The organism is Ottowia sp., assembly GCF_046348305.1.
In the GTDB taxonomy this organism is placed as follows: Bacteria; Pseudomonadota; Gammaproteobacteria; order Burkholderiales; family Burkholderiaceae_C; genus Ottowia.
This window is the reverse complement of sequence record NZ_JAXMEM010000012.1, coordinates 1-56,049: the sequence shown is the minus strand read 5'-3', so window position 1 is coordinate 56,049 and position 56,049 is coordinate 1. Positions and strand designations below refer to the sequence as shown.

Here is a 56,049-nt window from a genome sequence, read left to right as displayed (position 1 = left end):
CCGGATGTCGGGGTCGTCCGGCGAGGGCTGGTCGGAAAAGCCCAGCGCGTGGCCCAGCTCGCGCATGGCGCGGTTTTCCTTGAGCACCACGGCGGTCATCTCGCGCGTGCCGGCGGCGCGGAAGTGGCCGATCAGCTTGTCCATCAGCCGACGGCCCAGGCCCGCGCCCTTCAAGCCGTGGCGCAGGATGATGCCGAACTCGGCGCCCTGGTTGTCCGGGTCGGCGCTGGCGCGGGCCACACCCAGGGTTTGCTCGCGGCCGTTCTCGTCGGGCGCGGTGGCGATGAAGGCCATCTCGCGCGTGTAGTCGATTTGCACCAGGCGCGCCAGCTCGCTGCGCTCCATGTAGCGGCGGGTGTAGAACAGGCGCAGGCGGATGTCGCCGGGATCCAGGCTTTCCAGAAAGGCGCGGTGCTGCGCTTCGTCCTCGGGGCGCACCGGGCGCAGCGTGAGCGTGCGGCCTTGCCACTGCACCGTCTCGATGAGATCGGCCGGATAGGGCGCGATGGCGAAGTGGCGGGCGCCCGCGGGTTGCGCGGCGCTCAGGCCCACGCGCGCGTCCAGCGCAATGGCGCCGGCGTGGTCCACCAGCAGCGGGTTGATGTCCAGCTCGGCCAGCTCGGGCACGTCGGCGAGCAGCTGGGACACGGCCATCAGCGTCGCGATGACGGCGTCCAGGTCGGCCGGGGGCACGTCGCGCCAGCCGGCCAGCAGGCGCGCCACGCGGGTGCGCTCGATCAGTGCGCGCGCCAGCGGGGCGTTCAGCGGCGGCAGCGCCATGGCGCTGTCCCTGAGCACCTCGACGGCCGTGCCGCCCTGGCCGAACAGGATCACGGGGCCGAAGCCGGGGTCGATGCTGGCGCCGACGATCAGCTCCTGCGCCTGCGGCTTGCGCACCATGGCCTGCACGGCAAAGCCCTCCAGCCGCGCCTGCGGGTGGGTCTTGGCGATGCGCGCGAGCATGGTCTGCGCAGCGGTGCGCACGTCCTGGGCGTCCTGCAGGTTGAGCGCCACGCCACCCACGTCCGACTTGTGCGTGACGTCGGCCGACACGATCTTGAGCACCACCGGAAAGCCGATGCGCGCCGCCTCGTCGGCGGCGGCTTCGGGCTCGGGGGCGACCCGGTGGGTGGCCACCACGGGGATGCCGTAGGCCGCGCACACGGCCTTGGACTCGGGCTCGCTCAACCACGATCGCCCCTCGGCCAGCGCGGTGGCGACCAGGCGGCGCACGGCGGCGGTGTCGGGCGCGGGCTGGCCCGGTGGTGCGGCCGGTGGCGCTTCGGTCAGCTCGGCCTGGTTGCGCGCGTAGTCGTGCAGCATGCCGATGGCGGCCACCGCCTGCTCGGGCATGTCGTAGCAGGCGGTGCCGGCCTGCATGAACAGCTGGCGCGCTTCGGCGACGGCCGGGCCCCCCATCCACGCCGCCACCAGGGGCAGCGCGTGCTGCTGCGCAGGGTGGGCGACGGGAATCATGGCGCGCGCGATGTCGGCGGCCGGCACGATGGCGGTGGGCGCATGGATGAACAGCAGCGTGCCGCTGTCCTCGGGGTGGCGTGCCAGCGCCCGCAGCGCGTCCGCGTAGCACGGCGCGGGCGCGTCGGCGGCGAGGGTCACCGGGTTGCCGAGGGGGCTGCGGAGCGGCAGCACCGCGGCCAGCTCGCCGCGCAGCGCAGCGCCCGGATCGGCCAGGCGCAGGCCATGCGCCGCCGCCGCGTCGGCGGCCAGCACGCCGGCGCCGCCGGCGTTGGTGAGGATGCTCAGGTGCGCGCCGACGGGCGCCTTGAAGCGGGTGAGAATTTCGGCGGCCAGAAAGAGCTGCTCCAGGCTGTCCACGCGCAGCATGCCGGCGCGGGCAATGGCCGCTTCATGCACGGCATCGGCGCCGGCCAGCGCGCCGGTGTGCGAGGCGGCGGCCTGTTGTCCCGGCGCGCTGCGCCCGGCCTTGAGCACGATGACCGGCTTGTTGCGCGCCGCCGCGCGCGCGGCCGACATGAACTTGCGCGCGTGCTCGATCGATTCGATGCACAGCAGGATGGCGCGCGTGTGCGCGTCGCTGGCCAGGTAGTCCAGCACGTCGGCAGCGTCCACGTCGGCGTGCTCGCCCAGTGCGACAAAGTGCGAAAAACCGATGCTGCGCGCCTGCGCCCAGTCCAGCATGGCGGTGACCAGCGCGTCGGACTGCGAGACCAGGGCCAGTTGGCCCGGCTGGGCCGCGGCGGGCGCGATGCTGGCGTTCAGGTGCGCGTGCGGCGCCAGCAGGCCCACGCAGTCGGGCCCCAGGATGCGCAGCAGCCGGGGGCGCGCGGCGTCCAGCATGGCCTGCTTCTGCTCGGGCGTGAGGCCGGCGCTGATGACCACGGCGGCCTTGGTGCCGGCCTGGGCCAGTTGCCGGATCAGATCGTCCACCGTGGCGGGCGGGGTGCAGATCACGGCCAGCTCCGGCACGCCGGGCAGATCGCGCACGCGGGCATAGCAGCGCTGGCCGGCCAGCTGCTCGTATTTGGGGTTGAGCGGCCAGAGCGCGCCCTGGAAGCCGCTGGCGTGCATGTTGCGCCACAGCGCGGCGCCGGCCGAAAACGGCCGCTCGGAGGCGCCGATGATCGCCACCGATTGCGGATGGAACAGCGAGTCGAGGTTGCGGATGCTCATGGGGTCGATGAGGGTCCTATGGTGATCCGGTTGCGGCCTTGACTGCTGGCCGGCAAAGGCGGGGAAGCTGCCTCAGGTCAAGGCTTGCGGACGGCTGCGCCGCCATACTGAGCCGATTGGCATTGTCTTTGGAGGATGACCCATGCGCAAACATTTGTCCACCTTTCTCGGCCTGGCCTGGCTGGTTTTTGGCGCGGCCCATGCCGAGCCGGCGCGCTATGCCCTGGACGCCGATCACACCTACGCCACCTTCGCCATCGACCACTTTGGCGCCTCGGTCAACCGCGCGCGCTTTGACGAGGTGGCGGGCTCGGTGCGCTTCGACCCCGTGGCCAAGGCGGGCGCCATCGACCTGTTCGTGCAGGTGGCCAGCGTCTACAGCGGCTCCCGGGGCTTTGACGAGCATCTGCTCTCGCCCGATCTGTTCGACGCGCGCCAATACCCGACCATGCGCTTCGTCTCGGACCGGCTGGTGTTCGACGGCGAGCGCCTCGTCGAGGTGCCCGGCCAGCTCACGCTGCTGGGACGCACGCTGCCGGTCACGCTCAAGGCCAATCAATTCAAGTGCTACCCCAACAAGCGCGCCAGGACCGAGGCCTGCGGCGGCGACTTCGAGGCGGTGATCGACCGCACCCAATGGGGCATGAACTATCTGGTGGACGCGGGCATGCCCAAGAACGTGCGCATCACGGCCACCATCGAGGCGTTCAGACAGTGAGCGCTTGAACGTCGAAATGGCTGCTTGTGCCCTTGTGATGGGCGCGCGCAGCTATTGATATCAGAGCATCCGACAGATCACCGGTTGCGCCGGCGCACCTGTGCCTCATCGACCGCCAGCGCGGTCATGTTGACCAGCCGGCGCACGGTGGACGAGGGCGTGAGCACGTGCGCCGGCGCGGCCGCGCCCAGCAGCATGGGGCCAATGGTGACGCCGCTGCCGGCCACGGTCTTGAGCACGTTGAACAGGATGTTGGCCGCGTCCAGGTTGGGGCACACCAGCAGGTTGGCCTCGCCGCTCAGGGTGCTGTCGGGCATGGTGGCAGCGCGCAGCTTGGCCGACAGGGCGCTGTCGCCGTGCATTTCGCCGTCGCATTCGACATCGGGGGCCAGCGCGCGGAACAGGTCGCGCGCGCGGCGCACCTTGAGCGCCGAGGCGTCCTTGGACGAGCCGAAATTGGAGTGCGACAAAAACGCCACCTTGGGCGGCAGGCCGAAGTTGTGCACCTCGGTGGCGGCCATCCTGGCGATGCCGGCCAGCAGCTCGGCGCTGGGGTCTTCGTGCACGTAGGTGTCGCAGATGAACAGCGTGCGCTCGTGCAGCATGATGGCGTTGAGCGCGGCCAGGTCGGGCGCGCCGGGCTCGACGCCGATGATGTCGCGGATGTTGTCCAGGTGCGCGTGGTAGCGCCCCACGGTGCCGCACAGCATGGCGTCGGCATCGCCCAGGTGCACCATCAGCGCGGCAATGACGGTGTTGGAGCGGCGCACCGTGGCCTTGGCGGCCTCGACGCTGACGCCGTTGCGCCCCATCAGGTGGTGGTAGGTCTCCCAGTACTGGCGAAAGCGCGAATCCTCCTCGGGGTTGACGTTGTCCACGTCCACGCCCAGGCGGATGCGCAGCCCGGCCTTGTGGATGCGCTGCTCGATCACGGCCGGGCGGCCGATCAGGATGGGGCGCGCCAGCTTGTCGTCCACCACCACCTGCGCGGCGTGCAGCACGCGCTCGTCCTCGCCCTCGGCGTAGGCCACGCGCTTGTGCGCCGCATCGGCCGCGCGCGCCGCCGTCAGCACCGGCTGCATCACCATGCCGGTCTGGTAGATGAAGCGCGTCAGCTGCGTGCGATAGGCCTCCAGGTCGGCAATGGGGCGCTCGGCCACGCCCGACTTGGCCGCCGCCTCGGCCACTGCCGGGGCGATGCGCAGGATCAGGCGCGGATCAAACGGCGTGGGGATGATGTAGTCGGGGCCGAAGTGCAGCTCCTTGCCGGCGTAGGCGGTGGCCACCTCGGCGCTGGTCTCGGCCTTGGCCAGGGCGGCGATCTCGCGCACGCAGGCCAGCTTCATCTCCTCGGTGATCTTGCTGGCGCCGCAGTCCAGCGCGCCGCGGAAGATGTAGGGAAAGCACAGGACGTTGTTGACCTGGTTGGGGTAGTCGCTGCGCCCGGTGGCGATGATGCAGTCGGGCCGCGCGGCCTTGGCGTCCTCGGGGCGGATCTCGGGCTCGGGGTTGGCCAGCGCCAGGATGATGGGCTTGTCGGCCATGGTTTTCACCATCTCTTGCGTCAGCACGCCGGCGGCCGAGCAGCCCAGAAACACGTCGGCCCCCTTGACCACGTCGGCCAAGGTGCGCGCGCCGGTGTCGGGCTGCGCGTAGCGCGCCTTGGAGGCGTCCACGCTGGCGCGGCCGGCGTAGATCAGGCCCTTGGAGTCGCAGGCGTGCACGTTGGCCGGCTTGACGCCCAAGGCCACCATCACGTCCAGACAGGCGATGGCGGCGGCGCCCGCGCCGCTCACGGCTACCTTGACGTCGCCGATCTTCTTGCCCACCAGCTCCAGGCCGTTGAGCAGCGCCGCCGACGAGATGATGGCCGTGCCGTGCTGGTCGTCGTGGAACACGGGGATGTTCATGCGCTCGCGCAGCTTCTTCTCGATATAGAAGCACTCGGGCGCCTTGATGTCCTCCAGATTGACGCCGCCCAGCGTGGGCTCCAGCGCGGCAATGATGTCCACCAGCTTGTCGGGGTCGTGCTCGTCCAGCTCGATGTCGAACACGTCGATGCCGGCGAACTTCTTGAAGAGGCACCCCTTGCCCTCCATCACCGGCTTGCCCGCCAGCGCGCCGATGTTGCCCAGGCCCAGCACGGCCGTGCCGTTGGTGATGACGCCCACCAGGTTGCCGCGCGAGGTGTATTCGGCGGCTTTGCTCGGATCGGCCTGGATGTCCAGGCACGGATAGGCCACGCCGGGCGAATAGGCCAGCGACAGATCGAGCTGGTTGGCCAGCGGCTTGGTCGGCGTGACGGAAATCTTGCCGCGCGTGGGACTGCGGTGGTATTCACGCGCCGCATCGCGCAGCGCAGCCTCGGCGGGGCTCAGGGGTTTGCTCATGGTGTCTCCGGCAGCCGGTTGTTTTGGATGGCTGCAAGCCTACTCCAAATCACGCCCATGCTGCCGCGAGATCCATGAAAATATTCGTTGAAACAAGCGATTGCGCTTGTTCATCAAGCGCAACCAGCTATCAATCAAGTAGCGTCACGCGCGAACGTGCGCGCCGTGCACCCAGGCACCCAAGCGATCCGCGAACGCGCGCAGCGCGCCGGCGCAGCGCCCGGTGGCCGGCTGCCAGCAAAAGGCGGCCGGGGCCACCGGGCCAGCCGGCTCGCCGCCTCGGTGAATCGGCTCGATCACCACCGACTCGCCCGCGCGCAGCGCCAGCGGCTGGCCGGCCGCCACATACACGTCATCGGGCGCCGGCTGGGCGCGCGCGCCGTGCCGGGTCACCCACAACGCGCCGCGCGTCACACGCAGCAGGCCGGCGGCCGGCACGCGCAGGGTGCGTGCCTGGCCCGGCTGCAGCGTCACGCCGACGCCCCGGGACAGGGACAGGCTGGGCGAGGAATGCAGCTTGACATCAGACATGGCGGGCTCCTGGAAAGCATTGAATCGGGAATGAATCCGATGGCTGCATGTTGCGCCGATCCCCATTGACAGTCCAATGAAATCCCGCCACGCTATTGATTCCCGATTTGCATCAATCTCGCTGTGCTGCACTCCCAGACCCACCTGCGCTCGCGCCCCATCCAGGCCGGCCATTTGCGCGCCTTCGAGGCGGTGGCGCGCCACCTCAACTTTCGCCTGGCGGCCGAGGAAATGGCGCTCACGCAGTCGGCCGTCAGCCGCCAGATCCAGGCGCTGGAGGACGACGTGGGCGTGCCCCTGTTCCTGCGCCACACGCGCGCGGTCGAGCTGACCGAGGCCGGCATCCAGCTGATCAGCGCGGTGGGGCAGGCCCTGCCGCGCATCGACGCCGCGGTGCGCCACATCCGCCAGAACGCGGGGCGCCGGCACGTGTCGGTCACCACCTTTGCCTCGTTCGCGTCGATGTGGCTGATCCCCAAGCTGGAGGCGTTTCAGCGCGAGCACCCCGACATCGACATCCGCATCGAGGCCAGCGACAGCGCGGTGGACCTGGAGGTGACCGACATCGACGTGGCCGTGCGCTACGCCCCCGCGGACCGCATGCCGCCTGCGGCGCGCCGCCTGTTTGGCGAGCTGGTCACGCCCATGGCCAGCCCCTGGCTTTTGAGAAGCGGCCCGCGCCTGAAGACCCCCGCCGACCTGCTGGCCCACACCCTGATCGAGGCGGCCGACGCCTACACGCCCCACTTGGCCTGGCTCACGTGGCGCCGCTGGCTGGACGCCAATGGCCTGGCGCAGTCGCAGCCCAAGCGCTGGCTCAGCTTCAACTACGCCTACCAGATGGTGCAGGCGGCGATGTCGGGTCAGGGCGTGGTGTTGGCGCGCCCGCCTCTGGTGGCCGAGAGCCTGGCGCGCGGCGAGCTGGTGGAGGTGTTTGCGCCCGACGCCTATCCCAACGCGCGCCTGGTCTCGCCCATGGCGTACTGGGTGATGGTGTCGCCCCACAGCGCGCAGCGCGCCGAAGTCAAGGCCTTCGCCGACTGGCTGGCCGCGCAGGCCGTGGCCACGCGGGCGGTGACGGGGGAGGGGGCCGCGACGGACGCCGTCGCTTGACAACGGTTGAAGTCCCGGACGCTGTTTCTGCTGCGTCAACCTGCGTACAGCCTCACACCGGCCAAACCACCCCGTTGTCATTCAGGATCGCATCCAGCGGCACGTCGTGCGCCTCGGGCTCCAGGTCTTCGAGAAAGCCGTTGGTAAAGCCCAGGCCCACGGTGTGCGGGCGCGGCTGCAGGGCGGCCAGGGTGCGGTCGTAAAAGCCGCCGCCGTAGCCCAGGCGAAAGCCGCCGGGGCCGTAGCCCACGCAGGGCACGAACAACAAGGTGGGCACGATCAGCTCGGTGTCCTTGGGCTTGGGGATGCCGTAGGCGTCCTCCTCCATCGGGCAGCCGGGGTACCAGGCGTGAAAGGTCAGCGTGCGATGCAGCTTGTTGACCACCGGCAGGCCGATGCGCCGGCGCTGGGGCTCGTCCATCAGCTCGCCGTCCTCCTTCCAGCGGTGCAGGGCGGGCAGGGGGTCAAACTCGCCCTTGATCGGCCAATACGCGCCAATCACCGTGTCGGGCCGCCCGATCAGCCAGATGCGCAGGATGTCTTGCAGCGCGTCGGCGCGCGCGAGCCGGTCGCCGAGGTGCAGGCGCTCATGCACCAGACGGGCGCGCAGGGATTTTTTGTCGGGCGGCGTGGTCATAATGGGTTCATGCGTAGGCTCTCGATTCTGACATTGGCTTTCGCCGCCGCGGGTTTGGCCCACACCGAGGCGGCGCGCGCGCAGTCGGCCGAGCTGCCTGCGGCCAGTGCGCCGGCCCCCGCCGCGGCCGCCGACAGCGTCATCCTGGACATGCGCGAGGCGTTTCGCCGGGGCGACAAGGCGCGCCTGGCCAGCCTGTTGCCGCTGGCGCGCGGCCATGCGCTGGAGCCCTGGGCGGCGTATTGGGCCCTCAAGGTGAGGCTGGAGGATGCCAGCGCGCAGGACGTGCAGGACTTTCTGACGCGCTACGCCGGCACCTACCAGGAAGATCGCCTGCGCAACGACTGGCTGCTGCTGGCCGGCAAGCGCCGCGACTGGGCCACGTTTGCGCAAGAGCTGCCGCGCTTTCGCATGGCCGACGACGCCGAGGTGCGCTGCTACGCCGCCGCCATGCAGGCGCTGCAGGGCGCCAGCGTCTCGCGCGAGGCGGTGCAGGCCGTGCGCCGCGACTGGTGGGCCCAGCGCAGCGAGGGCGACGGCTGCCTGCTGGCCGCGGACGTGCTGCACCAGGCCGGCCAGATCACGTCGGCCGACCTGTGGATGAAGGCGCGCCTGGCCATGGAGGCCGGCCGCCCCGGCATGGCCCGCTCCGCCGTGGCGCTGGACGCCCCCGATGCGGCGGCCACCGTGGCGCAGATCAGCAACGGCGCCGCGCGCTACTTGGCCAGCCGCGCCGCGGTGGGCACGCGCAAGGGGCAGGAGCTGATCGTGCTCGCGCTGATCCGCGTGGCCGTGCAAGACCCCGACCAGGCCGCCGGCCTGCTGGATGGCAAGTGGACGGTGCAGCTCTCGCCCGAGGAGCGCAACTGGCTGTGGGCCGTCATCGGCAAGCAGGCCGCGCTCAAGCTGCAAGACAACGCCTGGGGCTACTTCGCCAAGGTCACGCGCGCGCAGGACCTGAGCGACGACTTGCTGGCCTGGCAGGCGCGTGCCGCCTTGCGCGCCGGCCAGTGGGCGGGCGTGCGCGCCGCCGTGCTCGCCATGAGCGAGCCGCTGCGGCAAGACCCGACGTGGATTTATTGGCGCGCCCGTGCCGAGACGGCCCTGGCCAGGACCGACGAGGCGCGCGCCGCCGCCCGCCAGCCGCTGGAGGCCATTGCCAGCGACCGCAGCTTCTACGGCAAGCTGGCGCTGGAGGAGCTGGGCCGCCCCATCACGCCGCCGCCCGCGCCCGCACCCCTCACCGCCGAGGAGCGCGCCGCCGCGCGCGCCAACCCCGGCCTGAACCGCGCCCTGCTGGCCATCGGCCTGGGCCTGCGCAGCGAAGGCGTGCGCGAGTGGAACTACTGGACCAACCTGCACGACGCCGGCGGCATGGGCGACCGCCAGCTCTACGCCGCGGCCAACCTGGCGTGCGAGCTGCAGGTGTGGGACCGCTGCATCAACACCAGCGAGCGCATCAAGGGCTTCGAGGACTTCGCCCAGCGCTACCCCACGCCGCACCAGGGCCTGGTGGTGCGCCAGGCGCAGGCCATCGGGCTCGACCCGGCCTATGTGTACGGCCTGATCCGGCAGGAGAGCCGCTTCGTCATGGACGCGCGCTCGCACGTCGGCGCCTCGGGCCTGATGCAGATCATGCCCGCCACCGCGCGCTGGACCGCGCGCAAGATCGGCCTGGACGGCTTCGTGCCCGCCATGGTCAGCGAGCTGGACACCAACATCCTGATCGGCACCAACTACCTCAAGCTGGCGCTGGATGAGTTTCGCGGCTCCATGCCCCTGGCCGCCGCCGCCTACAACGCCGGGCCCGGCCGCCCGCGCAACTGGCGCAACGGCCCCGTGCTGGAGGGCGCCGCCTGGGCCGAGACCATCCCCTTTGCCGAAACGCGCGACTACGTCAAGAAGGTGCTGGCCAACACCACCGACTACGCCATCTTGCTCACCGGCCAGCCGCAGTCGCTCAAGGCCCGGCTGGGGCGCGTCGGGCCGGCGGCGGCCGATGAGGGCGTGCTCACGCGGGATTTGCCGTGAGCGCCATCCACACCATCACCAGCCGCGAGTTCGGTCACAACGTCAGCCGTGCCAAGCACTTGGCCAGGCAAGGGCCCGTTTTCATCACCGACCACGGTGAGCCCGCCTTCGTGTTGCTGACCATGGATGTCGACCAGTTCCTGGCCGGCAACGAACGCACGGTGTCCTTGCTGGAGCGGATGGACGGCCTACCCAATTCGTCCGAAGTGGCCAACTTCGAGATCGATCCGATCGGCGTCGTCCTGCGTCTGGATGCCTGAGCGTGTACCTGATCGACCGCAACGTGTTGTCCGATCTGCGCCCGGGCAAGCTGGCGCAGGCGGGATCCCCTGACACCATGACAATGCTTGGACTTTGCGCAAGGTCGATGCAGGGTGGGCGAGCTTGAATCAGACTGCGCTTGCACCCATCACGATTTTGGAGGTTTGACATGGCATCGAAAATTCTGGTTCTGGGCGGCTCCGGCTTTGTCGGTCGCCATCTGATCGAGCGCTTGCAGCGCGCGGGTGCGCAGGTGACGGTGCCCACGCGCCGGCGCGCCGGGCCGGGTGCGCGCCAGCTGTGGCCGCTGCCCTGCGTGGACCTGGTCGAGGCCGACGTGACCCAGCCCGGCACGCTGGGCCGGCTGATGCCGGGGCACGACGCGGTGGTCAACCTGGTGGCCATCCTGCATGGCAGCGCCAAGGAATTCGAGCGCATGCATGTCGAGCTGCCGCGCCAGATCGCCGCCGCCTGCGGCGCGCATGGCGTGCGCCGCGTGGTGCACGTGAGCGCGCTGGGTGCGGCCACGGACGCCCCCTCGCATTACCAGCGCAGCAAGGCCGCCGGCGAGGCCGTTCTGCAAGAGGCCGCCGCTGCCAGCATGATCGACCTGACGGTGCTGCGCCCCAGCGTGATCTATGGACCCGACGACCGCTTCCTGCGCCTGTTCGTGCGGCTGCAGCGCATGCTGCCGGTGTTGCCGCTGGCGGGCGCTGGCGCGCGCTTTCAGCCGGTGTGGGTGCGCGATGTGGCCGCTGCCCTGGAGCGCTGCCTGCAGGACGCGGCGACCATCGGCCAGACCTATGAAATCTGCGGCCCCGACGTGTTCACCCTGCGCGAGCTGGCGCAATCGGCGGCGCAGTGGGCCGGCGTGGCCGAAGGGCGTGGCCGCCCGGTGCTGGGCATGCCCGGCCCGCTGGCGTGGCTGCAGGCGCTGGTGATGGAGCGTCTTCCGGGCACGCTGATGAGCCGCGACAACCTGGACTCGATGAAGGTGCCCAATGTCGCCAGCGGCCAGTTGCCCGGCCTGGCGGCGCTGGGCATCACGCCGGCGCCGCTGTCGGCCGTGGGCCCGATGATCCTGGGCACCAACGGGCCGGTGTCGCGCCTGGACGTGTGGCGGCGCAGCGCGGGCCGCTGAACCCCGGGGCGCGCGTCGGCGCGTTAGCATGAGCGCCGCGCAATACGGAGATCTTCCATGCTCAAGCTCTACATCGGCAACAAGAACTATTCGTCCTGGTCCATGCGGCCCTGGGTGCTGCTCAGGCAGGCCGGCATCGAGTTCGAGGAGGTGCAGCTGCGCTTTGATTCGTTCTCGGGCGACTCGGACTTCAAGCGGCGCCTGGGCGGGCTGGCGCCGGCGGGCAAGGTGCCGCTGCTGGTGGACGGCGACTTCGCCGTGTGGGATTCGCTGGCCATTGCCGAGTACCTGGCCGAGAAATTTCCCGACCTCCACCTGTGGCCGCGCGACGTGCGCGCCCGTGCCCGCGCGCGCAGCATCTGCGCCGAGATGCACTCGGGCTTCGGTGCGCTGCGCAGCGCCTGCGGCATGAACATCGAGGCGCGCCTGCCCGAGGTGGGCGCCATCGTCTGGCGCGACAACGCCGGCGTGCGCGCCGACGTCGGCCGCCTGGTGACCATGTGGCAGGAGTTGCTGGCGCAGCACGGCGGTCCCATGCTGTTTGGCGAGTTCGGCATTGCCGATGCGTACTTTGCGCCGGTGGTGATGCGGTTCAAGACCTACGTTCTGCCGGCGCCGGCGGTCATCACGGCGTGGATGGACCGCGTGTGCGCGTTGCCGGGCGTCAAGGCCTGGATCGACGCCGCGTTGGCCGAGCACGACTTCATTGAGTTCGAGGAGCCGTACCGGCTGGCGCGGTGAGGCCGCGCGTCAGTCGCCCGGCCAGTCCAGGCGGGCGACCTGCTCGGGCGTGAGCGGCGGTGCGGTTTCGGCGGCTGGGGGCAGGGCAGACGCGGGCGCCGCACCCTGGCGCCACCAGGGCTGCACGCGCTCGGCATGTGCGGGCTCGACGGCCTCGCCCAAGCGCGGCATCACCAGGCGCGCGCTGGTGCGCGGCGCCAGCTCCAGCAGGCGCTCGGGCGGCTGGTCCCAGTCATGCATGGCCAAGGCAAAAGTGCCCCAGTGCACCGGCAACAGGGGCGGATTTCCCAGCAGCGCCAGCGCCTCCAGCGCGTGGTCGGGGCCCAGGTGCATGTCGCCCCAGGCGGGGTAGTAGGCGCCGACTTCCAGCAGCGCCAGGTCGAACGGGCCCAGGCGCTGGCGGATGGCGGCGTATTCGCCCGACAGGCCCGTGTCGCCGCTGAAGAACACCGCGTGGCGCGGCCCGCGCACCACCAGTGACGACCACAGCGTGCTGTTGCGTGTCTTGAGCGTGCGGCCGCTGAAGTGCTGCGACGGAGCGGCGGTGATCGTGATGCCGGTGTTCGGCACCGCCCAGCTGTCCCACCAGTCCAGCTCGTGGATGCGCTCGGGCGCGATGCCCCAGGCTTGCAGGTGCGCGCCCACGCCCAGCGAGGTGGCGAAGGGCACGTCCGAGCGCGCCAGCGCCCGGATGGTGGGGTAGTCCAGGTGGTCGTAGTGGTCGTGCGAGATCACGATGACATCCACCGCGGGCAAATCGCGCAAGCCCACCGGCACCGGCTGAAAGCGCTTGGGCCCCACGCCGATCAGCGGCGATGCGCGCCGGCCCCATACCGGGTCGGTCAGCACGCGCCAGCCGTCCACCTCCAGCAGCACGGTGGAGTGACCCAGCCAGGTGGCGCGCAGGCCGCTTTGCGGCGTGTGCAGCCAGGCGGCGCGTGGGTCGTTGGCGGGCAGCGGCGAGCGCGGCACACGCCGCCCGCCCGGCCACAGCATGTCGCGCAGCGAAGGCATGGGCACGCTCGCATCGCGCAGGCCGGCGGCGATGGGGTGCCGGTTGCGAAAGCCGTTGTCCGCCCACAGCGGTGAGGCGTGCATGCGCTCCAGGCGCGCACCGTGGGCGAGTTGTCCGAGGCATTTCATGCGGGGGTTGGAGTCGATCCGAAACGCGCATCATGACCCCAAACCCCGATTGCCGCCGGGGCCGTGGCGCCGGCCCGAATCACACGCTGCGGGTGCGGGCATGGCCGGCGACGTCTGCGGCCCGCGGGCCGATGCGGCCCAATGCGCATCAGGCCCCGCGCCCCATCGTTTCCGGAACCCGCCATGCAAAGCACCGAATCCACCTTTCCCGACTTTTTTGCCGACGCCCCGCAGATCACGCTGCGCGACCCGCTGGCCGAATTTTTGGGCGCCGCACGCGGCGGCCTGATGACCTATCGCTACGCCGATGCCGTGCGCCTGGCCGGCCATTCGTGCCCCACGGTGGCCGGCGCCTGGCTGATGACGGTGCGCGGCCTGCGTGCGCTGTATGGCGATGAAACACCGGTGCGCGGCGAGGTCGAGGTCTTCATGCGGGGCGGCCGCGAGGACGGCGCCAACGGCGTGGTTGGCACCGTGGTGCAGCTCATCACCGGCGCGGCGCCCGAGACCGGCTTCCACGGCATCGGCGGGCGCTTTTCGCGCCACCAGCTGCTGCGCTTCGATCAACCGGTGCAGGGCACCTTGGGCCTGCGCCGCCAGGACAGCGGTCGCGCCGTGCAGGTGGAGCTGGACGCCTCGGTCGTGCCCTGGACCGACGAGATGCGCGCCCTGCTGCCGCGCGCCGCCGCCGGTCGCGCCAGCGCCGACGAACTGGCGCGCTTCGGCACGTTGTGGCAGGGCCGCGTGCGGCAAATGCTGGTGGAGCACGCCGACGACCCGCGGCTGGTTCGGGTTGCGGCGTGGGACGCGGCGGTGCCGGCCTGACCGAGGCCTCGGGCCAAGCCCCGCCGATACACTGCGGCCATGCAAATCTACATGGTCGGCGGTGCGGTGCGCGACGGGCTGCTGGGCCTGCCGGTGCAGGACCGCGACTGGGTGGTGGTGGGTGCCACGCCCGAGGAGATGGCGGCGCGCGGCTTCGTGCCCGTGGGCAAGGACTTTCCGGTTTTTCTGCATCCACAGACGCATGAGGAATACGCGCTGGCGCGCACCGAGCGCAAGAGCGGGCGCGGCTATCGCGGCTTCACGGTGCTCGCCAGCCCCGACGTGACGCTGCAAGAAGACCTGGCCCGGCGCGATTTGACTATCAATTCAATAGCTGCTTGCGCCGATTGGACGGGCGCTAAAGGCCTATTCGATTCAAATGCTGACCTGATCGACCCCTACGGTGGCCAGCGCGATCTGCAGGCGCGCGTGCTGCGCCACGTGACGGCCGCCTTCGCCGAAGACCCGGTGCGCATCCTGCGCGTGGCGCGTTTTGCCGCGCGCTTTCATGACTTTTCCATCGCGCCCGAAACCATGGCCCTGATGCGCCGGATGGTACAGGCGGGCGAGGCCGACCACCTGGTGCCCGAGCGCGTGTGGCAGGAGCTGGCGCGCGGCCTGATGGAGGCGCACCCGGCGCGCATGTTCGACGTGCTGCGCGAATGCGGCGCGCTGGCCGTGGTGCTGCCGGAGCTGGAGCGCCTGTGGGGCGTGCCGCAAACCGCCAGCCATCACCCCGAGATCGACACCGGCGTGCACGTGATGATGGTGCTGCAGACGGCCGCGCGCCTGCACGCCCCGCTGGCGGTGCGCTGGGCCTGCCTAATGCACGACCTGGGCAAGGGCACGACGCCGGCCGATGTGCTGCCAAGGCACCTGGGCCACGAGCAGCGCAGCAGCACCCTGCTGAAAGCCGTCGGCCAGCGCCTGCGCGTGCCCACCGAGTGCACCGAACTGGCCGACGTGGTGGCGCGTGAGCACGGCAACATCCACCGCAGCGCCGGCCTGAACGCCGCCGCGCTGCTGCGCCTGCTCGAGCGCTGCGACGCGCTGCGCAAGCCCGAGCGCTTTGCCGACGTGCTGCTGGCCTGCGAGTGCGATGCGCGCGGCCGGCTGGGCCTGGAAGAGTCGGCCTACCCGCAGCGCCCGCGCCTGCAGCAGGCGCTGGCCGCCGCGCTGGCGGTGGCCACCGAGCCCATTGCGCGCGCGGCCCAGGCGCGCGGCGCGCGCGGGCCGCAGATCGGCGCCGCCGTGCAGCAGGCGCGTGCCGAGGCGATCGCCCGCGCGCTGGAAGCAGCGCCCGGCGCCGCAGCCTCAAGCTGAGCGGCTGCGGCCCTTGCCGGCCCGGGGTTTGCGTTGGGCCGCGGGCTTGGCACTGGCGCGCGAGCGCAGCGCAGTTTTCATCGGGTTTCGGGTCGGCACGGCGGCTGCTCGGTCAGCACCATGTCCTCGTTGCGGTCGGGCAGCCGGCGGGCCAGCCGCCGGATCCCCACGCGCAACCAGGCCAGCGCGCCCAGGCAAGTCAGCGGCAGCACGACGGCCAGCCAGGTCCAGAGAGCGGGGGCGATTGACATGGGCTCACGCAGCCTGCGGGGCGCCGATGAAGGCCACCAGGCGGTCGATCACGTCGCGGTTGCCCAGCAGGCGGTGATGTCCCAGCCCTTCGGTGACGTGCAGCTCCAGTGGGCGCTGCGCGCAGGCCGTCATGAGCTGGAACATGTGCTCGATCGGGACTTCGGGGTCTTCGGCGTCATGCACCAGCAGCGTGGGCGACACGGTCTGCGCCAGCATGTCGCCCACCGCGAGCCGCTCCCAGTCCATGGCGCCCTGGCTGCGCTCCACCATCAGTTGCCGTCCGCGCGCCAGCACCGATTCAGGCAGCCGCATCAGGCGGGCGAACTCCTCCGTCACCCACTTGCAATGCTCGAGCGAGCTGAACAGCACCTGGCGCCGCACCTGCATGCCCCAGTCGAGCTGCGCCCACAGCGCCATCGCGACACCGAACGAATGGGCGACGAGGGCGTGGATTTCCCCCACGTGCGCGGCAACGGTGGCGATGGCGCTGGCGAACTGGGGCAGCGTGGCCGAGCGCCCGCTGGAATGCCCGTGGCCCGGTGCGTCGAATGCGACCACGCGGTAGCCGGCCGCGACCAGCGGCATCACCATCTTGCCCAGGTGCGTGCCGCGTGCGCCCCAGCCGTGAACCAACAGCACCGTGGGGCCGCTGCCCCAGCCGTACAACGCGAGGTGGCCGCGGCCAAAGGGCAGGGTGTCTTGCGCGGCGCGTTCGCGCAGGCTCGCCTGCCACGGGCGCTCGGCCACGCGGGGCGGGCGCGTGAGCAGCACGTAGGCCAGGTGCGCGGCGGCTTCGGGGGACGTCGCCTGCAGCACGGCGAACGCCTGGCGCAGCCACTTTACGGTGGAGGTTTCGACGAAGCGCCCGGCCTTGGGCCGCGCATGAGGCACGGGCTGGACAAGGCCCTGGGACGGGGTCATCACGGCGCAGGAATCGGACAGGGGCACGGCGGGTTCTCCTCGGGTGAATTCGCACCGCGGCGTGCGGGCGATGTCGATCACTGTAGAAAGCGCACGGCGCCGTGCACAGGTGAAGATGGTCACCCGCGGGCAGTGAAATCAAAGGGCGCGCAGCAACGCCCGCATGCGTGCGGCCGACAGGGGCTTGGTGAGCAGGGGCAGGTCCGCGGCTGCTGCGCGGGCCTTCAAGTCGGCGTCGATCTCGCCGCTGAGCAGGAACACGGGTTTGCCCAGCGCGCGCAGCCGCAAGGCGAGCTCGAACCCGTTGCCGCCGTCGGGCAGGCGCACGTCGCAGATGGCCAGCTGCCCGAAGTCGCGCAGGCGCCACGCTTCGGCCACCGTTTCCACGTGGCGCACGTTCTGGCCCCAGAGGCCGAGCAACTGGCACATGGCATCGGCCACCAGGGCGTCGTCTTCCACCAGCAGAATGTCGCGCGCCGGCAGCGGCGGCGCATCGAGCGGTCCCGGCTCGGTCGGCGCCGACCCGGGTGCCTCCGGCTCGGGCTCGGGCGCAAGCGTCGGCGGGGCGGTCGCGCCGGGCAGCGTCAGCGTGAAACAGGTGCCCTGGCCGGGTGCCGAGCGCAGCGTCAGGCAGCCTTGCATCAGCTCGGCAAACCGGCGCGAAATGGCCAGGCCCAGGCCGTAGCCGCGCTGGCGGTTGCGCGCCTGATTGTCGAGCTGCACGAACTCGTGAAACACGTCATCGTGCCGGTCTGCGGCAATGCCTGGCCCGGCGTCGCGCACCTGGATGCGGCAGTCCCGCGCGCCCGGCCGCACCGCGACGGCCACGCAGCGCCCGGCGGGCGAGAACTTGATGGCGTTGTCCAGCAGGTTGGACAACACCCGCCGCAGCATGATGTCATCGGCACGGACGTGGCAACCGGCCGTCTCGCGCACCAGCGCCACCACGCGCACCCCGACGCGTTCGGCCATGGCGCCGTGCTGCTGCACCACGGCACGGACGAGCGGCGCCAGCGCGATCGGCTCCAGGCGGGCCAGCATGGCGCCGGCATCCATGCGGGTGATGTCCAGGACCTGCGACAGCAGATCGTCGAGTGCGCGCCAGGATTCGTGGATGCCATGCAGCGCGTGCCGCACGAGCGGATCCGGCTGGGGGCCGAGCGTGCGCGCCAGCGGCTCCAGGTACAGGCCGATGGCATGCACCGGCTGGCGCAAGTCGTGGCTCACCGCAGCAAAGAAGCGCGACTTGGCCAGGCTCAGGTCGGCCATGGCATCGACCGCGCGCTCGGCCTGGCGGCGCAGCACCGATTCGCGGGCGATGCGTTGCGCATGCAGGGCCGCGGTGTAGACGATCATGGCCGCCAGCACCACCCCGCTCGCGCCCAGGAAGAACACCATGGGCCGCCGCTCGAACAGCCCCTCGACCATGAAGCGCAGCACGGTCGGCCCCAGGATCAGGACCACGGCCAGCGCGGTGCGCTGGATGTCGCGCACGCCCCACATGGCCACCAGGCCGGCCGACGCCACCAGGTACAGACCCAGCATGGCGTGCAGGCGCTGGTCGCCCGGCGCGTACAAGAACCAGCAGGCACTGCCGATGGCGGCGGAGGACAGCCAGATGTAGCTGCGGTAGATGCGCCGGCGCTGCTGCCGGGGCAGCGCCTTGAAGTCCGGCCGGCGTACCCGCACGAAGCCCCAGGTGCTGGCGCCGAGCACCAGCGCGAACCACAGCGCCGGCCGCCACCAGGGCAGCGCGGCCAGAAACAGCAGCGCGCCGAGCAGTTCGCCCAGTCGGGTCAGCAGCATCAGCAGCACCGGCTGGGTGACATCGGTGTTGCCGGGGAGCAGCCGCCGCCAGTTCACGGGCAATCGATGTCGGAGCGCGCCGCCTGGGTGCGGTTGGAGACCTGGAGCAGGCGGAAGATTTCGGTCAGGTAGTTCTTTACCGTGCCCTCCGACAGGTTCAGCTGCCGCGCGATCTGCTTGTTGGACAGGCCCTGGCGCACCAGTTCCCGCACTGCCTCCATGCGTGGCGTGAGCCGGCCATCGGCCGGCGCGGCGCTGGCGGGCGGTTCGTGCGGCAACCGGCGCCCCGCCAGCGCGGCTTCGACCGCCTGCTGCATGCGCTGCCCGCCGGCGCTCTTGGGCACGAAGGCGTAGACGTTCGGCAGGTCGAGTGCGCGGCGGATCACGTCGGGCGAGGTCAGCGCCGACACCACCACCACGCGCAGCAGCGGGCACTCGCGCGACAGCAGCGCCAAGCCCGCGCCCTTGTCCATGCCGGGCATGTTCAGATCCACGAGGGCCAGCGCCGGCTGCGGCAAGCGTCGCGCCAGCTCGCGCAGCGTGGTGGCATCGGCGGCTTCGAGAATGTGCGTGCCGGGCCAAATGGTCGCCACCATGAGCTTGAAGCCGTCGCGCACCAAGACGTGGTCGTCGGCGATCACGATGGTCGATGCGACGTCGGTCATGCTGGCAGTGTAGGACGGTGTGCCACGAACGCGCCAGCCTCAGCCCCGGCGGCGCAGATGCCAGCCAGCCAGCAGCGCCAGCAAGGCGACACTCCAGCCAAGCGCCCACGGCTCCGTAGCGGGGACGGGATTCACCACGGACGGCGGCATGGCCTCGCCCTGGAACTCGTAGGCACCCATGTCCACCGTGCGCACGCGGCGCGGCTGGCCGTCCAGGTCGCGTCCGTCGGGGCTGTCCACCGCGCCGTCGTCGCCCTGGTCGATGGCGTCGGAATCGGCGCGCAGGCGGTAGTCGCCAACCGCCGCGCTGGCGAACGACGGATTGCCGCGGCGCGTGCCGTGGCCCAGCGGCCGAGCACCCGGCGGCTGCACGCTGGCGAAGACCAGGTTGTGGTGGTCGAGCAGGCCTGGCACGTCATCCAGCGCCATGCCGCCAAAGGCATGGTGGGCAAACACGTTGTTGGCCACCACGCCGGTGACGTGCGCGCCCAGGTCGATGCGTGCCGTAGCGTGCAGCCCTGCCTGTGCATCCACCACGGTGTTGTTCAGCAGCCGGACATCCAAGCCGCCATTGGCGCTGTCGGCGAGAGCCGACAAACCTTCCGCGAAGCCGCTGCCCGCCACTAGGTTGTCCGTGACGGCGGCGCGCACCTGGGCGCCTCCCGGGCCGCTGCGCACCTGAATGCCGGCATTGGCCCCGCTGCCCCGCACGGTGTTCTTGCGCAACTGCGCATCCAGCGACCACGCGCCGGGGGCCGGCGCGCCGGCGCCATAGATGCCGATGGCCGCGCACTGGCCCAGGCTGGTCGCCGTGACGGTGTTGCGCGCAACGGTGGCCGACAGGCCCGGGTTGAACGCATGCACGGCGATGGCTGGCGCGCAGTTGCTGCCAGCGGCGCTCTGGCTGACGGTGTTGCCCTCGAACAGCGCCTGCGCGCGGCCATAGCGTCCTGTCTTGTTCGAAATGGTCATTTCGAGGGCGGCGTTGAAGTCCTTGCCAACCAGGGTGCTGCCGGTGACCGTGAGTTTGAGGTTTCCGCCGCCCGGCTCCAGAAAACCGCGCACGCGACTGGCGCCACCGCGCGAAGTGAGGCCGGTGACTGTCACCTCCACGTCGGCTGTGGAGGCCAGTGCGGTGACCGAGCGCACGCTGGGCTGCGCCTGTGCCGGCTCCAGGGTGAGGTTCTTGCGGATGAGCACGTCCTCGGCGATGTGGCTGTCGGTGACCAGCACGATTCGGTCGCCGCTGCTCGCGCCATCGATGCAGGCTTGCAGCGTGGTGTTGCACGGTGCCGCGGCGTCAGGGTAGATGCGGTTGGCGGCCTGCGCGCTCAGTGCGGCGCCCAGGCTCATCAAGGCGGCCAGGCGATGCAGAGTGAGGGTCGGCATCAATGATTCCTCCAGGGTGTATCCGGCGCAATGCTAGGGATGCAGGACTTGCCGCGGTAGATGACGAAGGTCATGCCGCTTGCGAACAAAGTGACCTTTGTCAGGTGGCGGCGCCGAGGCCGCGCCGCGCATGATCAACGGCCTGTTTTCAACCGGAGAATTCCATGAAGCGAGGGATCACTGCGGCGCTGGGCGCCGTCATCGCCATGCCGACGTTCGCGGCCGCCCGTGCCGATGCGTGGCGGCCGCCAGAGCCGGCCAGGCATGTCCAATGCAGCGGGAATGGCGATGCCGCGCAGGTGGATTTCTTGAAGAAGCTGGCCGACGGCAGGATGGCATTCAAGATCTCTACGGCGGCGGACACATTCCACGGCGTGGCGGACCCGCGCAATCCCAGATTTTCCATGGAAAAGCAGGTGCTGGCACTGGGCGGCAAAATGTACTTCTGCCTGCACGAATGATCTGGGAGGCTGAGAGTCTTTTTTCCATGCCCGCTGATCACGCCAGAGCACTCCCACTCGTCGTCGCAATTGCTCGCCGTAGCCCGAGCTACGTCTGCGCTTTGCGCCTCGCTTGGCCGCGTCTTGACGCGCTTCTCGAGCGCGTCCAAAAACCTCTCAGCCGCTGAGGCGCGGACGGCCCGTCGGCCTCAGGCGGATGCGCTGCGGCCCTTGCCGGCACAGGGCTTGCGTTGGGCCGCGGGCTTGGCACTGGCGCGCGCGCGCAGCGCCGATGCCAGCGCGCGCTCGGCCCAGGGCGCCATCAGCGCGGGCGATTCCATGGCCTCGGCCGGCGCGCTGTAGTAGCCCATCGAACGCGGCTTGCCTTTCATGAGGTAGGTGAAGCGCCGGCAGCCGGCCGCCTCGAAGTCGGCCCGTGCCTGCGCGTCGGCCTTCAGCCACAGCGTGTCGCCCTCGCCCAGGTCGGTCACCAGGGCGACGTTGAGGCCGTCCGCCGTGCGGATGCCCAGCCCGCCGAACATGCGCAGGGCGTGGCAGGGGCCGATGGCGGCCAGCAGCTCGCAGCAGTACTGCGCAAAGTCCGAGTCGGCGGTGAGGGCGGTGGGCATGGCGTGATGGTAGGGGTGGCGCCGGCCCTGCGGCAAGCGCTGCGCATAATTCGCGTTCCATGGCCCGCCCCATCTCTGCCTCGCACGACCTGCGGCGCGACGAAATCCTCAACGTCGCGGCGACCTGCTTCGCGCGCCAGAGCTACCCCGCCACCAGCATGAACGACATCGCCGCGGCTTGCGGCACCTCCAAGGCGCGGCTGTATCACTACTACGAGAGCAAGGAAGCCATCTTGTTCGACCTGCTGGACCGCTACACGCAAAAGCTCCTGGTCATCATCGGCCGGGTGCAGGCCACGGCGCACCGCCAGGTGCTGGACGAGCGCGCCACGCTGCACGAGCTGATCCGCGCCTTTCTGCGCGAGTACGAGACCTCGGCCACGCGCCACGCGGCGTTGCTGGGCAGCACGCAATTCCTGGGCGACGCGCAGCGCGAGGTCATCCTCGATCGCGAGCGCGACGTGGTGGCCGCCGTCACGCACGTTCTGCGCCGCGCCTATCCCGAGCGGCTGAACGCACGCAACCAGACGGCGATCGCCATGACGCTGTTCGGCATGATCAACTGGACCTTCACCTGGCTGCGTCCGGGCGGGCCCATGAGCTATGCCGACTTTGCGGGCGAGGTGATTGCCATGCTCGACCACGGGCTGGCGCCGACATCCAACTTTTCAACACCAGCATGAACTCCATCGACCTCGTCATCATGGCCGCGGGCAAGGGCACGCGCATGAAAAGCCGCACGCCCAAGGTGCTGCACAAGCTGGCCGGCCGGCCTCTGCTGGGCCACGTGCTGGCCCTGGCGCAGCAATTGCACGCGCGCCGGGCCATCGTCGTCACCGGTCACGGCGCTCCTGAAGTTGAAGCTGCCTGCGCACGGCTGGCAAGCGCTGGAGCCGGTTTTGACCTGAAGTTCGTGCGGCAGGAGCCGCAACTGGGCACCGGCCACGCCGTGCAGCAGGCACTGCCCGTGCTGGCCGATGACGGTTTGGTGCTGGTGCTCTCGGGCGACGTGCCGCTGACCGAGGCCGCCACCTTGCAGGCCCTGGTTGATGCGGCGCAGGGCGAGCAACTGGCGCTGCTGACGGTGCGGTTGCCCGACCCCACGGGTTACGGCCGCGTGGTGCGCGGTGCGGACGGCGGCGTGCAACGCATCGTCGAGCAAAAGGACGCGTCCGAGCCGGAGCGCGCCATCACCGAGATTTACAGCGGCATCATGGCTGTGCCCGCGCGCCACCTGCGCCGCTGGCTGGCGCTTCTCACCAACGACAACGCCCAGGGCGAGTACTACCTGACCGACATCGTCGCCATGGCCGTGGCCGAGGGCGTGCCCGTGGTGGCGCATCGCATCGACGACGCGCTGCAGGTGGCCGGCGTCAACAGCCCGCTGCAGCTGGCCGAGCTGGAGCGCGCGCACCAGCAGCGCCAGGCCCGCGCGTTGATGGAGCAGGGCGTGCGCCTGGCGGATCCGGCGCGCTTCGACCTGCGCGACGATGCGCGCAGCGGCGTGCGGGCCGAGTTGATTTGCGGGCCGGACGTGGAGATCGACGTGGGCTGCATCTTCACGGGCCGCGTCGAGTTGGGCGAGGGCGCGCAGATCGGCGCGCATTGCTGCATCGCCAATGCGCGCATTGCCGCCGGCGCCGTGATCCATCCCTTCACCCACATCGACGGCGAGCAAGCCGGCGCCCGCGTGGGCGAGGGGGCGCTCATCGGTCCCTTTGCCCGCTTGCGGCCGGGGGCCGAGCTGGGGCCCCAAGTCCACATCGGCAACTTCGTCGAGGTCAAGAACTCCACCCTGGCCGCGGGGGCCAAGGCCAACCACCTGGCCTATCTGGGCGATGCCACGGTGGGCGAGCGCGTGAACTACGGCGCCGGCAGCATCACCGCCAACTACGACGGCGCCAACAAGCACCGCACGGTGATCGAGGCCGACGTGCACGTGGGCAGCAACTGCGTGTTGGTGGCGCCGGTCACCATTGGCGCCGGGGGCACCGTGGGCGGCGGCTCGACCATCACCAAAAGCACGCCGGCCGGCGTGCTCAGTGTGGCGCGCGGCCGGCAGGTCAGCGTGCCTGACTGGCAACGTCCCGTCAAGAAAACGCCCACCCGCTGAGCGGGCGCGCGCTACCGGTGGCGCCGATCCGATCCCCAGGGGTCGTCGTCATCGGCTCTCGGCGGCAGGTCCATCAGGTCGGTCAGGCTCATGGGTTCCGTGGCGGGCGCTTTCGGTTTTGGTGCGACGGGGCGGGCCGGCGGCGGTGGCTGCAGCGGCGCCCGCTCGGACGGCGGCGCGGCGGGCGCGAGCTCGGCGGCGCGCAGGCGTTGGCGAAACTCGCGCGGGCTGGGCATTTCACGCGTCGAGCGCTTGATGCGAATCAGGCGAATGCCGGCGGCCTTCAGGATCTGGTGTTTTTCGGCGGCGTCGTGCTCGGCCTGCTCGGCGCTGTCGTGGGCGGCGTCCAGCTCGAACGCATAGATCGGTTTGCCATCGCGGTTGCACACCACGAAATCCACCTGATGCTGGGCCAGTCGGCGCTGCGTTTGCAGCCGGTCGCCCGCGCCGCGCGGCGCCACCAGTTGCGACAGCGGCGCGCGAAACAGCACGGGCCGCCCCGCAAAGGCCTCCACCAGGTACTGCATCAGGGCCATCTGCACGTCGGACAGGGCCGCGACGGCCGTGAACCGGTCGTGCGCGGCCAGGGGTTGGGTGTCTTGCTCCCGGCGCGCGCGCCAGATCCATCCCAGGCCCGTCAGCAGCGCCATCAAGGCGAGGGCTGCAGCCATCCAGGTCCAGTTCATTGATTTGTCCTCCCTTGGTGTTCGGGCTGCGCGCGGGGTTCGCGCCGTGCGCCGGCGGGTTCGTCGGTTTCGTCGGCGACAGTCTATGCCGAACCGAGCTGCTCCCAGCGCTCCAGTGCGTGCATCAGCTCGTCCTCGATCGCGCCGTCGCGCGCCTGCAGGGCAATGGCCGCTTGCAGGTCGGCCTGGTAGAGCGTGCCATCGGCCAGTCGCGCGCGGATGTCGGCCTGCTCGCGCTCGAGCGCTTCGATGCGCGCGGGCAAGGCGTCGAGCTCGCGCTGATCCTTGTAGCTCAACTTCTTTTTTTGTAGCTGCTCGCGCTGCTCTGCCGGTGGCGTCGGGCGCTTTGTGTCGGCGTCGGGGGTGGGTGGCGGACCCGGTGTTTCGCGCAAGGCCTGCCAGCGCGCGCTTTGCTGCAACCAATCCTGCACGCCGCCCTCGTACTCGCGCCATTGGCCCGGCCCATCCCAGGCCAGGGTGCTGGTCACCACGTTGTCCAGAAACGTTCGGTCGTGGCTCACCAGGAACACCGTGCCCTCGTAGTCCTGCAGCAGTTGTTCCAACAGCTCCAGCGTGTCGATGTCCAGGTCGTTGGTCGGCTCGTCCAGCACCAGCACGTTGGCCGGGCGCGCAAACAGGCGTGCCAGCAGCAGGCGCCCCAATTCCCCCCCCGACAGGCTGCGCACCGGCGACGTCGCCCGCGCCGGGCTGAACAAAAAGTCGCCCAGGTAGCTCTTGACGTGCTGGCGCCGCGTGCCGATCTCGATCCATTCGCTGCCCGGACTGATGAAGTCCTCCAGCGTGGCATTCGCGTCCAGCGCCGCGCGCATCTGGTCGAAGTACGCCACCTGCAAGTTGGCACCGCGCCGCACCCCGCCGCTGTCCGGCTCCAACTCGCCCAGGATCAGCTTGAGCAGCGTTGTCTTGCCCGCGCCATTGGGTCCGATCAGGCCGACCTTGTCGCCGCGCAGCACGGTGGCCGACAGTCCGTCCACGATCACCTTGTCGCCAAAGGCCAGCCGTACATCCGTCAGCTCGGCCACCAGCTTGCCCTGGTAGCCGGCCACGTTCGCATCCACGTCCAACCGCACGCGTCCGACCTGTTCACGCCGCGCCGCGCGGGCCGCGCGCAAGTCGCGCAGGCGGTTGACGCGCCCCTGCGCCCGCGTGCGGCGGGCTTCCACGCCCTGGCGAATCCACACCTCTTCCTGCGCCAGCAGCTTGTCGGCGCGCGCGTTGATCGTGGCCTCCTGCTGCAACTGCTCCTGTTTCAAGGCCTGGTACGCGGCAAAGTTGCCGGGGTACGACAGCAGCCGACCGCGGTCCAGCTCGACGATGCGCGTGGCCACCCGATCGAGAAACGCGCGGTCGTGCGAGATCACCACCACGCTGCCCTTGAACTCCAGCAGCAGGACTTCCAGCCACGCGATCGCGTCCAGATCCAGGTGGTTGGTCGGCTCATCCAGCAGCAGCACGTCCGGCCGCGTCACCAGGGCCTGCGCCAGGGCTACCCGTTTGCGTGTACCCCCGGACAGGCTGGCGATCATGGCCTGCGGGTCCAGGCGCAGGCGCTGCAGGGCTTCATCCACCCGCTGGCGCCAGCTCCAGCCCTCCTGCGTCTCGATCTGTGCCTGCAAGGCATCCAGGTCGCCCGCGCCCGCGCCATAGGCGTCCACCAGAGCCCGCACCGGCGCCAGGCCGGCCGCCACCGCGTCGAACACCGTGTCGGTCTCCGGCAAGTCCGGCGCCTGCGCCACAAAGGCCAAGCGCAGACCCTGGCGCACGCGCACCTCACCCTCGTCCAGGTGCTCCGCCTGAGCCAGCACCTTCAGCAGCGAAGACTTGCCCGTGCCGTTGCGGCCAATCAGGCCCACGCGCTCCCCGGCTTCCAGCGCCAGATCGGCGCCATCCAGCAAGGCGACGTGACCGTAGGCCAGGTGCCCATTCATCAAGGTGATCAGTGACATGATGGAAGATCATTCACCGCGGCTGCCTGAAAAATTTCGAGGGCAACTTGCGGAAAGCAAAAAAACAGTGCTATAGTTTATGGCTTCGCTGATCACTGCCAAGTGGTGATGTGGTGAGGCAGATGCCGGGGCAGCCTGGTGTTTGGGGGGTTTGGCGAGGAGATCGACAGATCGCACTGGTAGAAACCCCAATGTTTGACGGGACATTCAAAACCGTGTCATAATTCAAGGCTTCGCTGATCGCAGCGAGTCAGGCGCAAAGGCAGTTGTTTTGCGTTCGGTTCCTTAACAAAATACAGCCGATAAGCGTGGGCGTTTGATGGCGAATTGCCAAGTTCTATTCAGGACTAAAACAAACGCTCATGAAGATAGAAGTGAAGTTCACTTCAATTCCGTTTAAATGAGTGACTCGAGAGAGTATAAATTTATCAAGATCGAACTGTAGAGTTTGATCCTGGCTCAGATTGAACGCTGGCGGAATGCTTTACACATGCAAGTCGAGCGGCAGCGCGGGGCAACCTGGCGGCGAGCGGCGAACGGGTGAGTAACACATCGGAACGTGCCCAGACGTGGGGGATAGCCCGGCGAAAGCCGGATTAATACCGCATGTGATCTGAGGATGAAAGTGGGGGACCGCAAGGCCTCACGCGTTTGGAGCGGCCGATGGCAGATTAGGTAGTTGGTGGGGTAAAGGCTTACCAAGCCTGCGATCTGTAGCTGGTCTGAGAGGATGATCAGCCACACTGGGACTGAGACACGGCCCAGACTCCTACGGGAGGCAGCAGTGGGGAATTTTGGACAATGGGCGCAAGCCTGATCCAGCCATGCCGCGTGCGGGAAGAAGGCCTTCGGGTTGTAAACCGCTTTTGTCAGGGAAGAAATCTTCTGGGCTAATACCCTGGGAGGATGACGGTACCTGAAGAATAAGCACCGGCTAACTACGTGCCAGCAGCCGCGGTAATACGTAGGGTGCAAGCGTTAATCGGAATTACTGGGCGTAAAGCGTGCGCAGGCGGTTATGTAAGACAGAGGTGAAATCCCCGGGCTCAACCTGGGAACTGCCTTTGTGACTGCATCGCTGGAGTGCGGCAGAGGGGGATGGAATTCCGCGTGTAGCAGTGAAATGCGTAGATATGCGGAGGAACACCGATGGCGAAGGCAATCCCCTGGGCCTGCACTGACGCTCATGCACGAAAGCGTGGGGAGCAAACAGGATTAGATACCCTGGTAGTCCACGCCCTAAACGATGTCAACTGGTTGTTGGACGGCTTGCTGTTCAGTAACGAAGCTAACGCGTGAAGTTGACCGCCTGGGGAGTACGGCCGCAAGGTTGAAACTCAAAGGAATTGACGGGGACCCGCACAAGCGGTGGATGATGTGGTTTAATTCGATGCAACGCGAAAAACCTTACCTACCCTTGACATGCCAGGAACTTGCCAGAGATGGCTTGGTGCTCGAAAGAGAGCCTGGACACAGGTGCTGCATGGCCGTCGTCAGCTCGTGTCGTGAGATGTTGGGTTAAGTCCCGCAACGAGCGCAACCCTTGTCATTAGTTGCTACGAAAGGGCACTCTAATGAGACTGCCGGTGACAAACCGGAGGAAGGTGGGGATGACGTCAGGTCATCATGGCCCTTATGGGTAGGGCTACACACGTCATACAATGGCCGGTACAGAGGGTTGCCAACCCGCGAGGGGGAGCTAATCCCATAAAGCCGGTCGTAGTCCGGATCGCAGTCTGCAACTCGACTGCGTGAAGTCGGAATCGCTAGTAATCGCGGATCAGCTTGCCGCGGTGAATACGTTCCCGGGTCTTGTACACACCGCCCGTCACACCATGGGAGCGGGTTCTGCCAGAAGTAGTTAGCCTAACCGCAAGGAGGGCGATTACCACGGCAGGGTTCGTGACTGGGGTGAAGTCGTAACAAGGTAGCCGTATCGGAAGGTGCGGCTGGATCACCTCCTTTCTGGAAGAAAAGCAATTCAAGTTCAAACGTCCACACTTATCGGTTGTTGGAAGGTGTCGCCAGCGGTCTGGGCATCATGGGCGCCAACGGGGGCTCACAGACGACCGACTCGGGGTCTGTAGCTCAGTTGGTTAGAGCACCGTCTTGATAAGGCGGGGGTCGTTGGTTCGAGACCAACCAGACCCACCAATCCACCACAAACCCGGGGGATTAGCTCAGCTGGGAGAGCACCTGCTTTGCAAGCAGGGGGTCGTCGGTTCGATCCCGTCATCCTCCACCAGGATATCAATATCAAAGCATCGACAGGCAACTGCTTCGGTGTTTTGATATTGGTTGATCATTGATATTGACCAATAAATGAGGTCGCGAGACCTCCGGCTGTTCTTTAACAATTCATAGAGTCGAATCAGCGTTGTCGATGGAAAGGGCAATCCGCAAGGATGTCCACCGTGCCATCGGCAACAATTTTTGATTGCGTCACAAACGAATTCAACGCGAGTTGTATTCGAGTAATTTGAGCGAAAGCTCAGTTACGGCATAACGCGCCAGGTGAAAGACCTGGCAAGTCCTTGATGTGCTTTGGTTTCGTGAGAAACGTCAAAGTTATAGGGTCAAGTGACTAAGAGCATGTGGTGGATGCCTTGGCGATGATAGGCGACGAAGGACGTGATAGCCTGCGATAAGCTTCGGGGAGCTGGCAAATTAGCTTTGATCCGGAGATTTCCGAATGGGGAAACCTGCCCAATTGGGTATCCTGTGGTGAATACATAGCTGCAGGAGGCGAACCGGGTGAACTGAAACATCTCAGTAGCTCGAGGAAAAGACATCAACCGAGATTCCGAAAGTAGTGGCGAGCGAAATCGGAGAAGCCTTCTAGTGATAGCACGACCGTTAGCAAAACAAGCTGGAAAGCTTGACCACAGCAGGTGATAGTCCTGTATGCGAAAGCGGACGTGTGGTACCAGGCTAGAGACAAGTAGGGCGGGACACGTGTAATCCTGTCTGAACATGGGGGGACCATCCTCCAAGGCTAAATACTCATCATCGACCGATAGTGAACTAGTACCGTGAGGGAAAGGCGAAAAGAACCCCGGGAGGGGAGTGAAATAGATCCTGAAACCGCATGCTTACAAAAAGTCGGAGCCCTTCGGGGTGACGGCGTACCTTTTGTATAATGGGTCAGCGACTTACATTCAGTGGCAAGGTTAACCGAATAGGGAAGCCGAAGAGAAATCGAGTCCGAACAGGGCGAACAGTCGCTGGGTGTAGACCCGAAACCAAGTGATCTATCCATGGCCAGGATGAAGGTGCCGTAACAGGTACTGGAGGTCCGAACCCACTAGTGTTGCAAAACTAGGGGATGAGCTGTGGATAGGGGTGAAAGGCTAAACAAACTTGGAAATAGCTGGTTCTCTCCGAAAACTATTTAGGTAGTGCCTCAAGTATTACCTGCGGGGGTAGAGCACTGTTTTGGCTAGGGGGTCATGGCGACTTACCAAACCAAGGCAAACTCCGAATACCGCAGAGTACAGCTTGGGAGACAGTGCACCGGGTGCTAACGTCCGGACACAAGAGGGAAACAACCCAGACCGCCAGCTAAGGTCCCTAAAATTGGCTAAGTGGGAAACGAAGTGGGAAGGCTAAAACAGTCAGGATGTTGGCTTAGAAGCAGCCATCATTTAAAGAAAGCGTAATAGCTCACTGATCGAGTCGTCCTGCGCGGAAGATGTAACGGGGCTAAGCCAGTTACCGAAGCTGCGGATGCACGAGCAATCGTGCGTGGTAGGAGAGCGTTCTGTAAGCCTGTGAAGGTGGCTTGTAAAGGCTGCTGGAGGTATCAGAAGTGCGAATGCTGACATGAGTAGCGTTAAAGGGGGTGAAAAGCCTCCTCGCCGTAAGCGCAAGGTTTTCTACGCAACGTTCATCGGCGTAGAGTGAGTCGGCCCCTAAGGTGAGGCAGAGATGCGTAGCTGATGGGAAACAGGTCAATATTCCTGTACCGATGTATAGTGCGATGTGGGGACGGATTCTAATAGGTCATCCAGTTATTGGATTCTGGTTTGGGCAGATGTAGGCGACAGGTAGGCAAATCCGCCTGTCATATACCGAGGCTGCCGATCGAGCGAGCTTGCTCGTGAAGTGACTGAACGGGGTCCCAGGAAAAGCCACTAAGCTTCAGCTATACACGACCGTACCGCAAACCGACACTGGTGCGCGAGATGAGTATTCTAAGGCGCTTGAGAGAACTCTGGAGAAGGAACTCGGCAAATTGACACCGTAACTTCGGAAGAAGGTGTGCCCAAGTAATGTGATGAGAACATCTGAGCATGAAAGGGCTGCAATAAATAGGTGGCTGCGACTGTTTATCAAAAACACAGCACTCTGCAAACACGAAAGTGGACGTATAGGGTGTGACGCCTGCCCGGTGCTGGAAGATTAATTGATGGGGTGCAAGCTCTTGATCGAAGTCCCAGTAAACGGCGGCCGTAACTATAACGGTCCTAAGGTAGCGAAATTCCTTGTCGGGTAAGTTCCGACCTGCACGAATGGCGTAACGATGGCCACACTGTCTCCTCCTGAGACTCAGCGAAGTTGAAATGTTTGTGAAGATGCAATCTCCCCGCGGCAAGACGGAAAGACCCCATGAACCTTTACTGTAGCTTTGCATTGGACTTTGAACGGATCTGTGTAGGATAGGTGGGAGGCTTTGAAGTGCGGTCGCTAGATCGCATGGAGCCAACGTTGAAATACCACCCTGGTGCGTTTGAGGTTCTAACCTTGGCCCCTGAATCGGGGTCGGGGACCGTGCATGGTAGGCAGTTTGACTGGGGCGGTCTCCTCCCAAAGGGTAACGGAGGAGTTCGAAGGTACGCTAGTTACGGTCGGACATCGTGACGATAGTGCAATGGCATAAGCGTGCTTAACTGCGAGACTGACAAGTCGAGCAGATGCGAAAGCAGGACATAGTGATCCGGTGGTTCTGTATGGAAGGGCCATCGCTCAACGGATAAAAGGTACTCTGGGGATAACAGGCTGATACCGCCCAAGAGTTCATATCGACGGCGGTGTTTGGCACCTCGATGTCGGCTCATCTCATCCTGGGGCTGTAGCCGGTCCCAAGGGTATGGCTGTTCGCCATTTAAAGAGGTACGTGAGCTGGGTTTAAAACGTCGTGAGACAGTTTGGTCCCTATCTTCCGTGGGCGCTGCAGATTTGAGAAAGCCTGCTCCTAGTACGAGAGGACCGGAGTGGACGCACCTCTGGTGTACCTGTTGTCACGCCCGTGGCATCGCAGGGTAGCTAAGTGCGGAAGAGATAACCGCTGAAAGCATCTAAGCGGGAAACTCGTTTCAAGATGAGATCTGCCGGGGCCTTGAGCCCCCTCAAGAGTCGTTCTAGACCAGGACGTTGATAGGCTGGGTGTGCACGAACAGCAATGTTCTCAGCTAACCAGTACTAATTGCTCGTGCGGCTTGACCCTATAATTTTGATCAGCCCGATCAAGACTGTTATGCCAAGTGACGCAAACAAAATAAGCTGATTCGCTCCATGAATTGGTCTTGCAGTCCCGCGACTTCAAGACAACAAGTTATGCCTGATGACCATAGCAAGGTGGCCCCACTCCTTCCCATCCCGAACAGGACCGTGAAACGCCTCAGCGCCAATGATAGTGCGGATTCCCGTGTGAAAGTAGGACATCGTCAGGCTTCTACTGCCAAAAACGCCCAGTCGAAAGATTGGGCGTTTTTTTTATGGGCGGCAACCACGCAGCGGTCGCGCGGCCGGCGCTCTACAATGGGTGCCATGATTTCACGCGAGCCCACCCTTGAACGCCTGGCTACGGCCAAGGCCCTGTTGCTGGAGCCATTTGGCTTGACCGAGGCGCAAATCTTGCAGACGCTGGGCCTGATAGCAACGCACCGGATCGATGACGCCGACCTGTACTTTCAGTACACACGCGCCGAAAGCTGGAGCCTCGAAGAAGGCATTGTCAAAACCGGCAGCTTTTCGATCGACCAGGGTGTCGGTGTGCGGGCCGTGAGCGGCGAGAAGACGGCGTTCGGCTATTCCGATGATATTTCGTTGGCGTCGCTGCAGGGCGCGGCGCAGACTGTGCGCGCCATCGGCGCGGCCGGGCAGAGCCAGCGGGTCAGGCTGCCGGGCGCCAAGCTGGCTGGCAGCCGGCGCCTGTACGCTGATCTGGACCCGATTGCCAGTCTGGACAGCGCCACCAAGGTGCAACTGCTGGAGCGCGTGGAGCGCATGGCGCGTGCCAAGGACACCCGGGTGGTGCAGGTTATGGCCGGGTTGGCCAGCGAGTACGACGTGGTCCTGATCGCACGTCTGGATGGCACGCTGGCGGCCGATGTGCGGCCGCTGGTGCGTCTGTCGGTGACCGTGATTGCCGAGCAGGACGGGCGCCGCGAGATGGGTTCGGCCGGCGGCGGCGGGCGCTTTGGCCTGGCGTATTTCGACGATGCGCTGCTGGCGCGCTACGTCGATGAGGCCGTCGGCGCGGCCACGACCAACCTGCAGGCACGGCCCGCACCGGCTGGCGAGATGACCGTGGTGCTCGGCCCGGGTTGGCCCGGCGTGTTGCTGCACGAGGCGGTCGGGCATGGCTTGGAAGGGGACTTCAACCGCAAGGGCTCCAGCGCCTTCAGCGGCCGCATGGGCCAGCGGGTGGCGGCCAAGGGTGTGACGGTGCTGGACGACGGCACCATCGCCGACCGGCGCGGCAGCCTCAACATTGACGACGAGGGCCACGTGACGCAGCGCAATGTCCTGATCGAGGACGGCGTGCTCAAGGGCTACATGCAGGATGCGCTGAACGCGCGTCTGATGAAGGCCAGTCCCACCGGCAACGGCCGGCGCGAGAGCTACGCCCACATCCCCATGCCGCGCATGACCAACACCTACATGCTGGCGGGTGACAAGGACCCGCGCGAGATTGTCACCAGCATCAAGCGCGGTCTGTACGCCACCAACTTTGGTGGCGGCCAGGTGGACATCACCAGCGGCAAGTTCGTGTTCTCGGCCAGCCAGGCGTACTGGGTCGAGAACGGCAAGATCCAGTACCCGGTCAAGGGCGCCACGATCGTGGGCAATGGGCCGGAGGCGCTCAAGAAGGTGACCATGATCGGCAACGACCTGGCGCTCGACTCGGGCGTGGGCGTGTGCGGCAAGGAGGGCCAGAGCGTGCCCGTGGGTGTCGGTCAGCCGACGCTGCGGCTGGAAGGCCTCACGGTGGGCGGCACCGCCGGCTGAATGTGCTACAGTTGCTGGTGATGTCTTACTGCGCTTCGTTTTATTTTGGCTTCTGGTTCTCGGTCCCCGGCGGACGAGAGGCACGGTCGTAAGCGACGCAAAGCGAGACACCTCCCGATCAAACCGCCGGCGCGACCAGCCCCGGCGGTTTTTTTGTGCCGTATCTCTTCAAGTGAACTGCTCAACCCCAGGAAGAAAGTCATGAACGCGAAATCCGTGGAAGCCCCGCAGCAACCGTCTTGGCAGACGTCGCCGGAACGAACCAGCCAGACCGACGACGAACGCATCAAGGACATCACCGTGCTTCCACCTCCCGAGCATCTGATTCGCTTCTTCCCCATTCGCGGAACGGCGGTCGAGTCGCTGATCAGCCAGACGCGCCGGCACATCCGCCACATGATCTCGGGCAAGGACGACCGATTGCTGGTGGTCATCGGCCCCTGCTCCATTCACGACCCGGTGGCGGCCATGGACTACGCCCGGCGCCTGAAGGCGATGCGCGACAAGTACCACGACACGCTGGAGATCGTGATGCGCGTGTATTTCGAGAAACCGCGCACCACCGTCGGCTGGAAGGGCCTGATCAACGACCCCTACCTCGACCAGAGCTATCGCATCGACGAAGGCCTGCGCATCGCGCGCCAGTTGCTGATCGAGATCAACCGCCTGGGCCTGCCGGCGGGCAGCGAGTTTCTGGACACCATTTCGCCGCAGTACATCGGCGACTTGATCAGCTGGGGCGCGATCGGCGCGCGCACCACCGAGAGCCAGGTGCACCGTGAGCTGGCCTCGGGCCTGTCGGCGCCGGTCGGCTTCAAGAACGGCACCGACGGCAACATTCGCATCGCCATCGACGCCATCCAGGCGGCGGCGCGCGGCCATCACTTTTTGTCGGTGCACAAAAACGGCCAGGTTGCCATCGTCCATACCGAGGGCAACAAGGACTGCCATGCCATCCTGCGCGGCGGCAAGGCGCCCAACTACGACGCTGCCAGCGTCAAGGCGGCCTGCGAGCAGTTGGCCGAGGCCAAGCTGCCGCCGGCCCTGATGATCGACATGAGCCACGCCAACAGCAGCAAGAAGCACGAGCGCCAGCTGGACGTGGCGCGCGACGTCGCGGCGCAGATCAGCGGCGGCTCACGCGGCATCTTCGGCGTGATGGTGGAAAGCCACATCCACGACGGGGCGCAGAAGTTCAGTCCTGGCAAGGACAGCGTGGCGGCGCTGGAGTACGGCAAGAGCATCACCGACGCCTGCATTGGCTGGGAAGGCTCGCAAACCATTTTGCAAACCCTGTCGGACGCCGTGCGCGCGCGGCGGTCCAAGGCAAATTGAGCTGTTGCGCTTGCCTGGCAAGCGCAAGTTGCTATTGTTTTGTGAGTATTTCAAGCAGCTTGGCGTGCACCCCGCCAAAGCCGCCGTTGCTCATGCACAGCACGTGGTCGCCTGCCTGGGCCGCTGCGGCGACTTGGGCGACGATGGTGTTCACGTCCGGCGCGACGTGGGTGCGTGCGCCCATGGGCGCCAGTGCCGCGGCGGCGTCCCAGTCCAGCCCGCCGCTGTGGCAAAAGGTCAGGTCGGCGTGCTCCAGCGCCCAGGGCAGCTGGCTTTTCATGGCGCCCAGCTTCATGGTGTTGCTGCGCGGCTCGAACACGGCCAGGATGCGCTCGCCCCGCTTGCCGGCGGCGTCCAGCTGATGGCGCAGACCGTCGATGGTGGTGCGCATCGCCGTCGGGTGGTGGGCAAAGTCGTCATACACGGTGATCACGCCGCCTGGGCGCGCCACGGTGCCGCGCACTTCCATGCGGCGACGCACGTTTTCAAAGCGCCCGAGGGCTTGGCAGGCCTGCGCCGGCGCCACGCCCACGTGCTCGGCGGCGGCGATCGCCGCCAGCGCGTTGAGCTGGTTGTGCACGCCGGACAAGCCCCATTGCACGCGGCCCACGGCGTCGCCGCGCAAGCGCACCTCGAAGTCGGATGCATCGCCGTGCGCGCTGAAGTCGCTCACCGCGCTGCCAAAGCCGCGCCGCTCGCTCCAGCAGCCCTGGGCGAGCACGCGCGCGAGGCTTTCTTCGAGATCATTGACCACCACGCGCCCGCTGGCCGGCACCGTGCGCAGCAGGTGGTGGAACTGCCGCTCGATCTGCCCCAGGTCGTCGAAGATGTCGGCGTGGTCGAACTCCAGGTTGTTCAGCACCGCCGTGCGCGGGCGGTAGTGCACGAACTTGCTGCGCTTGTCGAAGAAGGCCGTGTCGTATTCATCGGCCTCGATGACGAACAGCGGACGCGCTTGCCCTGGAGCCAAGGCGCCCAAGCGTGCCGAGACGCCGAAGTTGAGCGGCACGCCTCCCACCAGGAATCCGGGACTGAGGCCGGCGCATTCCAGCACCCAGGCCAGCATCGAGGTGGTGGTGGTCTTGCCATGCGTGCCCGCCACGGCCAACACGTGGCGGCCGGCCAGCACGTGCTCGGCCAGCCACTGCGGGCCGCTGGTGTAGGCCACGCCGGCGTCCAGGATGGCTTCCATCAACGGGTACTTGGCCGCGCCATCGGCCAGGCGTGCGCGCGAGACCACGTTGCCAACCACGAACATGTCGGGCCGCAGCCTCAACTGATCGGCGCCGTAACCTTCGATCAGCTCGATGCCCAGGGCGCGCAGCTGATCGCTCATCGGCGGATAAACCCCCGCGTCGCAGCCGGTGACGGTGTGGTCAGCCTCGCGCGCCAACGCGGCCAGGCCGCCCATGAACGTGCCGCAAATGCCCAGGATGTGAATATGCATGGGGCGATTCTATTGAGGCGACAGACAACAGCCGGCAACAGCCGGACGCAGAGGACGCAAAAAAATCGCAGAGAACGCTAAAGGAGCCGGCCAGATTGCTCTTGAAACGAGAGCATCTTGCGCTGAATCCATGCAGTTTTGCGAGATTCAAACTGGATTTTTGAATCTTTTGCGTCTTTCGCGAAACCTTTGCGTCTTCTGCGTCCGGCTGTTTTGACGGTCCTCGTCAGCGCGCGGACAAACGCGGGCGCGGCGTGAAGTAGCGCAGCAGGCGCTCCAGCAGCAGGGCGCCGATGATGGCGCCATACACCCACACCTCGGCAAAGTTGTTCTTGCCGGCACGCATCCAGAAGAAGTGCAGCAGGGCCAGGCCGGCGATCAGATAGACCAAGCGGTGCAGGGCCTGCCATTGCCGACCGCCCAGCCAGCGCACGGCGCGGTTGACGGAGGTCAGGGCCAGCGGCCACAGCAGCAGCCAGCACGAGAAGCCGACCAGGATGAAGGGGCGCTTGAGGATGTCGCGGGCGATGTCCTCGGCATCCAGGCCCATGTCCAGCCAGGCGTAGGCCAGCAGATGGCAGCTCGCGTAGAAAAACACGAACAGCCCCAGCATGCGCCGAAAGCGCGCCAGTTGCGGTGTGCGGGTGCGGATGCGCAGGGGGGTGACGGCAAGCGTCAGGCACAAAAAGCGCAGCGTCCAGTCGCCGCAGGAGCGGATCAGCGCCTCGGCCGGGTTGGCGCCCAGGTTGTCGGTGGCCGCACCGTAGACGAGCCAGGCCAGCGGCAGCAGGCACAGCACGAAGGCGAATGGCTTGGCGGCCGGATGCAGCAGCAGTGCGCGCACGGGCTTCACGCTGGGCTCAGAAGTATTTCTTCAGGTCCATGCCAGCGTAGAGCTGGCCGACCTCGGCCTCGTAGCCGTTGAACAGCAGCGTCTTGCGGCGCTTGGCGAACAGGCCGTCCTCGCCGATGCGCCGCTCGGTGGCCTGGCTCCAGCGCGGGTGGTCCACGCCCGGGTTGACGTTGGAATAAAAGCCGTACTCGTTGGGCGCGGCCTTGTCCCAGGCGGTGCGGGGCTCTTTCTCGACAAAGCGGATCTTGACGATGGACTTGGCCGACTTGAAGCCGTACTTCCAGGGCACGACCACGCGCACCGGCGCGCCGTTTTGCCGGGGCAGCACCTCGCCGTACATGCCGAAGCCGAGCAGGGTGAGCGGGTGCAGCGCCTCGTCCATGCGCAGGCCTTCGGTGTAGGGCCAGTCAAGCACGCTGGAGCGCACGCCCGGCATCTGCTTGGGGTCGGCCAGGGTGACGAACTCGACGTACTTGGCGCTGCCCTGTGGTTCGACGCGCTTGATCAGCGCCGAGAGCGAATAGCCGATCCAGGGGATCACCATTGACCAGCCTTCGACGCAGCGCAGGCGGTAAATGCGCTCTTCCAGCGGGCTGAGCTTGCGCAGGTCGTCCAGCGCGATGCGGCCGGGTTTGTTGACCAGGCCTTCGATCTCGACCGACCACGGATCGATCTTGAGCGCGCTCGCATAGCGGGCCGGATCGTCCTTGTCGGTGCCGAATTCGTAGAAGTTGTTGTAGCCGGTGGCGTCTTTCAGCGCCGTCGCCTTTTCCATGGTCACGGCGCCGGCCACCGACGAGCGGGTGGCGGCCAGCGGGCCGCTCACGGCGGCCCGTGCGTCGCGCGTGGCCCAACTTGCCAGCGCGCTGCCGGCAGCGCCCAGCGCCAGCGCCTTGAGCAGGGTGCGCCGGTCTTCGTAGACGGCGCGCGGCGTGATGGTGCTGGGCGACGGAGGGTTGGAAGCAGCGGGACGGGAACGGATCAGCATGACGAACTCCTTGGGGTCACGCTTTCAAGTTCGGCACAGGCGTCGCGCCGGTTACAGCGACCCGTAACTGTGCAGGCCCGACAGGAACATGTTGACGCCGATGAAGGCGAAGGTGGTGACGGCCAGGCCCGCCAGCGCCCACCACGAGGCCACGGTGCCGCGCAGGCCCTTCATCAGGCGCATGTGCAGCCAGGCGGCGTAGTTCAGCCACACGATCAGGGCCCAGGTTTCCTTGGGGTCCCAGCTCCAGTAGCCGCCCCAGGCCTCGGCGGCCCACAGCGCGCCCAGCACGGTGGCGATGGTGAAGAAAGCAAAGCCCACGGCGATGGACTTGTACATCACGTCGTCCAGCACTTCCAGGCTGGGCAGGCGTTCGGTGATGCGCTTGCGCCCCAGCAGGATGCCGCCCACGATCAGCGCGGCGATGAGCGCGTAGCCCACCCAGTAGCTGCCGCCGGCTTCGCCCACGCCGCGCTGGCGAAAGGCAATCGGCACGAAGCACAGCGCGATGCCCAACAGCCAGATGGGGGTGAGCTTGTACCAGCGCGTCTCGGCCGCCTGCTGCTTGACCAGATAGGCAAAGGCGACCATGGCGGCCAGGGAGAAGGTGCCGTAGCCGATGAAGTTGGCGGGCACGTGCAGCTTCATCCACCAGCTCTTCAGCGCCGGAATCAAGGGCTGGATCTCCTGCGCGTCGCGCACCAGCGTGTACCACAGCAAAAAGCCCACGGCGGCGCTGACCACCAGCATGACGAAGGCGCCCATGGAGCGGGTCTTGTACTGCGCCTCGTAGTACAGGTAGAACACGGCGGTGATCCACGAGAACAGCACGAACACTTCATACAGGTTGCTGACCGGGATGTGGCCGATGTCGGGGCCGATCTGGTAGCCCTCGTACCAGCGCACCATGGTGCCCACCAGCGCCAGCGTCACCGCCGCCCAGGCCAGCTTGCTGCCCAGGCTTTCCAGGGCCGCCGCCGGTCCGCGCGAGAACATGCCGATCCAGTAGAAGGCCGTGCTCATGAAGAACAGCATGCTCATCCACAGGATGGCCGACTGGCTGGACAGGAAGTATTTGAGCCAGAACACGGTGTCGCCGCGCCGCAGGTCACCCTGGTACGACACGATGGCCAGCAGCGACAGGGCCGTCACCACCAGCATCAGGTTGCGCAGCGGCCGCCAGGCCCAGGCGAGCCAGACCAGTGCAGGCACGGCGGCGATGAAGATGCCCTTGTCGTACACGTCCATGGCGTCGTGGTAGCGCGAAAACGCCACCGCGGCGCCCACCACGGCCAGCAGGGCAAACAGCCAGTCGCCCCAGGTGCGGCGCGCGAAATAGCCTTCGCTGAAGCGCAGTGCGCCCGCGGGGGCCAGGGTGGTGGTGTTCATGGCGTCAGGCTCCGTGTACCGGCGGCGCAGCAGGCAGGCTGTGCCGCAGTTGTTCAAATTCGCGATCGGTGTCCAGCGACTTGCGGTTGGACGACAGGGCCATCATGGCATGGCTGCCGCCGTTCGTCACCGGCGCCAGCCAGACCCACAGGCGCCGGTCGCGGATGTAAAGCATGGCGAACACGCCCAGGATCAGCAAGGCGCAGCCCAGATAAACCACATTTTTGCCAGGGGCACGCGCCACCTGGAACACGCTGGCCTGCACCGGGGTGAACTCGTCCAGCTCGAACACCAGCGGGGCCGGGTACAGCGGCGCGTCGGACAGGGCCAGCACGGCCTGGGTCATGAACTGGCGGGTGCTGTCGTCGGTCTCGGACAGCGGCTTTTCGCCATGGGCCTGGCGCGCCAGGGCGTTCAGCTCGAACAGGCTGCCGTTCAGGATGCGCAGCAACACGTCCGCGGCGCGCTCGCGCTCGCCCGCGGGCACGGCCGACTCGATGAAGTCGGACACGGCTTGCAGGCCCGCCGTGCGCGGGCCCGTGGCGGTGCCGGCGTCGCCCGCGAACAGGTCCAGCGCGCGCGTGGCTGACACCGTCAGTTGCTCGGCCAGCTCGGGCCGACTCGGGTCCACCACCTTGGCCACGTAGCGGTGCACGGCCTGCGCGCGCTCGGCCGGGTCGTGCAACGCAGCCTGCAACTGCATGAAGCCGTCCATCGAGTCCTTGTCGTCGGCCGGCACGCGCAGATAGCGGAAGGCCGCGGCGCCGCTGTCGCGCACGCCCAGCAGGAACACCGGCACGCCATCGCCCATGTCGATGGGGCGCATGTAGTTGTTGTACTCACGCGCCTGGCCGGCCGCGTCGCGCAGCTTGTAGCTGATGCTGGGGCCGACGTTTTTCAGGTCGCGCTTGGTGGCCGACTTGTCGGCGGCGCCCAGGCGCTGCGTCAGCGCGTGGCCCAGATCGACGCGGCGCACGTCCGTGGCGCTGCCGCCGGCCGCGACGGCATCCGACAGGTTCTCGACGTTGATCACGCGCAGGCCCGTGTATTCGAGCGTCATCTGGTTGCTGCCGTTGGTGATTTGCGAGGAGCCGCCGATGGTGCCCTCGACCATGAAGCTCTTGCCTGTGCCATGGATGGGCAGCGCGCGCAGCTTGACGTGCGAGCCGCCGTCGTCAAAGCTGCTCTGGTAGATCTGGATGCCCTTGTAGCTGACCGGATGGTTGACCTCGACGCGCGCAGGCGTCTTGTCGCCGGTGGCGAAGTCGTGGATCACGATGTCGCTGGCAAACAGCTTGGGCATGCCGGTGGAGTAGTAATCCACGGTGAATTTTTTCAGCTCGACGGCAAACGGCAGGTCTTGCAGCAGGATGCCGTCGGACTGGCTGAGGATGGCGGTGCTGGACTGCGTGCCCTCGGACACCACCAGGTTGCCGCGAAAGGTGGGGTTGGCCGATGACAGCCGGTGCTCGGGCTTGACGTCGGCAATCAGCCCGCCGCCCGAATAGACCGACTTGCCGCCCATCCAGGTCATGGCGCGCACGAACAGGTCGCCATCCAGCAGCCCGCCCAGGCACACCAGCACGATGGCGCTGTGCGCGGCGATGTAGCCGATCTTGTTGGCCGATCCCTTCTTGGCCGCCACCATCACGCCCGTGCCGGCGGCCACCTCGCGCGGCTGCAGGCGCACCTTCCAGCCCGTCCTGGCCAACTGGCGGCCGATGCGCTCGGCGCCGGCCTGCGGCGACTCGCCGGCCAGCTCGAACTCGGCCTTGTGGTGAAACGCCTTCAGGCTTTGCTCGCGGATGTTTTCCTTGTAGTTGCGCATGTCCGCCAGGTACTTGGGCGTGTTGCGCGCGATGCACAGCGAGGTGCTGGTGACCAGAAACGCCAGGATCAGCAAAAACCACGGGGCGCTGTAGACGGCGTTGAGCTTGAGCTTGAGGAACAGATCCGCCCAGAACGGCCCGAACTGGTTGACGTAATTGGTGACGGGCTCGTGCTGCTTGAGCACGGTGCCGATCACCGAGGCGATGCAGATGACCGTGAGCAGCGAGATCGAAAAGCGCATCGAGGACAGCAGCTCGATGGCGTGGCGCCAGGCGGGCCTGCCGTGCCGGGGAACGTAGCCGTGGGTGTCTGCCGATGCCGTCATGTGAGCGTGATGTCTGCCGCGATCGAGGCGCCGCAGCCGAAGCCTTGGAGCCTGGCACGGCAGCCAAGGTTCCGGCCACCGCGCCCATTCATGTCATCGATTGCCTGGCAGCGCAATCACCAAAAAAGCAAACCGCGCCAGGCTGGACCGGGCGCGGTGGCGAGCCGAAGCCCGTGGGGCCGCGTCAGCGCAGGCCGGCGATGTAGTCGGACACGGCCTTGATCTCGTGGTCGGTCATGTACTGCGAGAGGTCGTGCATGGGCACGCTGTTGCCGCGACTGCCATCGCGGAAGGCGGCCAACTGCTTGGCGGTGTATTCGGCGTGCTGTCCCGACAGGCGGGGGTATTGCTGCGGAATGCCTGCGCCGTTGGGGCTGTGGCAACCGGCGCAGGCCGGAATGTGGCGGTCCATGATGCCGCCGCGGTAAATCTTCTCGCCCAGCATCACCAGGTCTTTTTCCTTGGCAAAGCCGGGTTTTTCCTTCTGCGAGGCCAGCCACCAGGCGATGTTGCGCGCGTCCTGCTCGGTCAGCGTGGCGGCAAAGCCCTGCATGATGGCGTCCTTGCGCGCGCCGCTCTTGAAGTCCAGCAGCTGCTTGACCAGGTATTCGGGGTGCTGCTGCGCCAGCGAGGGCTGCAGCGCCACGCTGGAGTTGCCGTCCGCGCCATGGCAGGCGGCGCACACCGTGCCGTAGCTGGCGCTGCCCTTGGCCAGGTCGGGCTTGGCGGGGGCGGCGGGCGCATCCGCAGCCGATGCGGCAACGGCGAACGCGGCGGTGGCGAAAAAGGCTGCGAGCGACTTCATGAGCGATCGTCTTTTTTGAAGAGGGGTGATCGGGGAGCGGAAAGCCCCGCAATTCTACAATGGCCGGCCCGCGCATCCCTGATCTTCAGCAAGGGAATTGATCCGCGCCCTGCCCATGCCGACACGACCCGCCCCATCCCGCCCAGCGCCTTACGCCGACTCGCCCGCCGCCGCTGCCGCGCGGCTGGCGCTGGGCTGGCTGCACACCGCCCGCTTTCTGACCACCGCCGCGCAGCTCGACCAGCTGCCCGCGCTGGACACGCCCGAGATCGCCTTCGTCGGCCGCTCCAACGCCGGCAAGTCCACCGCCATCAACACCCTGACGCAGCAGACCCAGCTGGCCTTTGCCTCGCGCAATCCCGGCCGCACGCAGCACATCAACCTGTTTGCGCTGGGCCGCCAGGGCGCCACCGACGCCGTGCTGGCCGACCTGCCCGGCTACGGCTACGCCGCCGTGCCGCTGGCCGACAAGCTGCGCTGGCAGCGGGTGATGGCCAACTACCTGGTGTCGCGCGCCAACCTGCGCGCCGTCGTCATGCTGGCCGACCCGCGCCATGGGCTGAAGGAACTGGACGAAGCCCTGCTGGACGTGATCCGCCCGCGGGTCGAGCAGGGCCTGCGGTTTCTGGTGCTGCTGACCAAGGCCGACAAGCTCACGCGTGCCGAGCAGGCCAAGGCCCTGTCGATCGCGCGCCTGCAGGCCGGTGGCGGCCAGGTCATGCTGTTCTCGGCTCTCAAGCGGCAGGGGGTCGAGCCGGTGGCGCTGTGGCTGCGCCAGCGCGTCGATGAAGCCGGACCGCCCACCCCCGTCCAACCCCAGGAGAGCGCACCATGATCGAAACCTTCAGCACCGATCTGCCGCACGGCATCACCCTGAGCTGCCGCGCGGCCGGCCAGCGCGGGCGGCCTCTGATGCTGTTTTTGCATGGTTTTCCCGAGGGCGCCTTCATCTGGGACACGCTGATGCAGCATTTTGCGCTGCCCCAGCATGGCGGCTTTCGCTGCGTGGCGCCCAACCTGCGTGGCTTTGAAAAATCCAGCGCACCTGCCGAGGTTGCCGCCTACAAGCCCGCGCTGATGCTGCAAGACATCATGGCGCTGGCCGGGCAAGAGGGCGTGGCCGGCCGCATCGACACCCTGGTCGCGCACGACTGGGGCGGCGCCTTTGCATGGGGCGCGGCCCATGCGCATGCCGACCGCATCGGGCGCCTGGTCATCATCAACTCGCCGCACCCCGCCACCTTTGCGCGCGAGCTCAAGAACAACCCGGCGCAGCAAAAAGCCAGCGCCTACATGCACTTCTTGGCGCGACCCGACGCCGAGGCCCTGCTGGCCGCAGACGACTACCGCCGCATGTGGCCCTTCTTCACCACCATGCGCGCCGGGCCCGAGGGCTTTGGCTGGCTGACCGAAGCCGTGCGCCAGCAATACCGCGACGTGTGGGGCCACGGCCTCACGGGCGCCTGCAACCTCTATCGCGTCACGCCCCTCAAGCCGCCGCTGCCCGGGCAAGCGGGAGATGCGATTCCGCTGCTGACCGCCGATCAGGTGGGCGTGCAGGTGCCGACGCTGGTGCTGTGGGCGATGGACGACACGGCCCTGCTGCCCGGCCTGCTGGAAGGGCTGGACGCCTACGTGCCAAAACTCACCGTGCAGCCCATGCCCGGCGCCACGCACTGGGTGGTGCACGAGCAACCCGAGGCGGTGGCGGGGCACATCGGGGCTTTTGTTGCTTCGAAATAGATAGCTGTTTGCGCTGTGATGGCGCGGGCTGAGAATAAGCGTTGATCGGATCCCGTCGTTTCTCCTACTGGTGAAAGCGCTGCAATGTCGCGGCTGCCGTGCATCACTCGAACGACGCCGATACCGTCTTCCAGCGGAACAAAGAACACGACGTAGCGCCCGAATGGGAGGCTGTGCAAACCGGAAGCCAGCTCCTTGCGCTCGCGCCCCATCATGGGTTGTGTCGCCCACAGGTGAAGGCTTTGATCCAGCTTGTCGATCCAGCGATCAGGCTGCTCGACACTGTCCGCCGCGATGTAATCCCAAATCTCCAGAATGTCCGTCTCGACCAGCGGGCGGCGCGTGACCCGGGGCATCTATGCCGCGGTCTTCAGTGAACGACGGGCGCGCGCCTTCTGCCTTCTGTTTGATTGCGGCGGCGTCCCATGGCTCGCCAAGGTCGCTCTCGAAGCCCTTGCGAATTTGGTGACGCAATTCGTCCAATTTCAGTTGACGTAGGCGATCCTGCTCTTCCATGAGACGCAGGGCCTCGCGAACGACCTCGCTGACCGACGCGTACATACCCGAACCGACCTTGGCCCTGACCATCTCTTCGAGTGAAGGGGGGAGATTGACGTTCATGCCCATGTGCGGTTCCTCAAAGACGACGATTGAAATCGATCAAGGAATGCCAATGATTGACATCGCCATGCCGGGAGCGCATGCCCGGGGCAAGTGAACTTGCCCGACTCTTGGTTGATGCGGAACGTCAATCAACCTCCGTCGATCGCGTTCAGCGATCCACTCGACCGCGCGATATCGGCTTTTTCGATCTGACCCGCCCGGGAGCCTCCTTCGGGTCGTCGAACAACTCTTGCACACGTACTTCCAAGGCGTCAGCCACCGCATACAGCATCGTCACGGTTGGGTTTGCGACACCCGATTCGATGCGGCTCATGTACGTGCGAAACATGCCCGAACGATCGGCCAGCTCTTCCTGCGTAACGCCCAACGCAGCACGCAACTGCTTGATCCGCAGTCCCAAGGCTTTGTTCGGTGGTGTCCGACGTTGTGGCACCCAGAGAATTTGTCTTTGGTACACTCATTGATACACACACCAATTCATACATTTCACACTTTCCAACCATTCGGAATGGCAACCCCACCGCCCCCGAAAACTTTCGAGGAAACTCAAATGAATACGCGCACGTCCATGCTGTTGACCTGCCTCGTCGCTGCGACACTGGCCGCTTGCGGAGGCGGCGGCGATAGCTCCCCTGCACCTGGTCCCGCGCCAGCGCCAAGTCCCGCACCAGCGCCAGCGCCAAGTCCCGCACCAGCGCCAGCCAACCAGTCACCAACTGCCCACATTGCCCCGATCTCCGGCATCAAACTGGTTGGTCAAAGCGTCTCGTTGGATGGGACGGCAAGCACCGACCCTGAAAGTGCCCCGCTCACCTTCCAGTGGTCCATCGTGGGACGACCGGAATCCAGCCGTGCGGCCCTTGGCAACCCGACAGCTTCCGTGGCTTCGATTGAGCCAGACCTCGCTGGCACTTACGCCCTGCAGTTGGTCGTCAGCGACGGGGTCAGCAACAGCGCTCCCGAAACCATTGAAGTCCGCGTCGGCACGCCGGTAGCGGGAGCGATTGCCGGAACAACGTCCTGGAGCCTGAAAAATTCTCCGTACGTCATCACTGGAAAACTGATGATTCCGGCGGCGACAGCGCTCAATATCGAACCGGGCGTCGAAGTCATGGGCAACCATCAGGACATCCAGGTTCAAGGAACCTTGGCAGTCAATGGGACGCCGTCGAACAAGGTCACCATTTCGGATACCGTCATTTCACCGGCGGGCACGATGGCCAACAACCATGCCATCCGCATTCGCGGCGCACAGATTACGGGCGGGAGCGTCTACGCTGCTACCGGGAACGCCATTTACGGAACCTTGGAGTTGACGGATTCGCGGCTTTCCGACTTGGATACTTATAACGCGTATATCTATCTTTGGTATCCAACGGGTCCAAGCAAGATCGAGCGCAACGTCTTTGTACGCTCCGGCGGCATTTCGTATGGTCTCAGTGACGTTGCGCTCACCATCCGCAACAATGCCTTTATCGAATGGAAGAGTCCGCCGGTCACCAACTGGGCCATGTACGGTTCGGCAAGCGCCGATGTGTCGCTCAACTCGTTCCTCTCAACTGATCGCATTGCCGTGGAATTGCCGAACGGCTACACGAGCGCTCACATCAATGCTTCCAGGAACTACTGGGGCACGACGGACATTGCGGTGATCAATAAGATGATCCAGGACAAGAACGACGATCTCACGTCCAGCGACTACGTGACGTACCTGCCGATCCTGACCGCGCCCGACGCTGCAACGCCATCGCCATAGCCTTTGCGCCAGATGAACGCGTCCACGAACATCTGAAGGCTGTTCTGGCGCAGCGCAAAGTACTACAGCATCAATAGCTGTCCGCGCAGACGTGACAGGCGCGAGAGCCATGAAAAGCCTCAATACACCGACGGCTCCCCCGGCGGCCGCGTCTTGAAGCGCTTGTGCACCCAGTAGTACTGCTCGGGCATGGTGTCGATCCAGGCCTGCAACTCGGCGTTCATGCGCGCGGTGTCGGCGGCCACGTCGTTGCTGGGGTAGTTTGGCCAGGCCGGATGCACGCGCACCTCATAGCCCGCGCGCGTCAGGCGCGTCACCACCGGCACCACGCGCGCGCCGCCCAGCTTGGCAAAGCGCGGCAGCGAGGGCACGGTGGCGGTGGGGATGCCGAAGAAGGGCACGAAGATGGATTCTTGCGGGCCCAGGTCCATGTCGGGCAGCAGGTACAGCATCTGGCCCTCGCGCAGCGCGCGCACGACGGGCTTGAGGCCGTCCTGGCGCGACAGCAGCGTGGCCCGGCCAAAGCGCAGGCGGCCGGCGCGCATCCAGGCGTCCACGGCGGGGCTGCTTTGCGTCGAATAGATGGTGCAGGCGGGCCGCTCGATCTGGTCCATGACGGCGCTGCCGCCGGCGTCCATGCCGTAGAAGTGCGGGGCGAACATGACCACCGCGCCTTCGCGCGTCAGGTCCTGCGTGGCGCCGGTGATGCGCAGGCGCGCGCGCACCACGGCGGGGTCAGCGTGCCACAGCCAGGCGCGGTCCAGCAAGGCCTGGCTGAACAGAATAAAACTGCGCTGGGCCACGGCGTGCAAGCGCTCGGTGCTCCAATCGGGATAGCAAAGGCGCAGGTTGACCAGCGCGATGTGGCGGCGCTTGCGGGCCGTCGCGTACAGCACCCGCCCGGTGACCGCGCCGAGGGCGCGCAGCACGGGCAGGGGCAGGCGCGCCAGCAGGCGCATGAAGAACATCAGCGCGGCGCTCGTCATGCGGCAGCCTTTCGCGGCGTCTTGTAGCGGCCGTAGCCCCACAGATATTGGCCGGGGCACTGGCGGATGAGTTGCTCCATGGCGCGGTTGATCTGGCCGACGGCGGTTTCGAGGTCGGCGGCCAGGGGCTCGGGAAAGGGCTGCAGGTGGATGCAGTAGCCGCGCGCACGCGGCAGGCGCTCGCCCCAGGCCAGCAGCGGCATGGCGCCGGTCTGCTGCACCAGGCGCGCGGCCAGGGTCATGGTGTAGGCCGGCTGGCCAAAGAACGGCGACCACAGGCCCTGGCCTTCGGGCGGCACCTGGTCGGGCAGCAGGCCCACGGCCTGGCCGGCGCGCAGCGCGCGGATCATCTGGCGCACGCCGGTGAGGGTGGTGGACGCCGTCTCCAGGCCCTCGCGCTGGCGCGCCGTCGCCAGCACCTGGGCCAGCGCCGCCTGCCGCGCCGGGCGATACAGCACGGTGATGGGCCCGCGCGTGGCGCCAAAGCGCGTGGCCGCGCCCTGCGCGGTGATCTCGAAGCAGCCCATGTGCGGGGTGAGATAGACGATGCCGCGACCGGCGGCGTAGGCCGCCTCGATCAGCTCGGCGCCGTCCCACTGCACCGGCACCGGCGCGCCGAACCACAGGCGCGGCGTCTCCGCCGCCATGCGCCCGGCGTGGGCGACGGCGGCGCGCACCTGGCCAAAGCGGTAGCCGGCGCGCGCGGCGTTGTCGGCAAAGCGGCGCCGGTAGGTGGGCGAGGCCAGCCAGGTCAGCCAGCCCAGCACGCTGCCGATGGCATGCAGCAGGCCCAATGGCCACTTCGACGCAAGGCGATACAACGAGAGCATGCGACAAGGACTAAAATCTGCGGGTCGCCGAGTTATGGAACTACTTGCGGGGCGACGTTAAAAAATTCTGCTAAAGCGTTCGCCAGAGCTCCAACCGGTTTGGCAACGCAGGTGTTCAAACGACTGGAGTTTATTCAATGGATCTGGCCAGCAGCTTTCTCTTCACCTCCGAGTCCGTCTCCGAGGGCCACCCCGACAAGGTGGCGGACCAAATCTCCGATGCCATCCTCGACGCCATCTACGAGCAAGACCCGCGCTCACGCGTGGCGGCCGAGACGCTGACCAACACCGGCCTGGTCGTGCTGGCCGGCGAGATCACCACCAACGCGCATGTGGACTACATCCAGGTGGCGCGCGACACCATTGCCCGCATCGGCTACGACAACACCGAGTACGGCATCGACTATCGTGGTTGCGCGGTGCTGGTGGCCTACGACAAGCAGAGCAACGACATCGCCCAAGGCGTGGACCACGCGTCAGACGATCACCTGAACACCGGCGCAGGCGATCAGGGCCTGATGTTCGGCTATGCCTGCGACGAGACCGACACGCTGATGCCGGCGCCCATCTATTACGCGCACCGCCTGGTCGAGCGCCAGGCGCAGTTGCGCAAGAGCGGCGCATTGCCCTTTTTGCGCCCCGACGCCAAGAGCCAGGTGACGATGCGCTACCTGGACGGCAAGCCGCACAGCATCGACACCGTCGTGCTGTCCACCCAGCACAGCCCCGACCAGAGCGAGACGGCGACCAAGATGAAGGCCAGCTTCATCGAGGCCGTGATCGAGGAAATCATCAAGCCCGTGCTGCCCACCGAGTGGCTCAAGAACACGCGCTATCTGGTCAACCCCACCGGCCGCTTCGTGGTGGGCGGCCCGCAGGGCGACTGCGGCCTGACCGGGCGCAAGATCATCGTGGACACCTACGGCGGCGCCTGCCCGCACGGCGGCGGCGCCTTCAGCGGCAAGGATCCCACCAAGGTGGACCGCAGCGCTGCCTATGCCGCGCGCTACGTGGCCAAGAACATCGTGGCCGCCGGCCTGGCGCGCCAGTGCCAGATCCAGGTGGCCTACGCCATCGGCGTGGCGCAGCCGATGAACATCACCGTCTACACCGAGGGCACGGGCGTGATCCCCGATGCCGAAATCGCCAAGCTGGTGCGCGATCACTTCGACCTGCGCCCCAAGGGCATCATCCAGATGCTGGACTTGCTGCGTCCCATTTACCGCAAGACCGCCGCCTATGGCCACTTCGGCCGCGACGAGCCGGAGTTCACCTGGGAGGCGACAGACAAGGTGGCGGTCCTGCGCGAGGCCGCGGGTTTGAAGGAGCTTGCGCTGGCCTGAAGCGTTGGGCGCGAACAAAAAACCGCAGGAGGCCCCTGCGGTTTTTTTACGCCGCGAACACCCGCCGCGCGCCCATGTAGCGCATGGCGAAATAGCGGTTGTCCAGGCTGACCTTGCGCACGGTGCCGCCGGTCGAGGGCGCGTGCACGAATTGATCGTTGCCCACGTACAGCCCCATGTGCGAGAACGCCGCACCGCTGGTGTTGAAGAACACCAGGTCGCCGCGCTCCATCTGCGCGTCATTCACCGGCACGCTCACGGCCGCCCACTGCGCCGTGCTGCGTGGCAGGCGGCGCTCGGTGCCGGTGATCTGGGCAAACACGTACTGGATCAGGCCGCTGCAGTCAAAGCCGCCGCGCGGCGTGTTGCCGCCGTAGGTGTAGGGCGTGTTGACCAGCAGCATGGCTTGTGCGACGGCAGCCTCGCGCTCGCCCGGGTCGATGTCCAGCGGCGCGCGCGAGGGCGGCATGGGCGAGGCGGGCTCGCGCCGCCCCACCGTGCCGGCGGGTGCGCGCGGCGCCGGCGGGCTGGCGCAACCGGCCAGCAACGCGGCGGCGGCAAGCGCCAGGGCGGCGCGCCGATCGACGAGGAGGGCTTGGGTTTGAGGCAATTTCGGGCTCCAGCGCGCATCCGACAAGCGCAGCAAGCTATATTCTAGATAGCAGACCGGATTTGTCCAGACTTTGCGTCAAGCCGACGCACGCCGCCCGCGCAGCCGCCACACCATCAGCGCCAGCACCGCCAGGTTGAACCCCAGCACCAGCGCCGCGGCCCAGCCGGGGCGGTGCAGCAGGTGCGACAACTCGAAGGGCAGGTAGATGCCGGTGGCCAGCGCCGCCAGCCACTCGGCCCAGGCACGGTCACGCCACAGGCCCCAGCCCTCGGCCAGGCGCAGGGCGGCATACGCCAGGGCAAACGCAACCACCTGCCCGGGGTGCACGTGCTGCAGGCGATCGGACCAGCCGACGAACAAGGCGGGCCAATGCGAGTGCGCGTTCAGGTGCAGATGCCCCACCAGCGCCACGGCCACCTCGTGCAGGCCCAGGCGGTGCAGCGTGTCGAAGCCGAAGGCCAGCGCCAGCGCTGCCAGGCCCTTGAGCCATTCGAGCGCGGCGACGGCGTGGACGGAGCGCTCGATCAGGCGGGGCGACGCGGCAGGCATGTGCGCAGTATCGCGCGGGCGGCAACTGGCTCAGGCGCCGGATCGCAACTGCACGCCCGACAGCGTGGGCGCCACCAGCGGCGCGGCCGGACTGCCGGCGCGCACGGCGGCAAAGCGGCCGGCGTTCCAGTCGTCCTGCGCGGCCTGCATCTCGTCCTGCGTGCGCGCGACGAAGTTCCACCAGATCAGGACGGGCTCGTCCATCGGCTCGCCGCCCACCAGCAGCAGGTGGGCCGGCGCATCGCAGCGCAGCTCCAGCGCGCTGCGCCCCGGCGCAAAGTACAGCCATTCGCCGGGCGCCAGCGCCTCACCGCCCACCGTGGCGGCGCCGCGCAGCACCAGGGCGGCGTGCTCGAAGCCGGGTTCCAGCGGCACCTCGGTGCGGGCCGCGCCGGCCGCGTCCAGGTCGATGCCCACCAGCGGCGTGTAGACCCGCGCCGGCGACGTGCGGCCCAGCGTGCTGCCGGCCAGCACGGTGGCGCGAAAGCCGCCCGTCTCAACGATCGGCAAATCGGGGTGGTTCTGAAAGGCCGGTTCGCGTCGCCGCTCGCCCTCGGGTAGCGCGATCCACAGTTGCGCGGCGTGCAGGCGCGTGCCGTCCAGCACCGAATCCTCGGTGTGCGCGATGCCGCGCCCGGCGGTCATCAGATTGACCTGGCCGGGGCGGATCACCTGCTCGTTGCCCAGCGAATCGCGGTGCACCACCTCGCCCTCGATCAGCCAGGTGAAGGTCTGCAGGCCGATGTGCGGGTGCGCGCCCACGTGCATGCCCTTGCCCGGCGCAAACTGCACCGGCCCGGCGTGGTCCAGAAAGCACCAGGCGCCCACGGTGCGCCGCGCGCGGTGGGGCAGGGCGCGCGCCACGCGGGTGTCTTCGCCGATGACGGACAGGCGCGAGCTGTAGCGTTGGGGGGCGAGGGGTTGCGTCATGAGGCCTCCGTGCGGTCAGTTCTGAGGTTAGCGCGGATCGCCCCGTGGTGCCGGCCTGGGTCAGGCCGCCGCCGCGGCAATGGCGTCGTCGGCGGCCTGCTTGCGCGCGGCGCGGGTGGCCTGGCCCCACCACGCCAGCTCGTCGAGCATGGCGCCGGTGGCGGGCAGCAGGTGGGCTTCGATCTCGGCCATGGTCTTTTCGCCGCGGTACACGGCGTAGAAGTCGCCTCCGGCGATGTGCACGCCCGTGCGCACCGGCACCATTTGCAGCTCGACGGCCACCAGGCGCGCATGTTCCACGGCGCGCGCGCCGCCCACGCCGCCGTAGCCCACGAAGCCGATGGGCTTGCGGCCCCATTCGACGTAGGCCTGGTCAAACGCGTTCTTCAGCGCGCCGGTCATGGAGTGGTTGTATTCCGCCGTGGTCACCAGGTAGCCGTCGAACTCGCCGATCTTCTCTTGCCAGGCGAGGGCGCGCGGGTCTTCGCTGGGCATCCACAGGTTGGAGGCTTTTTCGTCGAACAGCGGCAGGTCGTAGTCCTTGAGGTCCACCAGTTCGACGTTCATGTCGGGGCGCTGGCTGGCCACCTTGTGCAGCCACCGGGCCACCTTGGGCGCCAGGCGGGCCTGGCGCGTGCTGCCGATGATGAGGGCGATGTTGAGTTTGTTGTTCACGGGGAACTCCTGTTGGTGAAGGTTGTTGAATCGAAAGAAAAACAGCCGGACGCAGAGGACGCGAAGAGCACGCAAAGGACGCAAAAGAATCCAAATATGCAAATCAAATTCGGCTCCAGCCCTTGTCTGATAAGCGCGAATAGCTATTGTTAAAGGAGCAATTCAATCGGTATCTTCTGCGTCCTCTGCGATCCTTCTGCGTCCTCTGCGTCCGGCTGTCTTGGACAGCGCATCCGCAGCGCGCCGGCGATCAGTGCATGCCGGTGAAGCGCCCGCTGTTGAAGTCGTCGATGGCCTGGCGGATCTGCTGCTCGCTGTTCATCACGAACGGCCCGTAGCCGACCACCGGCTCGTCGATGGGCTCGCCGGCCAGCACCAGCAGCTTGGCGTCGCCGCCCGCCTCGATCGTCAGGCCCGTGCCCTCGGTGGACAGCGTGGCCACGTCGGCGGCGCGCAGCACGGCGCTGCCATTGACCTGCACCGTGCCGGCCAGCACCACCACCAGCGTGCTCCAGCCCTCGGGCTGCGGCAGCTCCACCGTGCGGCCGGCGGCCAGGCGCACATCCAGCACGTTCATCGGCGTGAAGGTGCGCGCCGGACCCTTGGCCGCGCCATAGGCACCCGCGATCACGCGCACTTGGCCCGCGCCATCGGGCAGGGCGACGGCCGGAATCTGCGCGTCCGTGATGCCCTGGTAGTGCGCCGGCGCCATCTTGTCCTTGGCGGGCAGGTTGACCCACAGCTGCACCATCTCGAACGGGCCGCCGCGCGCGGCGTAGCCGGCCGAATGGAACTCCTCGTGGATGATGCCGCCGCCGGCCGTCATCCACTGCACGTCGCCGGTGCCGATCACGCCGCCGGCGCCGGTCGAGTCGCGGTGCTCGACCTCGCCGTCATAGACGATGGTCACGGTTTCGAAGCCGCGGTGCGGGTGGCTGCCCACGCCGCGCCGGTGCGTGGTGGGCTTGAACTCGGTCGGCGCCGCGTAGTCGAGCATCAGGAAGGGGCTGCGCTCGGCCACGCCCTCGCCGCTGTAGCCGAACAGGCCGTGCACCGGAAAACCGTCGCCCACCCAGTGGCGGCCGGGGGCGCTGCGGGTGGACAGCACGTTCTTGCGGGTGAGGGTCAGGGTGTCGGACATGGTGAATCTCCAGGTACATGGCGCCGGCCGGTCTGCCAGCGCGATGATTGAATGATATGGATTCAACAATCAAAGATAAACAGGCTAAATTGGCGCTCAGTGTTCCAATATTGAAACGATGACCACACCAACCACGCCCAATCTCGATGACCTGGCCCTGTTTGCCCTGGTGGCCGAGCACGGTGGCTTTGCCGCCGCCGAGCGCGCCACCGGCACGCCCAAGTCGCGCCTGAGCCGCCGCCTGGCCGCGCTGGAGGCGCAACTGGGCGCGCGCCTGATCCAGCGCAGCACGCGCCGCTTTGCCGTCACCGACACCGGCCAGCAGGTGCTGCGCCACGCCCGCGCCATGCTTGACGAGGCCGCCGCCGCGCAGGCGCTGGCCGAGGGCTTGAGCGGCGCGCCGCGCGGCCCCGTGCGCCTGTCGTGTCCGCCGGCGCTGCTGCACAGCACCGTCGCGCCCATGCTGGCCGACTACCTCAACCGCTGGCCGCAGGTGCAGCTGCAGGTGCAGGCCAGCAACCGCAACGTCGACGTGTGGCACGACGGCGTCGATCTGGCGTTGCGCGTGCGCGCGACTGACGCCCAGCTGGCGCAGGACGAAGTCATCCGTCCGCTGGCACTGAGCGAGGCCTTGCTGGTGGCCGCGCCGCAGCTGCTGGCCAATGCGCCGCCGCCTGCCGTGCCAAGCGATCTGGCCGTGCTGCCGACGCTGGGCCTGGGCAATTCACCCGACGAGCAGCGCTGGCGCCTGCGCAGCCCGCGGGGCGAGTGGGTCGAACACCATCACCGGCCACGCCTGGTGGTGGACGACGTGGGCACCCTGCTGGACGCAGCGCTGGCCGGCACCGGTTGCACGCTGCTGCCGCGACTGATGGTCTACGAATACCTGCAGCGCGGCGCCTTGCAGGTGCTGTTGCCCGAGTGGAGCGCGCCGCCCGGCGTGGTGCAAGTGGCCTACGCCAGCCGTCAGGGCATGCGCGCGGCGGTGCGCCAGTTGATCGACGCGCTGGCGGCGGGCTTTGCGCGGCTGATCGAGGAGCGGCGCTGCCTGTCGGCGCCATCATGACGCTATTGAATATGTAGCTGCACGCGCTTGCTCCACAAGTCCGGGTGGCAAAAAAACATCAAAATTTTTGCGCTTCGGCGCGATCGGCGGGCGCCGCCAGCTTGCGCAGCAGGCCGGCGCAGGCGTCTTCCACCAGATCGAGCACGGCCTCGAAGCCCGCCTCGCCGCCGTCGTACGGGTCAGGCACATCGCTGGCGCGGTGGTGGGTGCAGAAGTCGGTCAGGCGCCGCAACTTGTGCGCATGCTCGGGCGGGCACAGGGTGCGGGCGGCGCGCTCGTTGGCGGCGTCCATCACCAGCACCCAATCGAAATCGTCAAAGTCCTGCCGCGACAGTTTGCGGGCGCGCTGGCCGCTCAGGTCATAGCCGCGCCGCAGCGCGTGCTGCTGCGCCCGCTCGTCAGGCGGCGCGCCGACGTGCCAGCCGTGCGTGCCGGCCGAATCGATGTGGATGCGATCGGCGAGGCCGGCGTCTTGCACCCTCTGCTGGAGCACGCCCTGCGCCGTCGGGCTGCGGCAGATGTTGCCCATGCAGACCATGAGCACGCGCACGCGGGGCATGGCGTGGGCATCGACGGGATGCGAGGTGCTCATGTATCGATAGCTGTTTGCGCTTGTCCAGAAAGCGCTGGAGCCGGATACGACTTGAAAAATGGATCAGAACGGCCGCTTGCCGCCGCCCGGCCCGCCCATGCCCGGCGGCAGCGGGGGCATGCCGCCGCCCATCAGGCCTTTCATGCCCTTCATGCCGCCCATGCGGCGCATCATCTTCATCAGGCCGCCGCCCTTCATCTGCTTCATCATGCCCTGCATCTGCTCGAATTCCTTGAGCAGGCGGTTGACCTCCTGCACCTGCACGCCGGCGCCGGCCGCGATGCGGCGCTTGCGGCTGGCTTTCAGCAGTTCGGGCTTTCGGCGCTCTTCGGGGGTCATGCTGTTGATGATGCCTTCCTTGCGCCGCACGTCTTTCTCGGCGCGGGTCAGGTCGGCCTCGCTGGCCTTGGCGGCCATCTGCGTGGGCAGCTTGTCCATCAGGCTCGACAAGCCTCCCATCTGCTTCATCTGCTGCAACTGGCCCAGAAAATCCTGCAAATCAAAGCCGCTGCCGCTCTTGACCTTCTCAGCCAGCTTCTTGGCCGCCTCGATGTCCACGTTGGCCGTCACCTGCTCGACCAGCGCCAACACGTCGCCCATGCCCAGGATGCGGCCGGCGTGG

Annotated in this window: 48 protein-coding genes, 2 tRNA genes, 3 rRNA genes and 1 pseudogene (1 of these 54 only partly in view); 23 read left to right on the top strand and 31 right to left on the bottom strand. The window is 67.1% G+C overall.

Annotation, left to right across the window (positions count from 1 at the left end; genetic code table 11):
* Nucleotides 1-2,652, bottom strand: the 5' portion of a protein-coding gene (locus tag U1F38_RS14790) for a GNAT family N-acetyltransferase (protein WP_409987834.1). It extends 30 nt beyond the left edge of the window; the window shows 2,652 of its 2,682 coding nt (coding positions 1-2,652); it begins with the start codon at nt 2,650-2,652; its stop codon lies off the left edge, out of view.
* Nucleotides 2,653-2,794: 142 nt separating this feature from the next.
* Here U1F38_RS14790 and U1F38_RS14785 point away from each other — a divergent pair, with 142 nt between their 5' ends.
* Nucleotides 2,795-3,370 (top strand): YceI family protein, encoded by a 576-nt coding sequence (locus tag U1F38_RS14785; protein WP_409987833.1) that lies wholly within the window; start codon nt 2,795-2,797, stop codon nt 3,368-3,370.
* Between the two features lie 77 nt (nt 3,371-3,447).
* Here the strand turns inward: U1F38_RS14785 and U1F38_RS14780 are convergent, their stop codons facing one another.
* Entirely contained in the window at nt 3,448-5,760 is a 2,313-nt protein-coding gene (locus U1F38_RS14780; RefSeq protein WP_409987832.1) for an NADP-dependent malic enzyme, read from the bottom strand.
* 144 nt (nt 5,761-5,904) lie between these two features.
* A complete protein-coding gene (locus tag U1F38_RS14775; RefSeq protein ID WP_409987831.1) occupies nt 5,905-6,291 on the bottom strand; it encodes a DUF2917 domain-containing protein in 387 nt (128 codons plus the stop codon).
* Nucleotides 6,292-6,414: 123 nt separating this feature from the next.
* On the opposite strand from U1F38_RS14775, the gene U1F38_RS14770 reads away from it, so the two are divergent.
* Nucleotides 6,415-7,404: a LysR substrate-binding domain-containing protein gene (locus tag U1F38_RS14770; protein WP_409987830.1), complete on the top strand. Its 990-nt coding sequence runs from the start codon at nt 6,415-6,417 to the stop codon at nt 7,402-7,404.
* A gap of 52 nt (nt 7,405-7,456) precedes the next feature.
* Here the strand turns inward: U1F38_RS14770 and U1F38_RS14765 are convergent, their stop codons facing one another.
* Nucleotides 7,457-8,041: a 5-formyltetrahydrofolate cyclo-ligase gene (locus U1F38_RS14765; RefSeq protein ID WP_409987829.1), complete on the bottom strand. Its 585-nt coding sequence runs from the start codon at nt 8,039-8,041 to the stop codon at nt 7,457-7,459.
* Between the two features lie 9 nt (nt 8,042-8,050).
* Here U1F38_RS14765 and U1F38_RS14760 point away from each other — a divergent pair, with 9 nt between their 5' ends.
* The 4 genes from U1F38_RS14760 to U1F38_RS14745 all read left to right on the top strand — a co-directional run bounded on the left by U1F38_RS14760 (nt 8,051) and on the right by U1F38_RS14745 (nt 12,215).
* Nucleotides 8,051-10,072, top strand: a complete 2,022-nt coding sequence (locus U1F38_RS14760) for a transglycosylase SLT domain-containing protein (RefSeq protein ID WP_409987828.1) — start codon at nt 8,051-8,053, stop codon at nt 10,070-10,072.
* On the top strand, nt 10,069-10,332 hold the full coding sequence (locus U1F38_RS14755; RefSeq protein WP_409987827.1) for a type II toxin-antitoxin system Phd/YefM family antitoxin: 264 nt from the start codon (nt 10,069-10,071) through the stop codon (nt 10,330-10,332). Before U1F38_RS14760 ends, U1F38_RS14755 begins: the two co-directional genes overlap by 4 nt.
* A gap of 170 nt (nt 10,333-10,502) precedes the next feature.
* Nucleotides 10,503-11,474 (top strand): complex I NDUFA9 subunit family protein, encoded by a 972-nt coding sequence (locus U1F38_RS14750; RefSeq protein WP_409987826.1) that lies wholly within the window; start codon nt 10,503-10,505, stop codon nt 11,472-11,474.
* A 57-nt stretch (nt 11,475-11,531) separates the two neighbouring features.
* Nucleotides 11,532-12,215 carry a glutathione S-transferase family protein gene (locus U1F38_RS14745; protein ID WP_409987825.1) on the top strand — a complete coding sequence of 228 codons (684 nt, stop codon included), beginning with the start codon at nt 11,532-11,534 and terminating at the stop codon, nt 12,213-12,215.
* A 9-nt stretch (nt 12,216-12,224) separates the two neighbouring features.
* Here U1F38_RS14745 and U1F38_RS14740 read toward each other — a convergent pair whose 3' ends face one another.
* A complete protein-coding gene (locus U1F38_RS14740; RefSeq protein ID WP_409987824.1) occupies nt 12,225-13,358 on the bottom strand; it encodes an MBL fold metallo-hydrolase in 1,134 nt (377 codons plus the stop codon).
* A gap of 183 nt (nt 13,359-13,541) precedes the next feature.
* On the opposite strand from U1F38_RS14740, the gene U1F38_RS14735 reads away from it, so the two are divergent.
* Both U1F38_RS14735 and U1F38_RS14730 read left to right on the top strand, forming a co-directional pair.
* Nucleotides 13,542-14,183: a hypothetical protein gene (locus U1F38_RS14735; RefSeq protein WP_409987823.1), complete on the top strand. Its 642-nt coding sequence runs from the start codon at nt 13,542-13,544 to the stop codon at nt 14,181-14,183.
* A 39-nt stretch (nt 14,184-14,222) separates the two neighbouring features.
* A complete protein-coding gene (locus U1F38_RS14730; protein WP_409987822.1) occupies nt 14,223-15,506 on the top strand; it encodes a multifunctional CCA addition/repair protein in 1,284 nt (427 codons plus the stop codon).
* A 77-nt stretch (nt 15,507-15,583) separates the two neighbouring features.
* Here the strand turns inward: U1F38_RS14730 and U1F38_RS14725 are convergent, their stop codons facing one another.
* From U1F38_RS14725 to U1F38_RS14705, 5 genes are all read right to left on the bottom strand, one after another.
* Complete coding sequence (locus U1F38_RS14725; RefSeq protein ID WP_409987821.1) at nt 15,584-15,757, bottom strand: hypothetical protein; 174 nt, start codon at nt 15,755-15,757, stop codon at nt 15,584-15,586.
* Between the two features lie 4 nt (nt 15,758-15,761).
* Entirely contained in the window at nt 15,762-16,706 is a 945-nt protein-coding gene (locus tag U1F38_RS14720; protein WP_409987820.1) for an alpha/beta fold hydrolase, read from the bottom strand.
* A 111-nt stretch (nt 16,707-16,817) separates the two neighbouring features.
* Nucleotides 16,818-18,542, bottom strand: coding sequence for an ATP-binding protein (locus U1F38_RS14715; RefSeq protein WP_409987819.1), 1,725 nt, complete (start codon nt 18,540-18,542; stop codon nt 16,818-16,820).
* Complete coding sequence (locus U1F38_RS14710) at nt 18,539-19,150, bottom strand: LuxR C-terminal-related transcriptional regulator (RefSeq protein WP_409987818.1); 612 nt, start codon at nt 19,148-19,150, stop codon at nt 18,539-18,541. Before U1F38_RS14710 ends, U1F38_RS14715 begins: the two co-directional genes overlap by 4 nt.
* Before the next feature lie 39 nt (nt 19,151-19,189).
* Complete coding sequence (locus tag U1F38_RS14705) at nt 19,190-20,539, bottom strand: choice-of-anchor Q domain-containing protein (RefSeq protein WP_409987817.1); 1,350 nt, start codon at nt 20,537-20,539, stop codon at nt 19,190-19,192.
* A gap of 164 nt (nt 20,540-20,703) precedes the next feature.
* Here U1F38_RS14705 and U1F38_RS14700 point away from each other — a divergent pair, with 164 nt between their 5' ends.
* Complete coding sequence (locus U1F38_RS14700; RefSeq protein ID WP_409987816.1) at nt 20,704-21,000, top strand: hypothetical protein; 297 nt, start codon at nt 20,704-20,706, stop codon at nt 20,998-21,000.
* A gap of 188 nt (nt 21,001-21,188) precedes the next feature.
* Here U1F38_RS14700 and U1F38_RS14695 read toward each other — a convergent pair whose 3' ends face one another.
* On the bottom strand, nt 21,189-21,608 hold the full coding sequence (locus U1F38_RS14695; protein ID WP_409987815.1) for a TfoX/Sxy family protein: 420 nt from the start codon (nt 21,606-21,608) through the stop codon (nt 21,189-21,191).
* A 59-nt stretch (nt 21,609-21,667) separates the two neighbouring features.
* Here U1F38_RS14695 and U1F38_RS14690 point away from each other — a divergent pair, with 59 nt between their 5' ends.
* Nucleotides 21,668-22,291 (top strand): TetR/AcrR family transcriptional regulator, encoded by a 624-nt coding sequence (locus U1F38_RS14690; protein WP_409987814.1) that lies wholly within the window; start codon nt 21,668-21,670, stop codon nt 22,289-22,291.
* Entirely contained in the window at nt 22,288-23,721 is a 1,434-nt protein-coding gene (glmU, locus tag U1F38_RS14685) for a bifunctional UDP-N-acetylglucosamine diphosphorylase/glucosamine-1-phosphate N-acetyltransferase GlmU (protein WP_409987813.1), read from the top strand. Before U1F38_RS14690 ends, glmU begins: the two co-directional genes overlap by 4 nt.
* Nucleotides 23,722-23,732: 11 nt before the next feature.
* Here the strand turns inward: glmU and U1F38_RS14680 are convergent, their stop codons facing one another.
* Both U1F38_RS14680 and U1F38_RS14675 read right to left on the bottom strand, forming a co-directional pair.
* Nucleotides 23,733-24,407 (bottom strand): DUF2726 domain-containing protein, encoded by a 675-nt coding sequence (locus U1F38_RS14680; RefSeq protein WP_409987812.1) that lies wholly within the window; start codon nt 24,405-24,407, stop codon nt 23,733-23,735.
* Nucleotides 24,408-24,490: 83 nt separating this feature from the next.
* Nucleotides 24,491-26,374 (bottom strand): ATP-binding cassette domain-containing protein, encoded by a 1,884-nt coding sequence (locus tag U1F38_RS14675; protein ID WP_409987811.1) that lies wholly within the window; start codon nt 26,372-26,374, stop codon nt 24,491-24,493.
* A 436-nt stretch (nt 26,375-26,810) separates the two neighbouring features.
* On the opposite strand from U1F38_RS14675, the gene U1F38_RS14670 reads away from it, so the two are divergent.
* The 7 genes from U1F38_RS14670 (at nt 26,811) to U1F38_RS14640 (ending at nt 34,942) form a co-directional block, all read left to right on the top strand.
* Nucleotides 26,811-28,339, top strand: a 16S ribosomal RNA gene (locus tag U1F38_RS14670).
* Between the two features lie 112 nt (nt 28,340-28,451).
* Nucleotides 28,452-28,528: transfer RNA gene (locus U1F38_RS14665), tRNA-Ile, on the top strand.
* A gap of 15 nt (nt 28,529-28,543) precedes the next feature.
* Nucleotides 28,544-28,619 (top strand) — tRNA-Ala (locus U1F38_RS14660).
* Between the two features lie 329 nt (nt 28,620-28,948).
* A 23S ribosomal RNA gene (locus U1F38_RS14655) occupies nt 28,949-31,820 on the top strand.
* Between the two features lie 113 nt (nt 31,821-31,933).
* A 5S ribosomal RNA gene (gene rrf, locus U1F38_RS14650) occupies nt 31,934-32,046 on the top strand.
* Together the 16S, 23S and 5S rRNA genes with 2 tRNA genes alongside form the textbook arrangement of a ribosomal RNA operon.
* Nucleotides 32,047-32,143: 97 nt before the next feature.
* Nucleotides 32,144-33,607, top strand: a complete 1,464-nt coding sequence (gene tldD / locus U1F38_RS14645; RefSeq protein ID WP_409987810.1) for a metalloprotease TldD — start codon at nt 32,144-32,146, stop codon at nt 33,605-33,607.
* A gap of 201 nt (nt 33,608-33,808) precedes the next feature.
* The gene (locus tag U1F38_RS14640) at nt 33,809-34,942 is read left to right on the top strand and encodes a 3-deoxy-7-phosphoheptulonate synthase (RefSeq protein WP_409987809.1); all 1,134 of its coding nucleotides are present in this window, start codon (nt 33,809-33,811) and stop codon (nt 34,940-34,942) included.
* 31 nt (nt 34,943-34,973) lie between these two features.
* Here the strand turns inward: U1F38_RS14640 and mpl are convergent, their stop codons facing one another.
* From mpl to U1F38_RS14610, 6 genes are all read right to left on the bottom strand, one after another.
* On the bottom strand, nt 34,974-36,389 hold the full coding sequence (mpl, locus tag U1F38_RS14635; RefSeq protein ID WP_409987808.1) for a UDP-N-acetylmuramate:L-alanyl-gamma-D-glutamyl-meso-diaminopimelate ligase: 1,416 nt from the start codon (nt 36,387-36,389) through the stop codon (nt 34,974-34,976).
* 226 nt (nt 36,390-36,615) lie between these two features.
* Complete coding sequence (locus U1F38_RS14630) at nt 36,616-37,233, bottom strand: sulfite oxidase heme-binding subunit YedZ (protein WP_409987885.1); 618 nt, start codon at nt 37,231-37,233, stop codon at nt 36,616-36,618.
* Nucleotides 37,234-37,249: 16 nt separating this feature from the next.
* Nucleotides 37,250-38,230 (bottom strand): protein-methionine-sulfoxide reductase catalytic subunit MsrP, encoded by a 981-nt coding sequence (gene msrP, locus U1F38_RS14625; RefSeq protein ID WP_409987807.1) that lies wholly within the window; start codon nt 38,228-38,230, stop codon nt 37,250-37,252.
* Nucleotides 38,231-38,281: 51 nt separating this feature from the next.
* A complete protein-coding gene (gene ccsB, locus U1F38_RS14620) occupies nt 38,282-39,619 on the bottom strand; it encodes a c-type cytochrome biogenesis protein CcsB (RefSeq protein ID WP_409987806.1) in 1,338 nt (445 codons plus the stop codon).
* Between the two features lie 4 nt (nt 39,620-39,623).
* Nucleotides 39,624-41,774 (bottom strand): cytochrome c biogenesis protein ResB, encoded by a 2,151-nt coding sequence (locus U1F38_RS14615; RefSeq protein WP_409987805.1) that lies wholly within the window; start codon nt 41,772-41,774, stop codon nt 39,624-39,626.
* A 184-nt stretch (nt 41,775-41,958) separates the two neighbouring features.
* Nucleotides 41,959-42,579 carry a c-type cytochrome gene (locus U1F38_RS14610; RefSeq protein ID WP_409987804.1) on the bottom strand — a complete coding sequence of 207 codons (621 nt, stop codon included), beginning with the start codon at nt 42,577-42,579 and terminating at the stop codon, nt 41,959-41,961.
* 115 nt (nt 42,580-42,694) lie between these two features.
* Between U1F38_RS14610 and yihA the strand changes: the two genes are divergently transcribed.
* Nucleotides 42,695-43,414: a ribosome biogenesis GTP-binding protein YihA/YsxC gene (yihA, locus tag U1F38_RS14605; RefSeq protein ID WP_409987803.1), complete on the top strand. Its 720-nt coding sequence runs from the start codon at nt 42,695-42,697 to the stop codon at nt 43,412-43,414.
* Complete coding sequence (locus U1F38_RS14600) at nt 43,411-44,322, top strand: alpha/beta fold hydrolase (RefSeq protein WP_409987802.1); 912 nt, start codon at nt 43,411-43,413, stop codon at nt 44,320-44,322. The genes yihA and U1F38_RS14600 overlap by 4 nt, the downstream gene beginning before the upstream one ends.
* Here U1F38_RS14600 and U1F38_RS14595 read toward each other — a convergent pair.
* The 3 genes from U1F38_RS14595 to U1F38_RS14585 form a co-directional block, all read right to left on the bottom strand.
* Complete coding sequence (locus U1F38_RS14595) at nt 44,211-44,678, bottom strand: type II toxin-antitoxin system RelE/ParE family toxin (RefSeq protein ID WP_409987801.1); 468 nt, start codon at nt 44,676-44,678, stop codon at nt 44,211-44,213. The genes U1F38_RS14600 and U1F38_RS14595 overlap by 112 nt on opposite strands.
* On the bottom strand, nt 44,590-44,949 hold the full coding sequence (locus U1F38_RS14590) for a type II toxin-antitoxin system ParD family antitoxin (protein WP_409987800.1): 360 nt from the start codon (nt 44,947-44,949) through the stop codon (nt 44,590-44,592). Before U1F38_RS14590 ends, U1F38_RS14595 begins: the two co-directional genes overlap by 89 nt.
* A 145-nt stretch (nt 44,950-45,094) precedes the next feature.
* Nucleotides 45,095-45,346, bottom strand: coding sequence for a helix-turn-helix domain-containing protein (locus tag U1F38_RS14585; protein WP_409987799.1), 252 nt, complete (start codon nt 45,344-45,346; stop codon nt 45,095-45,097).
* 150 nt (nt 45,347-45,496) lie between these two features.
* On the opposite strand from U1F38_RS14585, the gene U1F38_RS14580 reads away from it, so the two are divergent.
* Nucleotides 45,497-46,702 (top strand): PKD domain-containing protein, encoded by a 1,206-nt coding sequence (locus U1F38_RS14580; RefSeq protein WP_409987798.1) that lies wholly within the window; start codon nt 45,497-45,499, stop codon nt 46,700-46,702.
* Nucleotides 46,703-46,821: 119 nt separating this feature from the next.
* On the opposite strand, the gene U1F38_RS14575 is transcribed toward U1F38_RS14580, so the two are convergent.
* Both U1F38_RS14575 and U1F38_RS14570 read right to left on the bottom strand, forming a co-directional pair.
* Nucleotides 46,822-47,688 carry a lysophospholipid acyltransferase family protein gene (locus U1F38_RS14575; RefSeq protein ID WP_409987797.1) on the bottom strand — a complete coding sequence of 289 codons (867 nt, stop codon included), beginning with the start codon at nt 47,686-47,688 and terminating at the stop codon, nt 46,822-46,824.
* Nucleotides 47,685-48,518: a lysophospholipid acyltransferase family protein gene (locus U1F38_RS14570; protein ID WP_409987796.1), complete on the bottom strand. Its 834-nt coding sequence runs from the start codon at nt 48,516-48,518 to the stop codon at nt 47,685-47,687. Before U1F38_RS14570 ends, U1F38_RS14575 begins: the two co-directional genes overlap by 4 nt.
* 143 nt (nt 48,519-48,661) lie before the next feature.
* Between U1F38_RS14570 and metK the strand changes: the two genes are divergently transcribed.
* Complete coding sequence (gene metK / locus U1F38_RS14565) at nt 48,662-49,861, top strand: methionine adenosyltransferase (protein ID WP_409987884.1); 1,200 nt, start codon at nt 48,662-48,664, stop codon at nt 49,859-49,861.
* 46 nt (nt 49,862-49,907) lie between these two features.
* On the opposite strand, the gene U1F38_RS14560 is transcribed toward metK, so the two are convergent.
* The 5 genes from U1F38_RS14560 to U1F38_RS14540 form a co-directional block, all read right to left on the bottom strand.
* Nucleotides 49,908-50,471, bottom strand: a complete 564-nt coding sequence (locus U1F38_RS14560; protein ID WP_409987795.1) for a C40 family peptidase — start codon at nt 50,469-50,471, stop codon at nt 49,908-49,910.
* A gap of 78 nt (nt 50,472-50,549) precedes the next feature.
* Entirely contained in the window at nt 50,550-51,023 is a 474-nt protein-coding gene (locus U1F38_RS14555) for a DUF2127 domain-containing protein (protein ID WP_409987794.1), read from the bottom strand.
* 30 nt (nt 51,024-51,053) lie between these two features.
* Nucleotides 51,054-51,953 (bottom strand): pirin family protein, encoded by a 900-nt coding sequence (locus tag U1F38_RS14550; RefSeq protein WP_409987793.1) that lies wholly within the window; start codon nt 51,951-51,953, stop codon nt 51,054-51,056.
* A 60-nt stretch (nt 51,954-52,013) separates the two neighbouring features.
* Nucleotides 52,014-52,628: an NADPH-dependent FMN reductase gene (locus U1F38_RS14545; protein ID WP_409987792.1), complete on the bottom strand. Its 615-nt coding sequence runs from the start codon at nt 52,626-52,628 to the stop codon at nt 52,014-52,016.
* A gap of 250 nt (nt 52,629-52,878) precedes the next feature.
* The gene (locus U1F38_RS14540) at nt 52,879-53,769 is read right to left on the bottom strand and encodes a pirin family protein (protein ID WP_409987791.1); all 891 of its coding nucleotides are present in this window, start codon (nt 53,767-53,769) and stop codon (nt 52,879-52,881) included.
* 118 nt (nt 53,770-53,887) lie between these two features.
* Between U1F38_RS14540 and U1F38_RS14535 the strand changes: the two genes are divergently transcribed.
* A complete protein-coding gene (locus U1F38_RS14535; RefSeq protein ID WP_409987790.1) occupies nt 53,888-54,835 on the top strand; it encodes a LysR substrate-binding domain-containing protein in 948 nt (315 codons plus the stop codon).
* A gap of 58 nt (nt 54,836-54,893) precedes the next feature.
* On the opposite strand, the gene U1F38_RS14530 is transcribed toward U1F38_RS14535, so the two are convergent.
* Nucleotides 54,894-55,373, bottom strand: coding sequence for a low molecular weight protein-tyrosine-phosphatase (locus U1F38_RS14530; protein ID WP_409987883.1), 480 nt, complete (start codon nt 55,371-55,373; stop codon nt 54,894-54,896).
* A 117-nt stretch (nt 55,374-55,490) separates the two neighbouring features.
* Nucleotides 55,491-56,049: pseudogene (locus tag U1F38_RS14525) on the bottom strand (signal recognition particle protein); the annotation flags it as partial.

What these genes read in the sequence shown, in the direction of transcription:
- U1F38_RS14785 (WP_409987833.1), top strand. Translation starts at nt 2,795, where the DNA reads ATGCGCAAACATTTGTCCACCTTTCTCGGCCTGGCCTGGCTGGTTTTT.
- U1F38_RS14780 (WP_409987832.1), bottom strand. Translation starts at nt 5,760, where the DNA reads ATGAGCAAACCCCTGAGCCCCGCCGAGGCTGCGCTGCGCGATGCGGCG.
- U1F38_RS14775 (WP_409987831.1), bottom strand. Translation starts at nt 6,291, where the DNA reads ATGTCTGATGTCAAGCTGCATTCCTCGCCCAGCCTGTCCCTGTCCCGG.
- U1F38_RS14765 (WP_409987829.1), bottom strand. Translation starts at nt 8,041, where the DNA reads ATGACCACGCCGCCCGACAAAAAATCCCTGCGCGCCCGTCTGGTGCAT.
- U1F38_RS14760 (WP_409987828.1), top strand. Translation starts at nt 8,051, where the DNA reads ATGCGTAGGCTCTCGATTCTGACATTGGCTTTCGCCGCCGCGGGTTTG.
- U1F38_RS14750 (WP_409987826.1), top strand. Translation starts at nt 10,503, where the DNA reads ATGGCATCGAAAATTCTGGTTCTGGGCGGCTCCGGCTTTGTCGGTCGC.
- U1F38_RS14745 (WP_409987825.1), top strand. Translation starts at nt 11,532, where the DNA reads ATGCTCAAGCTCTACATCGGCAACAAGAACTATTCGTCCTGGTCCATG.
- U1F38_RS14740 (WP_409987824.1), bottom strand. Translation starts at nt 13,358, where the DNA reads ATGAAATGCCTCGGACAACTCGCCCACGGTGCGCGCCTGGAGCGCATG.
- U1F38_RS14735 (WP_409987823.1), top strand. Translation starts at nt 13,542, where the DNA reads ATGCAAAGCACCGAATCCACCTTTCCCGACTTTTTTGCCGACGCCCCG.
- U1F38_RS14730 (WP_409987822.1), top strand. Translation starts at nt 14,223, where the DNA reads ATGCAAATCTACATGGTCGGCGGTGCGGTGCGCGACGGGCTGCTGGGC.
- U1F38_RS14725 (WP_409987821.1), bottom strand. Translation starts at nt 15,757, where the DNA reads ATGTCAATCGCCCCCGCTCTCTGGACCTGGCTGGCCGTCGTGCTGCCG.
- U1F38_RS14710 (WP_409987818.1), bottom strand. Translation starts at nt 19,150, where the DNA reads ATGACCGACGTCGCATCGACCATCGTGATCGCCGACGACCACGTCTTG.
- U1F38_RS14705 (WP_409987817.1), bottom strand. Translation starts at nt 20,539, where the DNA reads ATGCCGACCCTCACTCTGCATCGCCTGGCCGCCTTGATGAGCCTGGGC.
- U1F38_RS14700 (WP_409987816.1), top strand. Translation starts at nt 20,704, where the DNA reads ATGAAGCGAGGGATCACTGCGGCGCTGGGCGCCGTCATCGCCATGCCG.
- U1F38_RS14695 (WP_409987815.1), bottom strand. Translation starts at nt 21,608, where the DNA reads ATGCCCACCGCCCTCACCGCCGACTCGGACTTTGCGCAGTACTGCTGC.
- U1F38_RS14690 (WP_409987814.1), top strand. Translation starts at nt 21,668, where the DNA reads ATGGCCCGCCCCATCTCTGCCTCGCACGACCTGCGGCGCGACGAAATC.
- glmU (WP_409987813.1), top strand. Translation starts at nt 22,288, where the DNA reads ATGAACTCCATCGACCTCGTCATCATGGCCGCGGGCAAGGGCACGCGC.
- U1F38_RS14680 (WP_409987812.1), bottom strand. Translation starts at nt 24,407, where the DNA reads ATGAACTGGACCTGGATGGCTGCAGCCCTCGCCTTGATGGCGCTGCTG.
- U1F38_RS14675 (WP_409987811.1), bottom strand. Translation starts at nt 26,374, where the DNA reads ATGTCACTGATCACCTTGATGAATGGGCACCTGGCCTACGGTCACGTC.
- tldD (WP_409987810.1), top strand. Translation starts at nt 32,144, where the DNA reads ATGATTTCACGCGAGCCCACCCTTGAACGCCTGGCTACGGCCAAGGCC.
- U1F38_RS14640 (WP_409987809.1), top strand. Translation starts at nt 33,809, where the DNA reads ATGAACGCGAAATCCGTGGAAGCCCCGCAGCAACCGTCTTGGCAGACG.
- mpl (WP_409987808.1), bottom strand. Translation starts at nt 36,389, where the DNA reads ATGCATATTCACATCCTGGGCATTTGCGGCACGTTCATGGGCGGCCTG.
- msrP (WP_409987807.1), bottom strand. Translation starts at nt 38,230, where the DNA reads ATGCTGATCCGTTCCCGTCCCGCTGCTTCCAACCCTCCGTCGCCCAGC.
- ccsB (WP_409987806.1), bottom strand. Translation starts at nt 39,619, where the DNA reads ATGAACACCACCACCCTGGCCCCCGCGGGCGCACTGCGCTTCAGCGAA.
- U1F38_RS14615 (WP_409987805.1), bottom strand. Translation starts at nt 41,774, where the DNA reads ATGACGGCATCGGCAGACACCCACGGCTACGTTCCCCGGCACGGCAGG.
- U1F38_RS14610 (WP_409987804.1), bottom strand. Translation starts at nt 42,579, where the DNA reads ATGAAGTCGCTCGCAGCCTTTTTCGCCACCGCCGCGTTCGCCGTTGCC.
- yihA (WP_409987803.1), top strand. Translation starts at nt 42,695, where the DNA reads ATGCCGACACGACCCGCCCCATCCCGCCCAGCGCCTTACGCCGACTCG.
- U1F38_RS14600 (WP_409987802.1), top strand. Translation starts at nt 43,411, where the DNA reads ATGATCGAAACCTTCAGCACCGATCTGCCGCACGGCATCACCCTGAGC.
- U1F38_RS14595 (WP_409987801.1), bottom strand. Translation starts at nt 44,678, where the DNA reads ATGCCCCGGGTCACGCGCCGCCCGCTGGTCGAGACGGACATTCTGGAG.
- U1F38_RS14590 (WP_409987800.1), bottom strand. Translation starts at nt 44,949, where the DNA reads ATGGGCATGAACGTCAATCTCCCCCCTTCACTCGAAGAGATGGTCAGG.
- U1F38_RS14580 (WP_409987798.1), top strand. Translation starts at nt 45,497, where the DNA reads ATGAATACGCGCACGTCCATGCTGTTGACCTGCCTCGTCGCTGCGACA.
- U1F38_RS14575 (WP_409987797.1), bottom strand. Translation starts at nt 47,688, where the DNA reads ATGACGAGCGCCGCGCTGATGTTCTTCATGCGCCTGCTGGCGCGCCTG.
- U1F38_RS14570 (WP_409987796.1), bottom strand. Translation starts at nt 48,518, where the DNA reads ATGCTCTCGTTGTATCGCCTTGCGTCGAAGTGGCCATTGGGCCTGCTG.
- U1F38_RS14555 (WP_409987794.1), bottom strand. Translation starts at nt 51,023, where the DNA reads ATGCCTGCCGCGTCGCCCCGCCTGATCGAGCGCTCCGTCCACGCCGTC.
- U1F38_RS14550 (WP_409987793.1), bottom strand. Translation starts at nt 51,953, where the DNA reads ATGACGCAACCCCTCGCCCCCCAACGCTACAGCTCGCGCCTGTCCGTC.
- U1F38_RS14540 (WP_409987791.1), bottom strand. Translation starts at nt 53,769, where the DNA reads ATGTCCGACACCCTGACCCTCACCCGCAAGAACGTGCTGTCCACCCGC.
- U1F38_RS14535 (WP_409987790.1), top strand. Translation starts at nt 53,888, where the DNA reads ATGACCACACCAACCACGCCCAATCTCGATGACCTGGCCCTGTTTGCC.
- U1F38_RS14530 (WP_409987883.1), bottom strand. Translation starts at nt 55,373, where the DNA reads ATGGTCTGCATGGGCAACATCTGCCGCAGCCCGACGGCGCAGGGCGTG.